The sequence below is a fragment of the Mycoplasma nasistruthionis genome (genome assembly GCF_006228185.1).
In the GTDB taxonomy this organism is placed as follows: Bacteria; Bacillota_I; Bacilli_A; order Mycoplasmatales; family Metamycoplasmataceae; genus Mycoplasmopsis; species Mycoplasmopsis nasistruthionis.
In genome coordinates this window covers 230,686-288,356 of sequence record NZ_CP040825.1, presented here as the reverse complement: position 1 = coordinate 288,356, position 57,671 = coordinate 230,686, and the positions used below count along the sequence as shown (strand labels likewise).

General features: G+C 28.3%; 38 protein-coding genes (2 of these 38 only partly in view). 23 read left to right on the top strand and 15 right to left on the bottom strand.

What is annotated here, in order from left to right; translation table 4 throughout:
* Positions 1–299: the 3' portion of an MHJ_0274 family protein gene (locus tag FG904_RS01125; protein ID WP_139592103.1), read on the top strand. The gene continues 265 nt to the left of window position 1, outside the view; only the last 299 of its 564 coding nucleotides appear in the window; the start codon falls outside the window, past its left edge; it ends in the stop codon at positions 297–299.
* Complete coding sequence (pgsA, locus tag FG904_RS01120; protein WP_139592102.1) at positions 283–936, top strand: CDP-diacylglycerol--glycerol-3-phosphate 3-phosphatidyltransferase; 654 nt, start codon at positions 283–285, stop codon at positions 934–936. The genes FG904_RS01125 and pgsA overlap by 17 nt, the downstream gene beginning before the upstream one ends.
* Positions 937–987: 51 nt before the next feature.
* Here pgsA and FG904_RS01115 read toward each other — a convergent pair whose 3' ends face one another.
* From FG904_RS01115 to rsmD, 8 genes are all read right to left on the bottom strand, one after another.
* Positions 988–1,230 (bottom strand): hypothetical protein, encoded by a 243-nt coding sequence (locus FG904_RS01115; protein WP_139592101.1) that lies wholly within the window; start codon positions 1,228–1,230, stop codon positions 988–990.
* The gene (locus FG904_RS01110; RefSeq protein WP_139592100.1) at positions 1,230–2,072 is read right to left on the bottom strand and encodes a DegV family protein; all 843 of its coding nucleotides are present in this window, start codon (positions 2,070–2,072) and stop codon (positions 1,230–1,232) included. The genes FG904_RS01115 and FG904_RS01110 overlap by 1 nt, the downstream gene beginning before the upstream one ends.
* Before the next feature lie 112 nt (positions 2,073–2,184).
* On the bottom strand, positions 2,185–3,843 hold the full coding sequence (locus FG904_RS01105; RefSeq protein ID WP_139592099.1) for an MHO_4530 family protein: 1,659 nt from the start codon (positions 3,841–3,843) through the stop codon (positions 2,185–2,187).
* Positions 3,844–3,845: 2 nt separating this feature from the next.
* Positions 3,846–6,029 (bottom strand): ATP-dependent helicase, encoded by a 2,184-nt coding sequence (locus FG904_RS01100; protein WP_139592098.1) that lies wholly within the window; start codon positions 6,027–6,029, stop codon positions 3,846–3,848.
* Positions 6,030–6,031: 2 nt separating this feature from the next.
* Positions 6,032–6,652, bottom strand: coding sequence for an RDD family protein (locus tag FG904_RS01095; protein WP_139592097.1), 621 nt, complete (start codon positions 6,650–6,652; stop codon positions 6,032–6,034).
* Complete coding sequence (locus FG904_RS01090) at positions 6,652–7,671, bottom strand: glycosyltransferase (RefSeq protein ID WP_139592096.1); 1,020 nt, start codon at positions 7,669–7,671, stop codon at positions 6,652–6,654. Before FG904_RS01090 ends, FG904_RS01095 begins: the two co-directional genes overlap by 1 nt.
* Before the next feature lie 228 nt (positions 7,672–7,899).
* Complete coding sequence (gene rlmD / locus FG904_RS01085) at positions 7,900–9,195, bottom strand: 23S rRNA (uracil(1939)-C(5))-methyltransferase RlmD (protein WP_139592095.1); 1,296 nt, start codon at positions 9,193–9,195, stop codon at positions 7,900–7,902.
* Positions 9,183–9,728, bottom strand: coding sequence for a 16S rRNA (guanine(966)-N(2))-methyltransferase RsmD (rsmD, locus tag FG904_RS01080; protein ID WP_246051812.1), 546 nt, complete (start codon positions 9,726–9,728; stop codon positions 9,183–9,185). Before rsmD ends, rlmD begins: the two co-directional genes overlap by 13 nt.
* Before the next feature lie 60 nt (positions 9,729–9,788).
* Here rsmD and trmB point away from each other — a divergent pair, with 60 nt between their 5' ends.
* Positions 9,789–10,397 carry a tRNA (guanosine(46)-N7)-methyltransferase TrmB gene (trmB, locus tag FG904_RS01075; RefSeq protein ID WP_139592093.1) on the top strand — a complete coding sequence of 203 codons (609 nt, stop codon included), beginning with the start codon at positions 9,789–9,791 and terminating at the stop codon, positions 10,395–10,397.
* 49 nt (positions 10,398–10,446) lie between these two features.
* Here the strand turns inward: trmB and rpsR are convergent, their stop codons facing one another.
* From rpsR to rpsF, 3 genes are all read right to left on the bottom strand, one after another.
* Positions 10,447–10,722 (bottom strand): 30S ribosomal protein S18, encoded by a 276-nt coding sequence (gene rpsR / locus FG904_RS01070; protein ID WP_139592092.1) that lies wholly within the window; start codon positions 10,720–10,722, stop codon positions 10,447–10,449.
* A 13-nt stretch (positions 10,723–10,735) separates the two neighbouring features.
* The gene (locus tag FG904_RS01065) at positions 10,736–11,374 is read right to left on the bottom strand and encodes a single-stranded DNA-binding protein (RefSeq protein WP_139592091.1); all 639 of its coding nucleotides are present in this window, start codon (positions 11,372–11,374) and stop codon (positions 10,736–10,738) included.
* A 155-nt stretch (positions 11,375–11,529) separates the two neighbouring features.
* Positions 11,530–11,811 carry a 30S ribosomal protein S6 gene (gene rpsF, locus FG904_RS01060; protein ID WP_139592090.1) on the bottom strand — a complete coding sequence of 94 codons (282 nt, stop codon included), beginning with the start codon at positions 11,809–11,811 and terminating at the stop codon, positions 11,530–11,532.
* A 242-nt stretch (positions 11,812–12,053) separates the two neighbouring features.
* Between rpsF and topA the strand changes: the two genes are divergently transcribed.
* The 4 genes from topA (at position 12,054) to FG904_RS01040 (ending at position 29,144) form a co-directional block, all read left to right on the top strand.
* Complete coding sequence (topA, locus tag FG904_RS01055; RefSeq protein WP_139592089.1) at positions 12,054–13,925, top strand: type I DNA topoisomerase; 1,872 nt, start codon at positions 12,054–12,056, stop codon at positions 13,923–13,925.
* A 152-nt stretch (positions 13,926–14,077) separates the two neighbouring features.
* Complete coding sequence (locus tag FG904_RS01050) at positions 14,078–16,345, top strand: hypothetical protein (RefSeq protein WP_139592088.1); 2,268 nt, start codon at positions 14,078–14,080, stop codon at positions 16,343–16,345.
* Positions 16,346–16,574: 229 nt separating this feature from the next.
* Positions 16,575–26,696, top strand: coding sequence for a hypothetical protein (locus FG904_RS01045; RefSeq protein WP_139592087.1), 10,122 nt, complete (start codon positions 16,575–16,577; stop codon positions 26,694–26,696).
* Positions 26,697–26,987: 291 nt separating this feature from the next.
* Positions 26,988–29,144, top strand: a complete 2,157-nt coding sequence (locus FG904_RS01040) for a hypothetical protein (protein ID WP_139592086.1) — start codon at positions 26,988–26,990, stop codon at positions 29,142–29,144.
* On the opposite strand, the gene FG904_RS01035 is transcribed toward FG904_RS01040, so the two are convergent.
* Both FG904_RS01035 and FG904_RS01030 read right to left on the bottom strand, forming a co-directional pair.
* A complete protein-coding gene (locus tag FG904_RS01035) occupies positions 29,122–29,325 on the bottom strand; it encodes a hypothetical protein (RefSeq protein WP_139592085.1) in 204 nt (67 codons plus the stop codon). The genes FG904_RS01040 and FG904_RS01035 overlap by 23 nt on opposite strands.
* A gap of 204 nt (positions 29,326–29,529) precedes the next feature.
* Complete coding sequence (locus tag FG904_RS01030) at positions 29,530–29,805, bottom strand: hypothetical protein (protein WP_139592084.1); 276 nt, start codon at positions 29,803–29,805, stop codon at positions 29,530–29,532.
* 220 nt (positions 29,806–30,025) lie between these two features.
* On the opposite strand from FG904_RS01030, the gene FG904_RS01025 reads away from it, so the two are divergent.
* The 9 genes from FG904_RS01025 to FG904_RS00985 all read left to right on the top strand — a co-directional run bounded on the left by FG904_RS01025 (position 30,026) and on the right by FG904_RS00985 (position 46,806).
* A complete protein-coding gene (locus FG904_RS01025) occupies positions 30,026–30,619 on the top strand; it encodes a hypothetical protein (RefSeq protein ID WP_139592083.1) in 594 nt (197 codons plus the stop codon).
* A gap of 183 nt (positions 30,620–30,802) precedes the next feature.
* The gene (locus FG904_RS01020) at positions 30,803–32,392 is read left to right on the top strand and encodes a type I restriction-modification system subunit M (protein ID WP_139592082.1); all 1,590 of its coding nucleotides are present in this window, start codon (positions 30,803–30,805) and stop codon (positions 32,390–32,392) included.
* A 20-nt stretch (positions 32,393–32,412) separates the two neighbouring features.
* Positions 32,413–34,329, top strand: a complete 1,917-nt coding sequence (locus FG904_RS01015) for a restriction endonuclease subunit S (RefSeq protein ID WP_158290324.1) — start codon at positions 32,413–32,415, stop codon at positions 34,327–34,329.
* Between the two features lie 3 nt (positions 34,330–34,332).
* Positions 34,333–37,560, top strand: coding sequence for a type I restriction endonuclease subunit R (locus FG904_RS01010; RefSeq protein WP_139592080.1), 3,228 nt, complete (start codon positions 34,333–34,335; stop codon positions 37,558–37,560).
* Between the two features lie 226 nt (positions 37,561–37,786).
* Complete coding sequence (locus FG904_RS01005) at positions 37,787–38,146, top strand: hypothetical protein (RefSeq protein ID WP_139592079.1); 360 nt, start codon at positions 37,787–37,789, stop codon at positions 38,144–38,146.
* A gap of 10 nt (positions 38,147–38,156) precedes the next feature.
* A complete protein-coding gene (locus FG904_RS01000) occupies positions 38,157–42,713 on the top strand; it encodes an AAA domain-containing protein (protein ID WP_139592078.1) in 4,557 nt (1,518 codons plus the stop codon).
* A gap of 79 nt (positions 42,714–42,792) precedes the next feature.
* A complete protein-coding gene (locus FG904_RS00995; protein ID WP_139592077.1) occupies positions 42,793–43,158 on the top strand; it encodes an ArsR/SmtB family transcription factor in 366 nt (121 codons plus the stop codon).
* On the top strand, positions 43,158–44,903 hold the full coding sequence (locus FG904_RS00990; protein WP_139592076.1) for an ABC transporter ATP-binding protein: 1,746 nt from the start codon (positions 43,158–43,160) through the stop codon (positions 44,901–44,903). Before FG904_RS00995 ends, FG904_RS00990 begins: the two co-directional genes overlap by 1 nt.
* Positions 44,887–46,806 (top strand): ABC transporter ATP-binding protein, encoded by a 1,920-nt coding sequence (locus FG904_RS00985; RefSeq protein WP_139592075.1) that lies wholly within the window; start codon positions 44,887–44,889, stop codon positions 46,804–46,806. Before FG904_RS00990 ends, FG904_RS00985 begins: the two co-directional genes overlap by 17 nt.
* Positions 46,807–46,829: 23 nt before the next feature.
* Here the strand turns inward: FG904_RS00985 and FG904_RS00980 are convergent, their stop codons facing one another.
* Both FG904_RS00980 and FG904_RS00975 read right to left on the bottom strand, forming a co-directional pair.
* Positions 46,830–48,086, bottom strand: a complete 1,257-nt coding sequence (locus FG904_RS00980; protein ID WP_139592074.1) for a hypothetical protein — start codon at positions 48,084–48,086, stop codon at positions 46,830–46,832.
* The gene (locus FG904_RS00975) at positions 48,064–48,480 is read right to left on the bottom strand and encodes a S1 domain-containing protein (protein ID WP_139592073.1); all 417 of its coding nucleotides are present in this window, start codon (positions 48,478–48,480) and stop codon (positions 48,064–48,066) included. Before FG904_RS00975 ends, FG904_RS00980 begins: the two co-directional genes overlap by 23 nt.
* A gap of 339 nt (positions 48,481–48,819) precedes the next feature.
* Here FG904_RS00975 and FG904_RS00970 point away from each other — a divergent pair, with 339 nt between their 5' ends.
* The 7 genes from FG904_RS00970 to pheS all read left to right on the top strand — a co-directional run.
* On the top strand, positions 48,820–50,256 hold the full coding sequence (locus tag FG904_RS00970) for an MAG3090 family protein (protein WP_139592072.1): 1,437 nt from the start codon (positions 48,820–48,822) through the stop codon (positions 50,254–50,256).
* A gap of 103 nt (positions 50,257–50,359) precedes the next feature.
* Positions 50,360–51,724, top strand: coding sequence for a glycine--tRNA ligase (locus FG904_RS00965; protein WP_338044340.1), 1,365 nt, complete (start codon positions 50,360–50,362; stop codon positions 51,722–51,724).
* Positions 51,725–51,751: 27 nt separating this feature from the next.
* Positions 51,752–53,692: a DNA primase gene (dnaG, locus tag FG904_RS00960; RefSeq protein WP_139592071.1), complete on the top strand. Its 1,941-nt coding sequence runs from the start codon at positions 51,752–51,754 to the stop codon at positions 53,690–53,692.
* 2 nt (positions 53,693–53,694) lie between these two features.
* Entirely contained in the window at positions 53,695–55,194 is a 1,500-nt protein-coding gene (locus FG904_RS00955; RefSeq protein ID WP_139592070.1) for an RNA polymerase sigma factor, read from the top strand.
* 7 nt (positions 55,195–55,201) lie between these two features.
* Positions 55,202–55,981 carry a Nif3-like dinuclear metal center hexameric protein gene (locus FG904_RS00950; protein WP_139592069.1) on the top strand — a complete coding sequence of 260 codons (780 nt, stop codon included), beginning with the start codon at positions 55,202–55,204 and terminating at the stop codon, positions 55,979–55,981.
* Between the two features lie 262 nt (positions 55,982–56,243).
* Positions 56,244–57,464 carry a replication-associated recombination protein A gene (locus FG904_RS00945; protein WP_139592068.1) on the top strand — a complete coding sequence of 407 codons (1,221 nt, stop codon included), beginning with the start codon at positions 56,244–56,246 and terminating at the stop codon, positions 57,462–57,464.
* A protein-coding gene (pheS, locus tag FG904_RS00940; RefSeq protein ID WP_139592067.1) for a phenylalanine--tRNA ligase subunit alpha crosses the window boundary here: on the top strand, positions 57,464–57,671 show its start. The gene runs 746 nt beyond the window's last position; only the first 208 of its 954 coding nucleotides appear in the window; the start codon lies at positions 57,464–57,466; its stop codon lies beyond the right edge, outside the window. Before FG904_RS00945 ends, pheS begins: the two co-directional genes overlap by 1 nt.

Below are 57,671 nucleotides of genomic sequence, written 5' to 3'. Positions count from 1 at the left end.
CTAGAGTTTGTTTAAATGAAATGCTAAAGTCTGGTGATTATCGCGAATATTTACATGAAAATAAAAAATATGCTGAATTTGTTTCAAATCTAAGAGCCTTAAAAGATTGTAATGCTAATATCTGAGACACTAAAGCTTCTCAAGTATTAACATTCTTTAAAAATCATTTAGAAGCATCAAAAAAAGATTTAGAACAATACGCAGCAACAACGGTTGATAATTTATTTAAAGACCCTGAAAGTTTAAAAAATATTATTAAAGAAAAATATGAAAAGGCTTTAAATGAGCAACAAAACTAGTTCACAAAGAACCTACACACCAATTGCAAATTATTTAACCATTTTTAGAATGGTTATAATAATTCCGGTTTTACTTTTAGCTTTAATAAATACTTATCTTGTATATAAAACAGATTATCCACCTTTTGATAAGTCAATTTTTATTTTAATTCATACACTTATTCTTTTGTTTTTTGTAGCAGGAATGGTAACAGATTACTTTGACGGACATTTAGCTAGAAAAAGAAATGAAGTCAGTTCATTTGGTAAAATTTTTGATCCAATTGCAGATAAGTTAATTACTAATATAACATTACTATATTTAGTTGCTATAAACTTTTTACCAATATGAGCTTTTGGATTACTATTATTTCGTGATGTTTTAGTAGGTGGTTTAAGAACTTACTTAGCTTCACAAAAAGTAGATGTTAGCGCTGATATATTTGGTAAACTAAAAACTTTAGTTTTATCAATCGGAATTATAATAACTCTGATTTTAATGTTTTTACCAGCTTATATTTCTAACTTAAACACAGAATGATTTAAGTTATATGTAAGCCCTGTTGTAATATACGTCGGAATAGGGTTGGGACTAATTTCTGGTTTTATCTACTTTTGAAAAGCTAGAAAATACTTATCACCAAAAATTACAAAATAGAATGAAAAAATTCGGAACTAAGTCCGAATTTTCTTTTGCAATTTTTTAATATTAACTAAAAATTATTGCTAAAATAACCGATACTGTAATAGCAAAGATTAATAACACTGAAGCAATAGCTAAAATATAAATTCTTCTATTTTTCTTATAGTTCTTAATTTGGTCAGGAGTTTGTTGATTTTCAATTATAATTCCGTCTACTAATGTTGTAAAACGTTGTTCTGAAGTTGTGGTCTTTTTGCCTTTTTTAGTTTTTTTAGGCATTTTAATATCACCATTACTTAATCTAGGCATTATTTTAATTCCAATTTAGGCATTGTTGAAAAAGCAAAAGCTTCTGGACCAGTATGAATCGCAATAGCAGCTGGTGTAGTTTTAGAATCGGCAAAAACTAATCCATATTCTGATGCTGTTTTATCGATTAGTTGATTAACTTGTTGGTCAATTCCTTTTATTAAATGATATTCCATTTGTTCATTTTCATTAAATGACATAACTTTTTCAGTGGCTTTAGCTATTGCACCTGCTAGAGTACGTTTTAAACCAATTGAACCAACTGAACCATCAGCTGAAAATTCTAAAACCGGTAAAACTGAAAGCTTAGTTAAAATAAATTTCTTAACTCCAGAAATTCTTCCACCTTTAATTAAATATTCCATTGTTTTTGGAACTAAATAAGTAGTTGATTCATTATTTAACTTATTTAGTTTTTGTAAAATTTCACCAACAGACATTCCGTTATTTGAAAGTCTTAGTGCATAAAGTGCAGCATTAACTAATTGTGTACCAACAAAATGATTATCGACAACATAAACATTGTCATGTTCAAGTGCTAAATTAGCCGCATGACTTAGGGTAGAAGATAGTTTAGAACTAATACCTAAGTAAATAACATTTTCATATTGACTTGCAAATTCTGCTATAGTAGACTGAATTAATTCTAGTTTAGGTGATGAAGTTAAAATTGATTTAGCATCTTGAATTTTAGTCAAAATTTCTAAATTATCATCAATACCATCTTGATAAATTTTGCCATCTATTTCAACTTGAAGTGGTAAAAAACCAAACTCAAGTTCTTGTGCTTGGGCTTTTGATAAACCAGAAAATGAGTCTAATATAATTCCTAATTTTTTCATAGATTTATTATATAGAAAATTTAAGTTATTTGTTATTAATTTTCAGCAGTTTAAAGCTTGCACAATAGTGTTTAAGGCATAAAAAAATCAAACTAATGATTTAGTTTGATTTTTAAGATTGATAATAATATTGAATTTTAAGCTTGTCAATAACTAGCTCATCTAGTGAATTTGGAATGTTTTCAAAGATAATTCTAAGCTTTTTGTTTTCAGTAGCATTCTTAATTAAGTTAATGCAGTCATATAAAACATCGGTTTTATAAAGATTTTGTGCTATTTCTTTACCAATTACTAATGAAGTAAATTTAGCATCACTTACAAAATTTAAAATATTATTGTTAATTTTATTAATATAAAGCCCCAGGTGAATATGTGCTTCATGATAATGTAAGAATTTTTCTTTAAGTTGCTTATGCTTAAAGAAATTATCAGTGTAAACCAATATAATCGGTGATTCTTTTTGAATATTTAATTGATTCTGTTCATTTAAAAATGACTCTTGAGACAGCTTAAAGAAGTACTTTGGATTAAATTCTCTTTGAGGGTGTTCTAAAATACTGTTATTTCATTGCTTATATATAATAGGTTCATAAGTGTATTTCAAGTAAGGTACTTGTTTAAATAAATCATTAAGTTTACTGTTTTTGGCTATAAAATCAACTAAATAATTATTGTAGTGTTTTTGAGATGAATAATCCTTTATTTCATATTTATTCATAATAATATCAGCTGTGTTATACAGTGCAAAAATATTAGTATGAAGTACAAATCAACTACGGAATTTTTCAAATTCATCTAATTTATTCTTGAAATCGAAATTAATGTATGGGTTATTATCTGCTTTATTTATTTGTGCATAATAAGCATTGTAAACTCCAAATTCTAATTTATTTAATAAATTAAAACACATTGTCTCTGAATCTATAGGTTCGTTGTTGAAAAATATAGCTATTTCATAATATGGATATAATTGACTGTTTTGATTAAAACGATTAACAATATTATTTATTTTTCTATTTGTCTTTTTGTTTTGTTTAATGATAAAGAAATGAAATCCATTATATTGATAAATATCAATTTTGTCAAGTGATATTTTAAAATACCTACTCATTCAGGTGTATAGTTCTTGTAATTCACCAGTATCAAATTTCTTATTAAAGTATGTTGGTCTTAACATAAATGAAACAACAATATTGTTTTTATGACTTCATTTTTTAATTAACTTTTCATAATTTTGTTCGACTTTTTTTGAAGTTGCTAAAAGAGTTATCTTTTTATCAACTAAACGATTGGATTTTGATCAATTGATAGCACATTCATAAATACCATTTTCATCAGGCGTTATTTTAATGCTATATTTAACATCCGCCTTAGTTAATCTATAAATAAAAAATAAACAGTTTTCAAATAAGTTAAATTTCTTAGTTTGAGCTATATTAATGTTGAAGTTTTTGTATTTTTTCTCGGTGTTGTTATTTGTTAAGTAATTTTCCAAAAACTTTCTATCTTCTAAAGCGAAAAACTCTAAAAATTCGGATAATGGTACATAATTGAATTTGTTAAAATTAACTGCCTTCATATCAAAGATGGTTGATAGTAAGTAATTACGTTTTGAAATTCTTAAAACCCTTTTGTTTAAATTATCGATTTTAAATAAAATAATTCCTGAAAAAACCCTGAAATAAAAATATAAATAAGTTAAGGATAAAATTACTAAAAAAATCAAAATCGCCACAATAACGGCGATTGAAATATATAATTGATAATTCATTATTAGTTAGTTTTCAATAATTTAATAGCAGGGTGGAGTTTATTTAGAGTTCTAATTGAACCATCCTTAACAAAACGAACAGAAATTTCTTCTTTTGTGGCATCTAAAACTTCTCCATCACCAAACTTAACATGAGTAATAAAATCACCAATAATTATGTCAGCATTCTCAGCACGTGAATCATCATCAAAGTTTCCAAATTTATTAGCAACATTTAAAATTGAATTTTTAACATCAATCCCCATTTCAGTTAAGAATCTTGATGGTACTTTTTCTTTACCAGTTCCGAACAATTTACCACGGCTGTCGCTTAAAAACAGCTTGTTTTTTGCTCTAGTAACAGCAACATATGCTAAACGACGTTCATCTTCAATTGTGTCTTTGTTCTTTTTAACAATACTTTTACTATTACTTAAAGGGTCTAAAACACGATATGAAGGTAAAACACCTTCTGATAATCCAACGATAAAAATGTTGTCAAATTCAAGCCCTTTAGCTGAATGGATTGTCATCATTGAAACATAGTTTGGCGAATTGTCATATTCATCAGAAACTGAAAGCAAGGTCACCATGTTTAAGTAATCTTGAACTGTTCCTTCAGGATGTTCTTCATGTCAATTTTGAATTGAGTTTAATAATTCTTTAACGTTTTCTTCAGCTGTTCCGCGTTGAGTGTTGTTGTTTGAGATGTGTTTATAATATCCGACTTCTTTTAAGAAAGTATTTAATACTTTGTGAATTTTTTGCCCACTTATAAGTTCTTTTTTGGCTTTAACAATTAATTTTAAAAAAGGAAAAATATTTTCAACAATAACTTTTTCTGGAACTTTTAACTTTTTATAATTTTTAATTAAGTATTCTAAAATGGTAGTTTCAGCTTTGCTTGCACCTTCTGTAATTCTTTCTAAATAAACTTTTCCAATTCCACGTGAAGGGACATTGATAATTCTTAGGAATGGAATGTCAGTTCCTTCAACAATTGTCCGTAAAAAAGCAATTGTATCTTTAATTTCAGCACGGTTAAAGAAACGGATTGAATTAAAGACTTTGTAGTTAATATTAGCTTCTAAAAGAGCTTCTTCGAAAGGTCTGGCATAATAATTTGAACGATATAAAATCGCCATGCTTTTTAGTTGGTTTTTTTGTTTTTTAAGTTCATTAATTTTCTGAATTACTCAACGCGCTTCATCTTCAGGTGAAAAAGCTCTGTTATATTCAATTTCTGGTCCAGGTTCAGCATTGGTAATAGCATCTTTATTTACCCGATTAACATTTTTTGAAATTAGTAAATTAGCTGCTGTTAAAATGTTTTGAGTTGAACGATAGTTGTGTTTTAAAATAACAGTTTTAGCATTTGGAAATTCTTTTTCAAAATCCAAAATTAAATTAATATCAGCACCACGTCAGTTAAAAATTGTTTGATCTGGGTCTCCAACAATTGTTAAATGAGTATTTTTTCCAATGATGTGTTTAATAATTCTGTATTGCATTGCTGATGTATCTTGAAATTCATCAATCAAAATGTATTCAAATTTATTTTTGTAAATTTCAGCAATTTCTGGGTGAGTATCAAATAAAAGTAGTGTTAATCCAATTAAATCATCAAAGTCAACAGTACCTGATGTAGTTAATTGGTTTAAATATTCTTGATAAACACTAGGAACTAAATCTGTAATTTTTTGATTTAATTCATCAGCTACATCATGCGCTGATTTGTGTCCTTCGTTTTTGGCATGACTAATGTATTCCATGATACTTTTATAATCCATATCATTTGTTGTATAGTCAAGTTTTTGATAAATAGCTTCAATAACTTTTTTCTTATCTTCTTCATCAATAACTAAAAAGTTGTTTCTGTATCCAATTGCTCTACTGTGTTTTCTTAAAACACTTAAACAAAATGAGTGAAAAGTTGAAATTGTTAATGCATCTTCATATTTTTTAGCGCAATATTGTAAGATTCTTTCTTTCATTTCATTAGCAGCTTTATTGGTGAAAGTTAAAGCTAAAATATGATTTGGTGCAATTCCTAGCTCATTAATTAAGTAAGCTACTTTTCTAGTTAAAACCCTAGTTTTACCAGAACCAGCACCTGCAATAATTCTTAAAGGAGTGTCAAGATATTTAACCGCTTCTTGCTGGTCTTCATTTAATCCTTCTAATAAATTTATTCTATAAATAGACATATTTAATCTCCTTTAAAATAATAAAATTTACGTTCGTGATAATAATATGGAATTAAAATTATATGTTTTTGATCATTAGGTTCTATATATTTATCAATAACAACACGACTATTAAAGGCATAATCAAGCAGTGTTAGTTTCTTTTTTGCAAATAACAACATCATTAATCCGGCAGTTTGAATAAAAAACCAAATGCTTAATAGTGTTGAAATTAAAGTTTGAAAGAATTGGAACTGAACAGTTATTTTAATTCCGTTTTGAGTCGATGAAATATCATTAGGTCTAATAAAAATCATTGTTAAAACAATTAATAACGATAAATAAAAACCTAACAAACTATTGCGTTTAAGTAAGGTTAAAAAACTAAATTGTTTATTGTTGTTGATGATTTTGAGTTTCATTATCAACAAGCCAATTGTTTTAGCCTTAATTAAAACAGGAACAATTAAAAAATAAAAATTTAATCAAAATATAATTAAACTTAAACTCAAATAGTATTTTATTGTCTGATTTGAGTTAGAAAATCTACTGATTATTAAGATAACAATAACAGTAGATAAAACAATTAATAGGTCAATAATGTTGGCAATAAAGCGTCTAAAAAAAGTAGCGTTTTGATACATTATTCAAGTAAATCTAATATTTTAGAATTTCTTAGTGATTTATATGGTTCTTTAATCATTTTAGATTCAACATTATCAACTAGCATATAAGGGTTTGATGAAATAAAGGTAATAAATTCTGGGCTTTGTTCAATTTTGTTTAACATTTCTTTTTGTTTGTTAACTAAAATTTTGCTTCTTTTTTCTTCTAAATTAGCTTTATCAGTTTTGTAAAAATGACGATAAACAAAATATGTTTCACTTAAAAATCCAGTTAAAAGTAGTTTAATAAAGTAGTATTTAGCATATTTAATTTCATCAGTAAGTTTTGGGTAAAATTGCTTAACATTTTTTTCTAAAACGTTAAAGGTTTTCAGGAAAGCGCTTGGATTTAGTCATAGATCTGAACTGATAAATTCTCTGTTTAGTCTATAGTCAAGATATTTATATTTTTTAGCTTCAAGCATTAATGCGTAATTTAATTCGATACACATTTTTGTATCATTAGTTGTTTCAATGTTGTATTTAAGCACTTTTTTAACTAAAGATTTTTTAAAAACTTTGTTGAAAATAAATGGGAAAGTATAGGCATAAACAATTTTGTCTTTGTTTAAGTCAAAAACTTTATCCAATTGATTTCTTTCATGTGGTTTAAAGCGAATTGTTCCAATTAAACGGGGCTTAAATTCTAAAACATCAACGTTATATCTAATTGCTTTTTCAATTAAATCAGCCACATATCATTTTTTAATTGCGCTATCTGAGTTAGCAACTGATACAAAATCACCTTTTGCAATCTTAAAAGCTGACTGTAAATTAGCTTGATATGAACCATTTTTTGAATTAACAAGCACAACCAAACGACTACCAAAGAAGTTGTAAAATTGTTGAATGACTTTAAATACAGATTTAGCTTCGGTTTTTTTATTAACCACCAAAATTACTTCAAAATTTTGGTTTTCTTGTTCTTTTAAAGATAGTAAAAAAGAATAGACTTCACCAGCCTTATTTCCTACTAACGAAATTAATGATAATCTCATCTTTCTCCTTATTTAAATTTTATCATATTCAAAATTGCCTAAAATCAATTATTATAGCCTTTTAACAAAAAAGCCGTATAAAAACTTAATTTTCCTATGGCACTAATTTAAAAAATTTTCATACTATTTTTAGGCTTTATTTTTGTTTCATTAATTAGTTTCATTTTAAAACACTGATTCAAAGGGTTTTTGTGAGTGGGAAAATAAAAATTAGCATAACTGCTAATTTTATTTCAGCTCCATAATTGTTAAAGCTTCAATATGCGGTGTGTTTGGAAACATATCAAACCCTTGAATGTGTTGAACTTTATAGCTTTGCTCTAGTTTTTGTAAGTCTCTAACAAGAGTTTTTACATCACAGGACATATAAGTAATATATTTTGGTTTGTTTTTCAAAATTCAATCGATAGATTTTTGATCTATACCAGCTCTTGGTGGATCTAAGATAAGAGAAACATCACTAAAGTCTTTTATCACTTGCTGGAAGGATTCAAAGTTGTCAGTTTGATAATAATTAGTATTGTCAATTTTGTTTAATTTAGCATTTAATTTGGCAGTATCAATTGAAGATTGAACAATATCATTTCCGACTATTATTTGATTATTATTAATGATTTGAGAAATAACACCAGCACCACAAAAAGCATCAATTAAATATTTAGTATTGAATTGTAAATTGTATTTTGAAATTAACTTGAATATAAAACTAGCCATATTTAAGTTAATTTGGAAAAAACCATCGATAGAAATCATGAATTTTTTATCATTTAAAGTAATAATTAACGGTTCTTTGTTGATTAATAAATTTGTTTTATTTTCTTTTAGTTGATAAAACTCAATTAAGGACTCAATCTGATTGAGTTTATCCATAAATTCAGGGCTAAAAGTAAATTTATCTGAAGTTTTAATTGCTAAAATAACTTGATTTTTTTCATTACATCTAACAGTTAATTGTTTGAAGTTTTTTAACTCAAAAGCTTTATATTGTTGATTTAAAAGGTTTAAAACTTGATTAATTATTTTGTTTATTATTTTTTGATTTTGAATTGTATTATTAGCAATTGATAAATCGTGAGACTTAGAAGCAATTTCGCCAATTTGGAGTTTGTTTCTAACAATAAATAAAGGATAAACAACTTTATTTCTGTAATTAAAAATTTTAGATGAACCTTGAAAATCTACGTAGTTAAAATCATTTTTTAAATTGCGTTTTAATAAATTTAAAAAATATTGATTTTTAAATTCAATTTGTGCTTTGTAATTCAGATTAACTAATGGAGCTGAATCAACACAATTAAATTGGGTGTTATTACGGTTAGGGGATGTGGTTAAATGTTTAATTACTGAGCCAAAAGCATAATTATTGAACACAGAATCTAATTTAATTAAAGCCTTTTCATTTGGGAATAAATCCTTAATGAATAAGCTGTAATTTTCTAATCTGATAGCCCCATAACCTTGATAAGTTAATTCATTACACTGTACTTCAAAACTATCGCCAACTTGGTATTTTAATTTTTGCATAAGTACAACACTTCTACTTTTCCATATTTCTTTTGCTTATATAAATAATAAAAATCATCAAATATTATTTTTTTAGCATCATTTGTTTCAATAATGACTGTGAAGTTTTCAGATAGTAAGTTTCTTTGTTTTAATTCAATCAAACATTGATTGATTAATTCATATTCAACATATGGCGGATCAATGAAAACAATATCAAATTTTTGCTTTGATATTTTTAAATAATCTAATGCGCCTTTGTAGTGTAAATCAAATAGTTGATTTGATTTAGTTTTTAAAACATTTTCTCTTAGAATTGAAAATGTTTCTTTGTTATTTTCAACTGCTACAGCAGAGTTGGCTTCGCGACTTATTGCCTCAATAGCAAAAGCCCCTGAACCAGCGAATAGATCTAAAAATACTGCGTTAGGTAGTTCAAATTGGATGCTACTAAAAATAGCTTCTCTAACTTTGTCCATAGTAGGGCGTGTGGTTTTTAGATCCGGTTGAGTAATTTGTAAATGACGAAATTTTCCAGCAACAATTCTTAACATAATTTTCCTTTTATAATAAATATTGTACATTAAATAAGATTATTAAATTATAATAGTCTTATGAGACTTAGACATGATAAAAATGCACAAGACAATTTAAATGCTTCGCAATATTATATTAACCAATTTCCAATTAAATTAAATAACACTGATGTTTTGGAAATTGGAGCCGGTAAGGGTGAAATGATTTCGCAACTTGCTTTATTAAATCCAGACAGAAGATTTATTGCTTTTGAGAAATATCCAACAGTAGCTAACAAAATCTTAACTAAAATAAAACAATTGAATTTAACTAATTTATTTATAGTTACTAAAGACGCTACAAATTTGGTTGAATTATTTGAAGGTCAAACAGACACAATTTGATTAACTTTTTCAGATCCATGACCAAAAAATGCTCATGAAAAAAGAAGGTTAACTTATAAAACTTTTTTAGATCAATATAAACAAATTTTAACTCCTAACGGATTGTTGAAATTTAAAACCGACAATGATAAATTATTTGAGTTTTCAGTAGAATCATTTAACATAAATAACTGAAATATTTTGAATTTAACCCGTGATTTACATAATTCAGAATTTAATCAAGGCAACATTCAAACCGGCTATGAGCAAAAATGATCATCATTAGGCAAAAACATTAATTATTTAGAAGCTAAACCGAACTAAAAAACTCTTACAGTAAAATGTAAGAGTTTTTTCACGTTATAAATGTTTATTAGTTGTTAACAGCAGATTTGTTAACACGAGCACGCACTACGTGGTAAGGCATTAAAGCAATAATTCTTGCTCTTTTAATAGCGTTAGCCACTTTTCTTTGGTGTTTAGCACATGTTCCGGTTGAAGATTTAGCTTTAATTTGTCCAGTTGCTGAAACAAATTTGTTTAGTAATTCAACGTTTTTGTAATCTACATAGCTCATTTTGTTTTCACAAAATTCACAAACTTTTCTTCTACTTGAGTAACCTTTTTTGTTACGTTTTTTGAATGCCATTTTTAGTTCTCCTTTATTCTAAATCATCATCAAATCCGTCTGAAATATCACTAGTTTCGGCAAAAATAGTGTTCAGTTCATGTTTAGGTTTGTTATCGAAACTAAATCCATCTAGACTTGAATTTGTTGAAGATGATTGACTATTATTAAAGATATTAGTTGGAGTAATTGCTGAATTGGGTTGTGATTGATTAGAATTAGCAGGTTGCGCGTAGCTGTTTAAATTTGAAAACTGCGGAACGCGATTAGGTGTGTTAAGGTTGTTGTTTAAAAAAGCACCGGCACTAGTTTTATTTAAATTAGCTTGCCTTCTGCTTAAAGTTTCTTCTCTGCTTTGCAATGGAATTAATCTATCCACAGAAATATCGGTAGTTCTAACTAACTGGTTAATTTGTGTATTATTAAAATTACCGGTTTGGATTGATCCTTCAATTAGAATCAATGAGCCCTTAACAAGATTGTTAGCTAGAAAAACAGCATTTTGTCTTCAAGCTACAAATGGGATAAAGTCAACAATGTTTTGTTGAGATGTAGATGAAGTTGGACGATTAATAGCCACTGTTCCTCTGCAGTATTCAACACCTGATGATGATTTTGATAAAACAGGATCAGATGTTAATCTACCTACTAAAGTTACTTTGTTGTAATTCATAAACTCCTCCTAATAAATTAAGTTCAGAAACTACTAGTTAGCAGCTGTTTCTTGAACTTTTACTTGACGTTTGAATGGTTTGTCTGTTTGAGCTTCGTTACCGTTTAATGCTCTTTTTGAAGCAAATTTACGTACTTTAGATTCTTTTTTAGGTTTTAAACCTTTTCTGAATCTAAGTTAATTACTAATGTTCTTCAAATGTCTTTAACGATGTTTGTACGACGTGTAAATTCAGCCATACTTTCACCTTTAGCTTCAACTAATGCTAAAACATATTGTGCGTGTTTTGATTTGTTAATTTCATATGCTAATTCGTTTTTTTCTAACTTTTCTAATTTAGAAACGTTTTCTTTTCCAAAAACTTCTTCAACGATGCTTGTATAAACAGCAACGTCAGCTTTTGGGTTAACGATAGCCATGATTTCATATTTGTGCATATTTTTCTCCTTTTGGACATTCTGAGCTGAGATTTCAGCTAAGGAGTACAAGTACATTTATACTCCTTTATATTATATATAAAGGTTTAAAAAAACCATGGTTTTTGTTAAGAATTTTCATCAATTTTGCAACTCTGAAAATAACTAAAAAATGGGAATTTTCATCATTTTTTCAAAAAATAAATTAATTTTGCTTAAAATAAATGTATATTTATAGCATCAAAATTTTTAGGAAGAGACACATGAATAAACTGATTATTGTCGAGTCACCTAACAAAGTTGAAACTATCAAAAAATATGTAGGAAACGAATATATAGTTTTAGCTAGTGTGGGGCATATTTTAAAAATGAAAACCACTGGGACAGGTGGATTAGGGATCGATTTTGAGAATTGAGAACCTCAAAATTCACTTGAATCATCTAAAAAAGAAGTTGTTAAAAAACTAAAAGAAGCCCTAGCAATTAGTGATTTTGTTTATATTGCAACCGACCCGGATCGCGAAGGTGAAGCAATTGGTCAAAACTTGGTTGATTATTTAAAAATTAAGAATTTTGCCAGAATTAAATATAACGAAATTACTAAAGAAGCTATCTTGAAAGCCCTAGCAAACCCTGGTAAAATTGATCAAAACTTGGTTGATGCTCAAAAAACTCGTCGTATGCTAGATCGTATAATCGGGTTTAAATTAAGTGGTTTAATGCGTTATAAATTTAAAAACGCGCCTGGAAATCCTAGTGCTGGTAGAGTCCAAAGTATTGCTTTAAAATTAATCATTGATAGAGAAAATGAAATCAGAAACTTTATCCCTGAAAAATATGCGAAACTTCATGCTGTTTTAGCAGATACTAAACAACTAGCATACTATCATAATGATAAAAATGAATCAGATCGTAAAGATTGAATTTATCAAAACGAGCTTGACACTGTCAAAAAACATTTTGACAGTGCTAAAAAAGAATTGTTAGTAATTGACAAAAAAACTCAACAACGTAAAGCGCCAGCTATTACACCATTAAAACAAGCAGTTGTTTATCGCCGTAGCACTTTATCATCTCAAAGTGCTCAATATGCACTCCAAAAGTTATATGAAGGATATGGTGATGGTGGATTAATCACTTATCCAAGAACTGATTCAACAAGATTATCAGAAAGTTTTGTTAATCAAGGGCAAGCATATATTGCTAAAAAATGGGGTTCAGATTACGTAGCGACAGAAGTTAAAGGTTTTAGTGGTGATCAAGATGCTCATGAAGCCATTAGACCTACAGATATAGCGCTTACACCCGATTTAGCTAAAAATATGTATCCAAATATGTCAAATAGTGAGTATGCAATTTATAAACTTGTTTATGAAACAAGTTTACAAGCATTAATGAAACAACCAATCAGACAAGTAGTTTCGTATACTTATTCAAATGGTGATTATGTTTTCAAAAACAGTTTTTCAAAAGTTATTTTTGATGGATATTATGTAGTTGTAGGAAAAAGCGAGGAAGTTTCTGATCCTAACTACGAAGTTAATCAAACTGTTTCAGTGTCTGAATTTAACTTTGAAGACCATGAAACTAAACCATTACCTAGATACAATGATGGATCATTAATTGAAGCTCTTGACAATATTAAAGTTGGTCGTCCTTCAACTTTTGCAGCTACTGTAGCTGTGTTAAAGGCTAGAAATTATGCACAAAAGAAAAATGGTTCACTACACCCAACTGAGTTAGGTGAAATAGTACTTAAAAATTTAATTGCAGCATTTCCAAAAATTATTAATGAAGCTTATACAGCTTCAGTCGAATTAGAATTAGATCAAATTTCAGAAGCCACATTACAAAAAAATGCAGTTATGGAAGAGTTTTGAACTAAATTTCAAGAAGAATACGCAAATGCAGACCAAAAAATTGAACCATATACTTTCAAACTAATTGAATTAGATGAACCTTGTCCAGATGATCAAGGAACTTTAGTTGAAAGATATAACAAAAAAGGTCAAAAGTTTGTAGCTTGTTTAAATTTCCCCAAATGTCGTTATACAAGGAGTATTGAAATTTCAAAACAGACTTCAAACTCTGAAGATGATGAAGTTATTGAACTTGAAGATTTAGACCAAGAATAATATAAAAACACCATTATATGGTGTTTTTTAATGTGAAAATTAAACTTTTAGTTGTTTCATAAATTAAATAATTAATTCGATTTGATTATAATTATTACAATCAGTATAAATTATATTTATACTGATTTTTTGCGATTATATGAGGAGAATTAATGAAAAAAGCAAAACTATTCATTATGGGTAGTGGGATGTTGTTATTGCCGCTAACAACAAGTTTTGTCATGTCTGCTGAAACTTCAGCTCAGACTAGTGCAAGTTCTAGTTTAACTAAAGAAGGTTTAAAACAGCACTTACAAAGCAAGAACTTTAAATACAGTTATGACGTATTAGGTGGACTTAGAAATGATCAAATTTCAGCACTTAGTGCTAAAATTGATCAAGCGGCTTCGCAAGAAAGTTTAAGTCAAATCAAAGAAGAAATTGACAATCTATATCAGTTAATGACAAAGTGATACAATATTTTCTTATCTAATTCACTAGGAGATCCTAACTGGAATAGCATCGAAGGATTAAAAGCAACTTTTGGTGAAAAGAATATTTCAAATCTAAATAATGTCACTTTTTATTTCGGTTCACAAATTGAAGACAAAACTAAAGGCGACCACTTCTGAGATGATTTAAGACCAGTTGTATCGAATTTATTCAGCACTTATTTTTATCCTGAAGCAACTGCTGAAGTATCAGAAGAAATTTTTAAAGCAAAATTTGATGAATACAAAGCAGATTTTGATAATCATTTAAAAGAAGCTCATGTTCACAATAAATCTTGAGCTCCGAAAGAACTGGTTGGAACTGGATATAGCGAAGCTTCAAGAGTTTGAGGTTTTAACTGAGATTTAACAACAACTTCAAAAGAATTAGATCAAAAATACAATACTCATATTACAGGTCTAGGACAGTGAATTTTAACTTATTTAGGAACATTAGGTTCACCATATTACTTCTACAATGGTTCAAACTTTGGTGGCGAAGCTAGAATGAATGACCTAAAAAACGGAGTTAACAAATACAAAGATGCCCTAAGAGACTTTGTTGATAATTTTACTAATAAACCAACTGATTTTGATACTAATAGCTCAGTAGTTGAATTAGTTTGAAACTATCAAGAATCTGACAAATATAAAAACCTAGATGCTGAAAACCAAAAGAAAGTAGATGCTCTGGCTGACAATTTTAAAAACTACTTATCTTGAGGAAAAACAGCAATTAATATGAACTTTCCTAACCACTTATGAAATACACAAGCAGGTGGTAATTCATCTGGGCAAGGAAATAATATTTTAAACGAAATTCTAGCAATTAGACACTTTGAACCACTTGTTACTAAAACACAAGAATTAATAACAAAAGAAGCTGAAATTTTCAAAACTGCTAGAGATAAAGTTTTAGCTAAATTAGATGATGCTTCAACTAATTATCCTGATTTATCACAACAAGAAATATCAGAGCTTAAAGCAAAATTAAATGAAGTTAAATTGGTTTCAAAACTAGGTGATTTTGAAAGCAATATTGTTGCCTTAAATAACTTAAATAAATTCAAAAAAGAAATCAATTCTAATTTAGCTTTAAGTGAAAATATACAAGAAACAATTGCTTATAAACTAGCCACTCCACAGCAACAAAAAGCCTACGAGCAAGCATTAAAAGAATTAAAAAGCAATTTAAGTTCAGAAGATACATCAAATTTAAACACAATATATGAAGCTTATTTAGCAGCTAAAGCATCATTATCAGGACAAGTTGTTTTAGACGCTAAAAAACAAGCAGTTAATGAACTAGATCACCTATCAAACAAACTAAAAACTTTAATTAAAAAACAAATGGATAATTCTGAAAATCTAGAACAATTAATTGTAATTTTACCTTTTGCAAATAATTTAAGCATTTTAGTTTCATTATTAACACCAAATCAATTAGAAGTAATTAATAATTCTGAAAACTTTAACCAACTACAAACAAACTCAATCAAGTCTGAAAAAGAAGTTGCGCTTAATAAAATTCAACAATATCAAGGTATTATCAAATCTCTTAAAAATCAAATTAGTCAACTACAAAAAGATTTAAATAATATTTCAAACGAATCAACAAATGTAGCGCAAACAACTGACAAAATGTTAAGAATTAGAAAAATAGCTGAACTAATTCTTTTACTACAAAAAGTTGATTCAACTTTTTCAGAAAAGCAACTGCCACAACAAAAAGAGCAATATTACTTAAACATCATTAATTCAGCAGTTTCTAACCCTGATTCTTTAACAGATCAACAAAAACAAGAATTATTAAATATAACAATAGAAAATGATGAAACACCAACAAAATCATCGTTTAACGCATGATGAGTAAGCTTATCAGTGATCGCTTCAATTTTATTATTTGCTGGATTAGCACTTTTAGTTTTAAAATTCAAAAAAGCTAAATAATTGTCATTTATGACCACATTACAAGGTAATGTGGTTTTTTGTTTCTTGATTAAAAATCATAAATTTTATTATTAAATTTTGAAAAACAAACAAAAAATTAATTTTTTGACAAAAAAATCATGAAAAACTGAACTTTTTGCAAAAAAAAAAAAAAAAGAACAGGTTTTGCTATATTATAAAAGAATACGGTTTTTATTATCTTTAGATAATAAAGACTAGGAGATTAGAAATGAGTAGAAAAAAACTAAAGAAAGTAGCAAAACTTGCTTTAGTAACTTCTCCAGCTATGTTGCCGCTAGCTGTGTTAAGTGCTAATGAAAGTAATGCTGTAGATCTTAATGATCCAAACATTTCTTCAGTTCAAGCGTTAAAAACTTATCTTCAAGAGAAAAAGTTTACTTATCAGCGTAGAACTGAGTTAGGTGGATTGCGTCAAGACCAAATTGACGTTTTTATTCAAAAAATTGATAATGATTCAACCAATAAATCAGGTGATGAATTAAAAAGAACCTTAGCTTCAATTAAACAAGAAATTGATGCCAAATACAAATTTATGGTTAAGTGATATAACACTTTCCTAAACAACTCGCTTGGTGATCCAATGTGAACCCAAGAATTTAGAGGTTTTCAAGCTGAAACAGTTAACGGAATACAACTAGCAGCAACTGGAAGTTTAATTGGTAATAACATCATGTATTATTCACCCAAATTTGGTAAAGCTAAAACAGTAGCTGAAAACTTTGTTAAAAAACACTTTAGATCTAAATCAGATGGTGGAACAGGCGAAGACAACGAAAGAGCTAACGATGAAGAAACTTTCAAACAAGCTATTTTAGCTTATAGAACAGAATTTGATTCAAAGATTTTTGAAGGTGACAATGATCGCCAAAAAGTTTTAGATAGAATTAATGTCATTAGACAGCATAACTGAGATATGTCAAGCAGTGAAACTGACAATGATGAAGTTTATTCTAAAACTGGTGGTATCGGAAGATTCCTTTTAACTTATTTAGGTACTCGTCATGACTGAGGTGATATAAATGATGCTAATAGAATTAATATTGGTGTTATAGACGCTCTAAAAAGAGGGGTTAATTTCTGAAAATCTCAAGCAAGACCGGCTTTTATTAATAACTTTGGTGAATTTGCTAATAATGCTTATAGAGAAAGCAATTTATACAAAAACGCAGTCACATTAGGTAAACAAAGCAGAATTAACAATGCTGCATATAAATTTAACCAATTAACTCTTATAATGAATAACCCATTATCAATGAATTATGGCGATTCAAGGTTTGACCTATACAGAACAGGGCAAGCAGCTAATATTGGATTAAACTATATTGGGGAATTAAGAGATCCATACGGATGAGCCTCAGTTGCAGGTGAAAACCGCCAACAAATTAATGCAGCTTGAGAAACGAACACAGATACCAATAACGAAAAAGAAAATTTAATCAAAAAAATCGGTAGAGACTATCAATATATCGGTCATTTAAAAACAGAAGAAGGTAATGCTATTAGAGACTTGCCTTTATTAACTGATGTTAGAGCTTATGAAGCCAGATTACGTAATTTAAATGAAAGACAAAAGTTAAAAATAAGAATTGATGAAGCTACTAACTTTAAACAAACTGAAGTTTATCAAAACGCAGATCCTGCCGGAAAAGCAGCGCTAGATGCAATCTTACCAGAAGCTAATAATTTATTTAATGAAATGCCGATAAAACGTGTATATGACTATACACAAATGATTAACAGACTTGAAGTTGAGTTCAACAAAGTTAAAGAACCTGCAACGATTGCATATCAACGTCAATTTTTACTACCTGATGTTGATAATTTAGCTTTAACAGATGCTGCAAAAAATGATTTAAGAAATAGATTGAGAAATGATTCGATTGGAAACTGAAACGACTATAAAGCATATGTTGAATCATTTAAAGATTTAAAAACAAAAATAGATCAAGTAGATAATTTCCCAGGCTTTGATCAAACTGCTAAAGATACAACTAATGCATTTTTAGTAACAAAATTAAGAGATGACAGAGCTAGAACCAATGCTTATAACTTAGCAGTTAGGCAAAATGATGCAGCTGTTGAAGGAAAAGCAGTTACGAACGTTCCAGAAACTCAAATTAATAGTGTTGTTACTGACATTTTAAGAACTGACAGAACTGCTGATTTTGAAACACATAAATTAGTTTTAGACAAAATGAAAGCAGCTGGAAACGCTATTCAAGCAGCTACAAATGTTCCTGCCGAATTTGTTGATACTTACAAAAATAGAATTAACAAAGATAACACTAATAATGATGCCATAACAGCATTTATGCCTCAAGTTGATAGTTTATGACAGGAATTAAATTCAGCTGATTTAACACCCGAACAAAGAAATGCTTTAAATACTGAATTATCAAATATGACAAATAATTCAGGGTTTGATGCATTTAGACAAAAACTAGCTAAAGAAGTTGCTAAAAAAGCATTATTAGACAAGTTAAATGAAGCTAAAAATTATAAACAACAAAATATGGATGTTTATAATGAAGCAACTGAAGAACAAAAAAGAGTCTTTGATGAAGCAATTGCTAATGCTCAAGCTGCTGTTGACGCTGCGGATTTAAAATCAGTTGATGAATTTAACAGTTTAAAATCAGCTCTAGAAACTTCTTTACCAAATGTTTCAGATCCAGTAGTTGCAAACCAATTAAAAGATAACTACAAAACTGAATTAGATGGGCAAAATGCAACTTTAAATCAAACTCAAATTGATGCATTAAAACAAAAATTAACTGATACAAACGCAACTACGGCAGACGTTAAAGCAACAAAAACTAAAATTGATGAATTAGTTAATAAAGCAAAAGAAATCAAAGCTTTAACGAATTTATCTGAAGATCAAAAAGTTAAAGAAATTCAAAAATTAGTAGATGCTTATGATAATTCAGTAGCTGAAATTACAGATTTAGCCTTAGCCAAGAAAAAAGACCAAGTATTAGGCGATTTACAAGCTAAAGTTAAATATCCTAATTTAGAAAAATCAGCTTATGAAGACAGAATCAATAATGCAACTTCAGTTTCTGAATTAGAAACTTTAGAAGTTGAATTGGCTAATCAAAACAAATTAAAAGATTTAGAAGAAAAAATCAAGCAAGCTGAAAAACATTTAGCTGATAGATTAGATAAATTTAATGAAGTTGACACTGATGGTAAAAATGCATTGCAAACTTTAATCGATCAAGCAAAAGCAGAAGTTGCCAAAGGTCAAGCAGCAGGAGCAGATTCATTTAATAACTTTATTACTTCATTAGATAACAAAATTAATGAGTTAAATGATGCTCATTTGGTAGCAAAATTAAAAGAAAAATTAAACAACGAAGTTGCAACTTACACTAATGAATTAAGTTCTAAAAACATCAGTGCACTGCAGGCTAAAATCAATACTCCAAGTGATTATGATGCTGTAAAAGCAGAATTTGAAAAAGCTAAAAAAGTCAAAGAAAAAGCTGCTGAGTTAAATAATTTAAATGAATTGTCTCAAACAGCTATTCTAGCTGCTAAGGATGCTTTAGTTGACAATTATGCAAGTGATGACAAATTAAATGAAATTGCAACATTAGCATCAGCTAAAAATCAAGTTTTAACAGACTTTAACACAACCTATCCAGACTTAAATAAAGATGCAAAAAGATCTGAAATAGAAAACGCAGTTGATAATTCAGCACTTGAAGTAGTTAAAACAAATCTTGAAAAAGAAAATGCTAAAGCTAAATTAACTAAAGCAAAAGATAAAGCTGAAGAATTTGTGGTTAACAATCAAGAGCTTTACAATTCAGCAGATCCAGCTAAAAGAGCGGATTTTGATGCTAAATTACAAGCAGTTAAAGACGCTTTAAATGCAAGTGATTTAAAAGATAAAGCTGAATATGAAAGACTTGAAAATGAACTAAACCAAGCCTTAGAACAATTAAGTAAAGCTAAAGTTCTAGAATACTTAAAAGATAAATTTAGTAAAGAAATTGATACATTTAACCCACCTTTTACAGCTGATCAAATTAATACTTTAAAAGCTAAAATTAATGATAATTCAGTAAATACAGTTGCAGGTGTTAAAGACTTATTTGAACAAATCAAAGCAATAAAAGACAATGCAAATACAGCTAGAAATCTAAGCGATTTATCAGATGATGCTAAAAACAAAACAATTGATAAATTAATTACTCACCTTGGTGATCAAAATGCTCAACAACAAGATTTAGATTTAGCAAATGCTAAAAACAATGTTTTAAAAGATTTAAAACAAAAAACTAAATACCCTAACTTAGATGTGGCAGATTATCAATCAAGACTAGAAACTGTTGAAAATCAAAATGATTTAGATGACTTTGTAACTGAATTAGTAAATCAAAACAAATTAAATGAATTACAAAAATTAGTTGACAAAGCACAAAATTATTTAAATAATCATTCATCAGACTTAGATAAAGCAGACTTAGAAGGTAAAAACAATTTACAACAAGCAATTAATAATGCTAAAAACGCTATTGCACAAACTCACACAGCTGGTGCAAATGAATTTGAAAATCAAATTAATTCACTTCAAAATGCTTTAGATGCAGTTTCAAAAGACAATTATTTAGCAAAACTACGTGATAAATTAACTAAACAAGTTGAATTATTCGACGATGTTTTAGCCCCAAATAATATTAGAGATTTAGTGGCAAAAATAAATGATCCTGCTCTTGATTCAGTTGATAACATTATTGATGCTTATAATAAAGCGCTAAAAGTTAAAGAAAAAGCAGAAGAATTAAAAGCATTAAACGACCAATTATCAGAAAACACTATTCAAGCAGCAATTGATAAATTAGTAGCAAATTCTGATAACAATGATGTCATTGACAAAGAAGTTCAATTAGCCAAAGATAAACATGCTTTACTAAGAGATTTTGAAACAAATTATCCTAATTTAGAAAAAGATAATTTCAAAAATGAAATTGAACAACTTCCTTCAAATGATGAATTAGTAGCTGAAAAAGCTAAATTAGACAAGTTAAACAAACAATCTGAATTAGATAAGTATGTAAAACAAGTTGAGAAAGAAATTGCTGACAACAACTTGGTTTATTCATTAGCAAATCCTGATTTGAAAACAGAATTTGACAATGCATTAAAAGAAGCAAAAGATGCTTTAGCAGCAACAGATTTAGCTGATTCTGATAGATATAGTGATTTAAAAGCAAAATTAGCACAAAAATTACCAAACGTTCAAGAACCAGCAGTATTAAGTCATTTACGTGATAAATATAAACAAGAAATCGCAACATTTAAACCAGAATTTGATGACAATCAAATTGCCAAATTAAATGCATTAATTGATGATGCTAATATTACAAAAGTTGCGGATTTACAAAACGTATTCAATAGTATCAAAGCCTTAAAAGAAAAAGCAAATGAAGTTAGAAGCTTATCACAAATTGACAGTGATACTCAGAATAGTTCAATCAATAAGTTCATTGAAAATATTAATGATTCAACAGCAATTGATAATCAACTAGAACTTGCTAAGAAACAAAATCAACTGTTACAAAGCTTTGACGATAATTTATATCCATTTTTACAAAAAGATCAATATAAAGCACAAATTCAAAGTTTAGATACTTTAAATAAAGCAAATGAATTAGAAACAACTTTAGCTGACACAAATAAATTAAATGAATTAATTGCTAAAAAAGCAGAAGTTGACAAATACAAAAACGACAATCCAAATGTCATAGCAAATGCTCAACAAGCTGATAGAGATGCTTTAGAAGATGCTTTAAACAAAGCGCAAGAAGCAATTAATCAAGGAGCTTCAGTTGGGAAAGATGAATTACAAAACAGAATAACAGCCTTAAATACAGCGCTTTCAAATGTTTCAGCTGAAAAAGTTTTACGTGAGTTAAAAGAACGTAAAGTAGCTGAACTTCAAACTTATGCTCCTACTTTAACTGAACAACAAATCAATGAATTGATTGGTAAAATTCAAGACCCTGCGCTTGATAGTGTTGATAAAGTAAATACTGAATTTGAAAAAATGCAACAGTTAAAAACTAAAGCAGATCGAATTGATGCACTAGACCAATTATCACAAGAAGCTAAAAATAAAGCAAAACAAGCACTGTTAGATAATTACAATAATCCAGATAATCAAAACAATTTAGTTGAAACAGCAAAAGCTCAAAACGAGTTGTTAAAACAATTAGCAGATTCAAACTGACCAAACTTAAACAAGGATGATTATCAAAATCAAATTGAAGGGTTAAATACACCTGATGCTGTTGAAGCTTTTAAAGCTAAATTAGATTCAGATAATGCTAAGAAAGATTTAGATAAATTAATTCAAGAAATTGAAGCTTATAAAACTGATCAAGCATTAGTTTATGATAATGCATCAAATCAAGCTAAAACTGACTTAAACAACGCAATTACACAAGCACTGAATACAACTCCTGAAAACAATCTACCTTCAAAAGATGCAATTTTAGAACAAATAAACAATCTAAAAGAAGCCTTTAAACAAGTTCAAAGAGATGTTGTAACTGAACATGTTAGAAATCAAAAACAAAATCAAGTAGATAGTTTTAACAACTTAAGTGATAACAATAAAAAAACATTAAAAGATCAGTTAAATCAAAACAACTCCCCAACATTAGAAGATATATTAGCTAAAAGCCAAATTAATGATCAAATTAATCAAGAAAATAGCCGAATTCATGGACTAAACAATTTATCTAACACAGCTAAAGCAAACGCTACAAATGATTTAATTAATGCACATTTAAATAATGCTGATCCAATGGCAGTTATTGAATTAGCTAATGCAAAAGACCAAGCAGTTGCTACTGTTAAGTCGTATGATGCTAATAATGTTCCGGCAAATGTTTTACAAAACTTTGTTAATGATATTGAAAATGCTAATAACCAAGAACAAATCCACGATATTCTTGACAAAGCACTTTCAGCAAACAATGCTGGTTCATTAATTAAAGATTCAAATATTCCATTTGATAAAAAACAACGTTTCTATGACAAAATTTCAAACGATAAAGATCAAAACGAAACATTAAGTGACTTAATTAACCAAATTAACCCATTAATTGATCAAATTAATCAAACAAGCTTGAGTCAAGAAGTGAAAGATAAGTTGTCATCTGAATTATTTGATGCAAATAATTCAGATGATATTCAAGCAGTTAAAGATAAATTAGCTTCAGAATTACAAAAACAAGAAATTCAAGATTTAATTAAACAAATTGAAAATTATCAAGTACAAAACCCTAATGCATATCAATATGCTAACCCTGAAGCTATTAATAATCTAAAAGCTTCTTTAGCTATTGCTAATGGTGAAATTGAAAAAGATCCATTACCAAATGCTGATTATTTAAATACTTTAAAAGATGATTTAAATAATGCATTTGCTCAAGTTCAACCGCAAGCTACAGCTCAATATTTAAACGATAAGTTAAATAACCAAATTAATGATTTAACAAACTTAACAGAAGCTCAAAAACAACAACTTGCAAGCAATATTGATCAACCAACAGAAGACAATTTAGATAATCTAGTCAACGATATAAGCCAATTAAATTCAACAGTTGATAATATTAATCAAATTGATGTTTTAAATCATTTAACAGATGCTCAAAAAGAAGCATTTAAGTCTGATTTAATAGCAAACTATGATGATTTAGATAAACAAGCTCAAATCTTAGCTCTAGCACGTGCTAAAAACGATTTAAATCAACAAATTAACTCTCAAACATTATTACCACAAAGTGCTAAAGATCAATTATTACAACAAGTTCAACAAGCGTCATCGATTGATGATTTAAATAACAATGTTAAACCAAATCTAGAAAATGCTAAAGATACAGCAAATTCGATTAATAGTACCACCATTCCAGCCGATAAGCGTCAAGCTTTCTTGGATAAAGTTCAAGGTAACAATGAACCTAATAACACACTTAAAGAACTTGTAGATGCTGTTGAAGAACAATATCAAAACATTAACACTTCATTAGTTTCTGATCAACAAAAAGAAGCATTAAAAGACGAACTATTATCACTTGATACTAAACAAAAAGTTGATGAATTTGCAGATAGATTAAAAGCTGAAAATGAAAAAGTATTATTACAAGAGCTAATTGACTTAGTTGAAGCTTATCCAGAAGCTGAAAAACTAGTTTATGACGCAGCTGATCCAAAAGCAAAAGAAAAACTAGCACAAGTACTTCAAGCAGCTAAAGATGCGGTTAATGCAACATCAACTTTAACAACTCAGCAACTAAAAGATGCAAAAGATGCACTAACAGAAGCTTTTGCAGGTGTAGAACGTAGTAAAGTTACTGAATATGTAAGAAATTCATACCAAAATGACTTAGAAAATTCTAACTTTAAAGATGATGTTAAAAATGCTCTGAAAGACAAAGTTTCAGAACCGAATGCTCCAAGTTTAGAAGATTTAATTGAACAACAAGCTAAAATTAGAACAATTGGTGAAAAAATTAAGTTTGTTAACGACTTGCCTAACATTAATGACGAAGTTGAAAAGAATATTGAAAAAGCATTGCTTGATGCCTTTGAAGATCCAAATAATCAACAGTCAATTGTAACTTTAGCTAATAACAAAAATGCAACAATAGACTTAATAAACTCTTACACAAACATTCCAGAAAATGTTAAAAACCAACTAAAAGCATCAACTTTAACTGCAACATCAGTTAATCCAGAAATTGAAAAAATTCAATCAGATGCACTAGCAATTAATCAAACTTCAAATATCATCAATGATTCAAAATTACCAGATGACAAAAAGCAATACTTCTTTGACAGAGTATCAACTAACTTAATTAACAACGCTGGTATTGAACAACTAGTTCAAGCAATTGATCAACAGTTAGATAAATTAACTGAATCAATTGTTTCTGATGACAAAAAAGCAGAATTAAAAGCTAAATTATTAGCTTCTGAAAACTTAACTCAAGTTCAAGAATTTGCTAAATTGCTTGAAGCTGAAAATGAAAAAGTTAAACTACAGAATTTAATGGATGAAATTAATCAGTTTATTCAAGACAACCCATTAGATTATGAAAATGCTGACCCAGCAGCTAAACAAGAATTAACTAGATTAATGCCATTAGCACAAGCTGAATTAGATGCTAATCCAACTAAAGAAAAATCTGTTTACACAGATCACATTAATAAATTAAAAGAACAATTTGCTAAATTACAATCTGATGCAGTTATTAAATTTGTTAGAGATAAATTAACTAAACAAATTAATGATCAAACTAATTTATCAGATAATGCCAAACAAGCATTATTGGCAAAAATTTCTCCTGAAAATGCGCCTAAATTACAAGACTTAGTAAATCAAGTTGAAAAATTAAACAAAACAATTGACAACCTAAATGATTTAACCAACACACAGTTAAATACAGTTGATAAAAACAATACTGAAAATCAACTATTAGATAGCTATAGTGATTTAAACAATCAAGATACAATCATGGAATTGGCAAAAGCTAAACATGATTTAATTCAACAAATTGATAATTCATTAGTTGGCAAAAACATTAAGCCAGAATTAATTAAGGAGCTAAGAGATTTAGCTTCATCAGCTAATAGTTCTAATGATCTAAATTCAGTTCAACAACAATTAAGCAGTGTTTTAGAAACTGAAAACGCTATTAAGGAATCTAATTTACCAGATAGAATTAAACAAGAGTTATATGACAGAATTTCTTCAGACATTGATGCAAACAAAGAATTATTAAAACTTCTAGAAAATTATGTAAATCAAAATGATTTAATTGAGTCTAAACCTCTACCAAGAGAAATCAAAGATCAATTATTAGATGACATTGTAACCAAAAAATCAGACAATGACATTAATGATTTTGTTGATAATTCAGGTCTAAAAACAGATTTAGTTGAAAAAACTTATCCAAACGTGCCAAATACAATTTTAGACAAACTTTCAGGTTCAGATACTGATGTAGCAATTGCTGATTATTTAAACAAACTACAACCAAGTAAATTAAACCTAAAAGAATTAGATGAAACACAATTAAGTCAATTGATTGATGATATTAAAGCATCAACAACTCCTGAAATTCAAAACAAAGTAATTGAAGATTTAACTAAAGAAGTTAACTGACAAAAAGATAGAGAAGCAAAAGCACAAATGCTAAAAGAAAACACAGAAAAAGTAAAAGTATATCTATGATTAGCTTTACTGCTTACTTCATTGTTTACATTTATTGTTGGTGCAATAGTATTTATCTTTAAAAAACTAAAATAATATAAATAACCAGCTTTAGCTGGTTATTTTTTCATACTAGCATTAAAAGAGGATTAAAATGAAACTAATATGAAATAATTTTCATATTCATTAAGGTTTAAAATTTTTACACCTGAATTTAAGGATTAAAAGACTGAAAATATAAAAATTTACACCACTAAATTAATTAAAAAATGCTGTTATAATAGATTTAACCCTTTTCAAATGGGGTTTACGATTATAAATTAGAGTGAATCTTTGCTCTTGCCGGAGTAAAGATTTTTAATATACATATTTAAGGAAAATTTAATTATGAAAAGGAATAAATTACTTTTACTTAGTGGTTTATCAGCAATTGCACCAACTGTCGCAATGTTTGCAATTTCTGCTGAAACTGAAGCACAAAGTAATTCAGAAACTTTAACTAAGGATTCATTAAAGCAATACTTAGAAACTAAAAAGTTCAATTATTCATATGATGTTCTAGGTGGTCTAAGAAATGACCAAGTCGCAAGCCTAACAACTAAAATAAATGCAGCCGCTGATACTGAAGAAGCATTGAAACCTATCAAAGAAGAAATGGACACAATGTTCCAAATGATGGTTAAATGATATGATATTTTACTATCAAACTCATTTGGTGATCCTAATTGAAAAAACATTACAGGATTAACAGCAACTAACGGAGGAAGAGACATTGGTAATTTATCAAATGTAACTTTCTATTTTGATACTGATAACAACAACACTACAAGAGGTGATAGATTCTGAGATGATTTAGCACCGGTTTCAAAAGAAATGTTTACTAAATATTTTTATGCTAATGCCACAGAAGCTGTAAGCGAAGATATTTTAAAAACGAAAATGGACGAATATATAACAAAGTTCAATGAAAAATTACAACAAGCACACGTTCATAATAAACCAAACAAACCAAATGAACTTTTAGGTAGTGCAAAAACAGAAGTTGACAAAATTAAAGCTTTTAACTGAGATTTACTAACAACTTCTAAACAAGCAGGACTAGAATATGGCGCACATATTAGAGGAGCAGGTCAATGAGTTATGACTTTCTTAGGGTCATTATCTTCTCCATATTTCTTCTATAATGAAACTAATTTTGGTGCAACAAATAGATTTGAAAATATTAAAACAGGTATCGAAACCTACAAAGATATACTTAAGAAATTTGTTGATAACTTTACTGTTAAACCAGAAAACCTACAAGAAAATGATTCGGTTTTTGATTTAGTTTTAAATTACAGAGAATCAAACAAGTACAAAAACCTTGATGAAGCTAATAAAGCAAAAGTAGACACTGTTGCTGCTGATATATTAAGATATATGAGTTATGGAAAAACAGCAGTAAATATGAACTTCCCTAACCACTTATGAAACACAAAAGCTGCAGGTAATGAATCAGGTCAAGGAAATAACTTATTTTTCGAAGTTTTTGATAAAGGTAAATTTTCAACATGAGGCCCAAAACTTGATGAAGCAATTACTGCTGAAGAAAAAATCTTGCAAGAAGCTAAAAATACAGTTTTAGCTAAATTCGATAACAAAGCTGAAAATTATCCAAATTTAACAGAAGAACAAGTTAATGAATTTAAGCAAAAAATCAATGATGCAAAAACAGTTGCCTCTGTAATTGCATTAGAAACAGAAGCAAACTACCAAGATGCTTTAAATAAATTAAATGAAGTTAAAAAACAAGCCAACGATTACAAAGCTTCAAACGCAACTGACTATAACAATGCATCTAAAAAACAACAATTTGACGACGCTTTAGCTAATGCAGAAGAAAAATCAACAGCTGCTGGATCAGAAGAAGCAAACGCTCAAAAACCTTCATTAGAAGAATTAAAGGCTGCTACAGAACAATTAAAAACAGCTTTAGACAACATCCAACCAGCAGTTGTTTTAGCAGAAGTTAAAGCTGCTAAAAAAGCTGAAATTGATGCAATGGGTCTAACAGAAGAACAAGCAAATAAATTAAAAGAAGCTGTAGAAGCTGCAACTGATACACAAGCTGCTTTAAATGCGTTTGCTAATGCTGAAAAATTTAAAACAAATAAAGAAAACATTGATGCATTAACAGATTTACCACAAGATAAAAAAGATGAAATTCTAAAAACTTTATTAGATTCAACAGATGCTGATGCTAATACAAAAACTATTCAAGATGCTACAAAACTAAATGATGACATTAAAGCAATTAAAGCTTTAGACAACTTATCAGAAGAACAAAAACAAACTGCTATTGCTGAATTATCTACAACAGAAGATAATCAAGCTAAAATGGATGCATTAACAAAAGTTAATGAAAAAATTGGTGAAGTTAAAGCATTAAACTCATTACCTCAAGAAGAAAAAGATAAATTAATCAATTCATTATTTGAAAATAGAGCTAATGAAGAAAACAACAATACAGCTGTTGAATTAGCTAAGAAAAAGATGAAGCATTAACAAAATTAAATGAATCAGCTTTAACAGAAGAACAAAAGAAAGCACTTGCTGATCAAATTTTAGCCGCTGAAAATCAAGAGGCTTTAACACCAGTAGTTGACAAAGCTACAAAACTACAAGATAAAGCTAAAGAAATTAATGATTTAGCAAATCTATCAGAAGCTCAAAAACAAGCAATCATTGCTAGTTTATCAACTGAAAATTATGCAGATTCTGATACAGATGCAAAAATTGCATTAGCCAAAGAAAAAGATGCTGCTATTGCTGAAATCAAAGGTTTAGATTCACTATCTGAAGTTGCTAAATTAAAAGCTATTGCTGATGTTGAAGCTGCTGAAGATTCAGCTAAAGTTCAAGAAGCTTTAACAGCTGCTAAATCAGATGATTACAAACCATATTCATTATTACCTAATTCATTAGTTGCTAAATTAACAGGTGAAAATGGATACAAAGGTGCAGAATATCTACAAAGCAAAGAAGTTGATTTTAATGAATTAAATGAAGATAATCAAACAAAATTAGCTGAATTATTAAACAATGCTACAACTGAAGAAGCTAGAAAAGAAGCATTTGATAAATATGCAAAAGTTTTAGCTGATCAAAAAGAAGCTAAAGACTTATTAGAAGCTGATGCTGATTTTGCATCAACTCCAGCATACAAATTTGCTACTGAAGAACAAAAACAAGCATTTGACGCTGCTAAAGAAGCATTAAAACAAGCATCTGAAGCACAAAACGCTGATACTTTAGCAACTGCTTTACAAGCTTACAAAGATGCTAAAGCTGCTCTATCAGGACAATCAGTATTAAATTCTAAAAATGCTATTGTAGATGCTTTAGGTGGAGTTGATAAAGCAACTAAAGATCTAATTAAAGCTCAAATGGCACAAGCTGCTGATTTAGAAGAATTATCAGCTCTAGAAATGTTTGCTAAAAACGTAGAAACTTTAGCAAAAGATTTAACTGATGCTCAAAAAGCAGAATTAAAATCAGCAACAACTTTTGCTGACTTACAAACAAAAGTTGTTGAATTAGAAAAAGCTGTATCAGCTGCTAAAGTAGCTAAATACAATCAACCATTAGTAGCACTTAAAAAAGATATTGATAATCTAAAATCTCAAATTGCTGCTATTGAAAACCAATCAGCAACAACAGCAGATGCAAATGAAAAAGTGGCTAAAATTAGACACTTAACAAATCTAATTTTAGAACTACAAAAATTAGATGAAGCAATTGCTAAAAACAATGTTCCAGCTGCTGTTCAAAAACAATATCTAGACAAAGTTACACAAGAATTAACTTCTCCACAAGAAGTAAATTCTAAACAAGTTGCTGCAATTGAAAGTATTACAAAAGAAATCAATGACAAATATGGAGCTAGAAGCAATAACTGATGAATTGCTTTAATAGTTTCAGCAGGAGTGTTACTAACTCTAGGATTCGGTTTAATCTTATACAAAGCTAAGAAAAAATAATTTAAATAAAACACACCGATAATGGTGTGTTTTTGATTCTGGATAAATGCGCATAATTATACAACAAAGTTTAAATATCTTATTTTAATAAATAAAAGATATATAATTAAATTAATACTCTTAGATATTGTTTGCTTTAAGAGTAATTTTTGTACTGACAAAAGAAGTTTAAAAGGATGCTTTATGGATAAACCAAATTTAAACAATACACATAAAACCGAGTTAAGAAAAGCAGTAATGGCAATTGCTAACAAAAACAGAGGAAAATTAAATTCATATGAATTTGCCCCATATGTTTTTGGTGCTTTGTTTTACCGTTTTTTATCAACTAAAATTACAAATTATATAAATGAGCAAGAGCAAGATGTACAAAATTACAACTATGAGTTGGATTTTGAAACTTTTAGTGATGAAAACATTTCAAACAACAGTGATATAAAAGAAACTGTGAAGTATATAGCTGATGATTTAGGTTACTTTATTAAACCATCAGATTTATTTAACAATGTATTAAAAAAAGTTGATACAAATGAAAACCTTAATCAAGACTTAAGAAGAATCTTCGTTTCTATAGTAGAAAGTTCTAAAGGAAAAGATTCTGAAGAAGATTTTGAAGGGTTATTTGATACTTTTGATTTTAACAAAAGTGCATTAGGAAATAACCTATCAGAAAAAAATGAGTTTTTTGCTTATATCTTAAAAGAAATTAACAATATTCCAATTGATTCAGTTGAAGATTCAGGCATTGATGTTTTCGGTGAAGTTTATGAATACTTAATTTCAGCTTATGGAAATGATTCAAACAGAGAAGCTGGTGCTTACTTTACACCTGAAACAGTGTCAGTTTTACTGTCAAAAATCGTAACAAATGGCAAAACAGAAATTGATAGTATTTATGATCCTACTTGTGGAACTGGTTCATTATTACTACAAACTAGAAAAATTCATGGTGAAGGTTTTGTTAAAAATGGATACTTTGGACAAGAAATCAAAAACGAAAGTTACAATTTAGCTAGAATGAATATGTTCTTGCATGATTTAAATTTCACTGAGTTTAAAATCAGATTAGGTGATACATTAAAAGAACCATATTTTGTAAATCAAAAGTTTGAAGCTGTAGTATCTAACCCTCCATATTCATTAAAATGAAACTTAGATAAAAATCCTGTTTTACTGCAAGATGAAAGATTCCAAAATGCTGGTGTTTTAGCCCCTTCATCAAAAGCTGATTTAGCTTTTGTGCTTCACTCATTGCATTATCTATCTGCTAAAGGTGTAGCTGCTATAGTATGTTTTCCAGGAGTCTTTCACAGAGGTGGAGCTGAACAAAAAATTCGTCAATATTTAGTTGAAAATAACTATATTGATACTATTATTGAACTACCACAAAACTTATTCTTTGGTACCGGAATTTCAACTTATATTCTTGTAATGAAGAAAAATAAACAAAATGATAGAAACATTATGTTTATTAATGCTTCAAAACTATTTAAAAAAGAAGGAAAACACAATATTTTAACTGATGAAAATATTGCACAAATTATTGATTTATTTTCATCAAGAAAAGAAGAACAATATTTATCAAAAATTGTTACTCCTGATGAAATTAAAGAAAACAATTACAACTTATCAGTTTCAAACTATGTTGAAATTGAAAATACAAAACCAGTAATTGACATCAAAGAACTTAACGCTAAAATCAAAGCAACATCTAAAAAAATCAATGAACTAAGAGCAGAAATAGATCAAATTATTGAAGAGTTAGAAAGTTAACTAAACAAATGGTGAATTTAATGCAAAAAATAAGTACATTGCTAAATGGCATAAATTATAAGAAATATAAACTTAGTGAAATATCTGAAATAATAAGCGGGTACACATTTTCTAATAGTCATTATTCAGAAGATGAAAAAGGTATTCATTTAATTAAAATAAAAAACTTAACAAGTTTAGGCAATGTTTCTTTAACTGATTCACAGATAATTAATCCTGATTTTGCAGGGAAACTTCCGGATAAATTTTTTGTAAACAAAAATGATATTTTAATAGCTCTTAGTGGTAGTACTGCTGGTAAAGTATGTTCATATAATTATGATTTTTCTTCATTATTAAATCAAAGAATAGTTAAGATAAAGGAAAATTCTAGATTAGTAACCAATAGATATTTGTTTTATTATTTGAAAAATTATACAAGTTCAAATAAATTAGATTCGAGCGGTGGTGCAATAGATAATATATCAATGGAAACTTTGAAAAAAATAACTGTTTATTTACCACCTTTATATGTTCAAGAAAAAGTGGCTTTAATTTTAAGTAAGATGACAGCGCTTGAGGAAGCGCTTGAGGAAGCGCTTGAGGAAGCGCTTGAGGAAGCTAATGTTCAGTATGAGGAATATAGAAATAAATTATTATCATATGATTCACTAACCAGTTTATCTAACAAGTTAATTGCTTCAAATACGTTGAATATATTAGCTTTAAAAGAAATAGTAAGTATTCAAAAAGGCGAAAGAATAACAAAATCTCAGCTTATTGAAAATGGTGCATTTCCAGTAATTTCAGGTGGAAAAGATAAAATGGGTAACTTTAATTTATATAATATGAATGAAAACACCATTACAATCAGCCAATATGGATTAGCAGGATATGTATCATTTCAAAAAGAAAAATTTTGAGCAAATGATATAGTTTTTTGTATTAATGAGACAAATAACATAAACATTAAATATCTGTACTATTTCTTAAATAACATTCAAGAAGATATTTACAGTTTATCAAACAGATCAGCAGTTCCTTTCAGTATTGAAAGAGCTAAATTAGAAAATCTAAAAATTTACGTTCCATCTATTCAAATACAAGAACAAATAGTCAAAATATTAGATAAACTATCTAAAATGGTTGAAGATTCTTCAGGACTATTGCCAGAAGAAATCAAATTAAGACAACAACAATATGAATACTACAGAGACAAACTGTTAAACTTCAAGGTTGTGAATAAAGTTTCAGAAAACCAAGAGAGAGAGAGAGAGAGAGAGCTAGATAGCCAATACTTAGAATTTGTTGAAAAAACACTTGAAAAATTCAATATTTCAGTTAAAAATCACTCTGTTTTAACTAAAAAACTATGAGAAATTACACAATGATCAACAAAATTTAAAAATGTAAACAGCAACAAGCAACCAAAGGTTTTTAAAGCTTCAAAACTTTTAAAACAAGAAATAATGAAGTGAGTTTCTCAAACTGGTGATATCAAAGTTTTACAAACCTATGCAAGCAATGATTTTATAGATTCACAAAATTATCCTTTTGCAATTAATAATGATGAGATTTTAACAATACCAGGTGGTGGTTATCCTAATATTCAGTACTATTCAGGTAATTTTGTTAATACAGGTAATATTTTAGGCAAAACAAACAATCCACAAGAAATTACTACTAAATATATTTATCATTACCTACTAAATAATATTGAATTTTTAAAAAGCAATTACAAAGGCGCTGGTATTCAACACCCTCAAATGGATTCAATATTAGAATTAGATGTTTTAATACCTGACATGGATACTCAGAATTACGTTGTATCGGTATTAGATAAATTAATTGAAATGAAAGACCAATCCACAGGTCTACTGGCGCAAGAAATCGAATCCAGAAAACAACAATATGAATATTACAGAGATAAGCTTTTAACTTTTAAAAATAAGGATTAAAATATGCAAAAAGAATTTAATATTGCAAATCAAAATCATTTTTCAGATTTAAATACCAAAGATAATGAATGAGTTATTTTAGATCATTTTACTTCTAAAATACCAAAAGGCAGAACTTATCAAACTGAACAACAGCTGGAAAAATTATTAATTGAGACACTTAAAGATCAAGGTGTTGAACATAAAAGAGATATTAAAACCCATGATCAATTATTACATTTAGTACAAACTGAAATTGAACGTTTAAATGGTGTTAAATTTAGTTCTTCAGAATGAAAAAGATTTTGTGCAGATTATTTACTAAAAGATTTAGACGAGCAACCAGATTGCGCTGAAAGAATTCAAAAAGATTCAATATATGATTTTAATTTTGACAATGGCGATAGCGTAAACATTAAATTAATTGACAAAACTGATATTTTTAAAAATAAAGTTTATGTAATTAATCAACTAGAACAAGATAGAGAAACTACTAAACATAATAGATATGATGTTACAATTTTAATCAATGGTATACCAATGATTCAAATTGAATTGAAAAAACGTGGTGAAAATATAGCCGAAGCTTTTAATCAAATAAAACGTTATCAAAAAGAAAGTTTAAATACTTTTCATTCTTTATATAAATATCTCCATATTTTTGTTATTTCTAATGGAACATTTACTAGGTATTTTGCAAATAATTACTCAAAATATGAAGATTCAATTAAACAATTGGATTATTCTAAAGATACTTCTGTATGAGCATTACTTAATAATCAGCATTTAAATGATTTAGATGATTTTGCACAAACATTTTTACAACCAAGAGTTATATTAAATATGATCATTAAATACACTGTATTTAATGTAGATAAAAAACTTTTAATTCTTAGACCATACCAAATAGCAGCATGTGAAGCAATTGAAAGAGAAGTTAGAAGAAAATTCATCAATAAAGATCACAATTCAAATGGTGGATATATATGACATACAACTGGAAGTGGTAAAACATTAACTTCATTTAAAGCAGCGCAGTTAATTTCAAAAATTAATGAAGTTGAAAAAGTTTTATTCGTTGTAGATAGAAAAGACTTAGATACTCAAACAATTAGAGAATTTCAAAAATTTAGCAAAGATTCAGTATCTGGTTCAAAAGATACAAAACAGTTAACACAAAACATAGAAAGTACAAGTAAAAATACAAAAATTGTAGTAACAACTATTCAAAAGTTATCGCACTTTATTAAAAACAACAAAAATCATCCAATTTTTAGCAAAAATGTTGTTTTAATTTTTGATGAGTGTCACCGTTCTCAATTTGGTAAATTCAGACAAGATATTCTGAAAAATTTTTCAAAAAATAGTTTATGTCAATTCGGTTTAACAGGAACACCTATTTTTGATGATAATGCTGTAATCAACTCAGGATTAACTACAACTGCATCAATTTTTGGTCAAAAAGATGCATTGCATAAATATATAATTACAGACGCTATTAGAGATGAAAAAGTACTAAAATTTAATATTGATTATGTATCAACTACTAAAAAACTTGCTCAACATTCTGAATTTGTCGAAACTGAAAAGAAAACAGATTTAAACTTTAATGAAACCAAATTATTAGATCATCCTGAAAGAATCGAAGCTATTACTTCTTATATTTTAGAAAAATTTAATGATAAAACAGCTAGAATTAAAACTAATGCTTCAAATAATTCAAAAAATGGATTTAATGCATTATTCGCTGTATCTAGCATTGCATCAGCTAAAAAATACTACGAAGAATTTAAAAGACAGCAAGAAAAACTTCCTAAGAATGAGCGTTTAAAAATCGCAATGGTTTATACTTTTAATCCAAATGGATTTGTAGACGAAACAGTAATAGATCAAACGGAATATTTTGATAAAAACGATTTTGAACAAGAAAAGTTTGATCAAAATACATACTATACAGAAAAAGAATATTTACAACAAGTCATCAAAGATTACAATGAATTAAACAACAGTAATTTTAGAATAGATGAATTTCATGATTACTACAGTGATGTTACAAAAAGACTAAGAGACAGAGAAATTGATTTATGTATCGTAGTAAATATGCTTTTAACTGGTTTTGATGCACCAACTTTAAACACTTTATTTATTGATAAAAATCTTAAATATCACGGTTTAATTCAAGCATTTTCAAGAACAAATAGACCATACAACAAAAATAAAGCACATGGTAATATTGTTTCATTTAGAGACTTAAAAAACAACGTTGATGAAGCTTTAAAATTATTTGCAAATGGGTCTAATTCAACAACTGTTTTACAACATAGTTACAAAGAGTTAATTGATGGATACATTGACCATGAAAATGATAATAAAGAAGTAAAAGGTTTCTTACAATTAAATAAAGAATTAAAAGAAAAATTTCCAAATCCTGGTCCTATAAGTTTCTTATCACAAACTGAAGAAATTGAATTTGTTAAGTTATTTACTGAATTTCAAAAAGTATCTAACACACTAGAGTTTTTTGATGAATTTCAAGAACTAAAATCAACTAATGATGAAATTTTAAGCGAAAGAGAAATTCAAGATTATAAGAGTTTATGAAATGAAATCAGAAGAAAAGCTAACGAGGAAAAAGAAAGACTCAAAAGAGAAGACCAAGTAGAACATGATAACTCAGTATATGGTGAATTAGAGTTTTCTGTTGAAATCATTCGTACAGATTACATTAATCTTGAGTACATTCTTAATTTAATTAATCAAAAATTATTTGAAATTATTGAAAGAATTCATGGTAAATTAACAATCTCATCAGATGAAGAAAAAGCAATTAATAAATTGCAAGATGGTTTAAAGCAAGAAATTGAAAACCTATTAAATATATCTGTTGATTTTGTAAACAAGAGAGATTTATTCAAAGAATACATTTCATATTTACTTGATAACAAAAATAAAATCAAAAACAATAATGATTTTGACATTCATAAACACTTTACTCAATGAATAGAACAAAAACTAGAAAAAGAAGTTAACCAAATGATTCAAAAATTTTCTTTATCTGAAGAAGAAAATAACTGAAAAGCAAAAGATTGATTTATCTATTACATCAAAGAAAACAAAGAACCATCAGGTAAAACAAAAATTTCTAACTTTGTAAAAAGAAGTTTGCTTACAAAACATTCCACAATCAGAAAAGTTAAAAATAAATGTCAAGAATTAATGAATTTATTTAGCGACTTATTCAAATCATACTAATAATGTAAATACCACTAAAAGTGGTATTTTTCATTTTTTTATAAAAACTAAAAATAAGCCTATTGACGCTACAAAAATACTTTTATCACAGTGACATAGGCATAAAAATATTTGTTAATACATTATTTCCCATTAATTAATTACACAAAAACACCCTAAAACAAGTACTTAAATACAGTTTTAAATATTAATTTTAATCCCTTTCATATTTAGATATAATCTAAATATGATTAAGAAGAGATTTAAAATATGATTTTTAACAATCATTACGTTTGGACTGATTAGATTAAAATGAAAGAACATTCAAAATAAACAAAAAAACCTTGTTTTTCAAAATGATAAATTACCATTTGAATTTCAAGATTTTTTAAACTGCTTTTCTAACACTGAAATTATTAAAGCAGATAGAACTTTAACTAAAATTACTATTTTTGTAAAACAAGCTAAGCAAATTGATTTACAGACTTTAAAAAGTCTTAAAGGTATAAGTGGTTTATTTGTCAAATCAGATTCTGTTTCACTAATTACAAGCGAATACACACAAGTAATTTATGAACAAATAATTAAATTTATTGAAGCTAAATAGAAAGGACAACATGATATCTCAAAGAGAAAAAGATGAACAAAATCAAATGCTAAGGAATTTGGAAACAAGTGCTAATTTTGCTACAAGTTCCTTAGCATTTACATCACTAGATAATGAAGATTATTTTGACTTATACAAATATTTAGGTGCTGAAACTTTTGCTCAAGTTTACAAACAAGAAGAATTTAATGTTGACTTAAACAATTACCCATTACACCGTTTAATTGAAGCAATTGAAAGAATTAGTAATTATGAAAACTTATTTGAATTTATTAAAAGAAATTCAAATGAAATTGCAGAACATAATATTTCATACAATATTTATTCATTTGAAACAGATTTTGATAATCAAAAGAAATTACTTTTAAGTAAACTAAAAGAAAAGTATCAAAAGTCAATTGTAGTTTGAAAAAAACTATATGACAAAGTTTTAAAAGAAGAGTTAGGTAAAAGTGAAAAGTCATTACACATTGGTTTTGGTTTTGTAAAAGTTCTTTTAGGTGATGATGATAAATCTATTTCAGTTTATGCTCCTTTATTTTTAAAAGAAGTTGAAATTCACTTTTATGGAAGTGCTCCAAAACTAATTTCAACTGATGCTGAAATCAAAATTAACCGTCAATTAATTGATTTAATTAATGCTTCAAATTTTGCTTTACATTTAAACAACGAATTTGAAATTTCAACCATCGAACAACAAATTCATGAATTTTCAAACGGTTCACACAACAAAGTTTTTAACATCCCTGATAACTTTATTCAAAAGTTTCATCCATTTAGCAAAGAAGAAATTACAAACACTAACTTAGAGTTTTACCCAGGGTTTGTACTAGGGACTTATCAACCTTGATTTGGTTATGCAGCTAAGAGAATGAAGGAAATTCTAGATAACGGATACTTTTGGAAAATTTTACCCGATGAAGTTGATCAAAGTAAATTCGAAAAGAATCTAGATCGTTTATTAAGAGAAAACGCAAGTGTTCAAAGAGTTAACCCAGCTGATTATGGACAGATTGAAGCAATTGTTAGTGCGCTGCACCAAAACACGATTATTCAAGGTCCGCCAGGAACTGGAAAATCACAAACAATAGCTAATTTATTAACCAATATTATTGTCTATGGAAAAACAGCATTAGTTAGTTCACAAAAAACAATAGCTTTAGAAGTTATTTTAAAAAGACTAGGTGAACTAAGTTCTTTTGCTTTATATTTACCTAATAATGCAAATAACAACAGATATAAATTCTATGAAAAAATAGACCAACACGTTCAAAACATTCATTCATTTAACGATAGTATTTCATCTGAAAACAGACTATTAAATTTAGTTTCAAAAACTGAAAATCAGTTTATTCAAGAAGTTAGCGAATTTTTAGACAATTCAGTAAATGTTGAAGCATTAAAAGCTTATTACTATATAGCTAAACATAAACCTGATTTTAATCAAACAACAGATATTCAATTCTTTTTATCACTACCAAGAGATTTAAAATACCCTGAACAAATTGAAGTATCCAAAACTAGCAAAGACTTAATTGAACTTAATGGATACAAATGATGATTCTTTTTAAAGAAATATCATGAATTAAAACAACTGGGTGATCAAATTGACAAAAACTTACCTAATTTCAACGGTTCAATAGGTGATGTTTTAAAATTCTTAAACAAAGTTGGGTTTAACAACTTTGACAGCGAACACAGTCCATATTCAAAAATCTCTAACTTAATAGATGTTGAAGTTACCTTAAAAAGCACAAGTTCTGAAATTAGTGATATCAATCACTTAAAGTTAAAAGCTTATCGTTTAGTAAGAAGGCTTTTAGAATGACATTTAAATGGTAAAAAAGAAACCTTTTATAAAAGTGATGAATTTTACAAAGCACATCCAAGAATTGAAAACTTCAGAAACCTTTATAGTGCTTTTAAGCAAAAAATAAAAGACAAACCAAAGAATATTAGTGGTTTTATTAATCAATATCTACCAATTATTAAAATTATTTATCCTGTAATAGTTTCAATTCCTGAAGCTGATTTATCAGGTTGAAAAGCTAAAGAGTTTGATTATGTAATTATTGAAGAAGCTTCTCAAATTTTCTTTGATCTAGGATTGACTTTGCTTTACTTAGGAAAACGTAAAGTTATTGTTGGAGATCAACAACAAATGCAACCAAGTCAGTGATTTAATCAACGTAAAGTTGGTGATTCTGTATACGAATCAAACAAATCAATTCTAGAATTTGCGCGTGGAAGCATATTTAATGTTATGTTAAATCGTAATTACCGTTCAAATAATGCTGCACTAATGTCTTTCTCAGCTAAACATTTTTACAACAACAAACTTGCAGTAGCTGATAAAGCACAATTTATTGGACGTAATGCAATTGATGTTTATCAAGTTGATGGAACATGAGAAAATAGTTCAAACATTAAAGAAGCCTTTTTAACTATTTCTAAAATTTACGAAAATCTTAATGACCATAATTCATTAGCTGTTTTAACAATGAATGCAAGTCAACAAGGTTTAATTGAGGCTTTAATTATCAAATATTTTCCAGATTTAAACGAAGCACTTTTGAGCAATAAAATCATTTTAAAGAACCTTGAAAATATGCAAGGAGAAGAAGCTGATGTTGTTATTATGACTTTAGCTTATGACAAGACAACAAAACTTCTAAATTCATACATTGGACGTATTTCAGGTGGGGCTAACTCATTAAATGTTGCTATTAGTCGTGCTAAAGATAAATTAATAGTTATTAAAAGTATTTATGCAGATGATATCAGCCCAATAGATGCAGATAATTCAGAAGGATTAAATATTTTTAAACAATGACTTGAATTCTTAGAAAAACCAAATTCTGAAAAAGTTAAATACTCATCACTATCATCAAAACAAATTAACCTAGAATTTAATCATGCAACAAATGCTTTTAAAAACATTGTTTTAAGCCATATCGAAGCTTTAATTAAAAACAATCCTGATTTTGAATTACTGGTTGATTTTCCAGTTGGAACAAATAAACTTGATATATTTGTTAAATATAAAAACACCAAATATCTAGCAGTAGTTTTTGATGATTTTAACTATCACAAAGATTACTTTAATTATGTTAAAAAATATGATGATATTAAATTCTTAAACAACAAAGGTTACGACGTTTATGTCATAAACCCAATTAACTGAGTTTGAGAACAAAACAACATCACAAAATTATTTAGCGAACAAAATATCGAATTATTTAATCAAAACGAGTTGCAACAACTGGTTTCATCAAACCCAAATAACAATGGATTAAAACTGATTGATAAAGTCAATACAGTTTATTTAACTCACTTAAAAAATCTTTCGATTTCTGAAATAAATGATTATAATAATATCGAACAAAACGATGTTTCAACAGTTGAAAACTTTGAACAAATCGTAGATGCTGACCTTAACGATGAATTTTATAATTCATCACAAGATTCACTAAATTATAATGATGATCATATTGATAATGAATTATCTTTAGACAACTTCGACTCTGTGTCTGATTTAAACTTAGATATTCAAAACGAAACTTCAATTTTCACACAAATGCAAGACGGTCAAACGTTGGATATTTTTAACACTAATAAAACCGAATTTGACTCAGATGTAGTTTTAGAAAGTTTTAATCTAGTTGATTTGGAAATTGAAAATAATCATGGTGACCAAAACACAAGTTTTGAATATCAACAACAAGAATTAAGTATTGATGATATTTTTGGTCAAACAAATGCTCAAGAAAATGACTCAATAGAAATTAATTCAGACGAAGCTCAAGACGAAGCTCAAGACGAAGCTCAAGACGAAGCTCAAGACGAAGCTCAAGACGAAGCTCAAGACGAAGCTCAAGACGAAGCTCAAGACGAAGCTCAAGACGAAGCTCAAGACGAAGCTCAAGACGAAGCTCAAGACGAAGCTCAAGACGAAGCTCAAGACGAAGCTCAAGACGAAGCTCAAGACGAAGCTCAAGACGAAGCTCAAGACGAAGCTCAAGACGAAGCTCAAGACGAAGCTCAAGACGAAGCTCAAGACGAAGCTCAAGACGAAGCTCAAGACGAAGCTCAAGACGAAGCTCAAGACGAAGCTCAAGACGAAGCTCAAGACGAAGCTCAAGACGAAGCTCAAGACGAAGCTCAAGACGAAGCTCAAGACGAAGCTCAAGACGAAGCTCAAGACGAAGCTCAAGATACTGATAATGAACTATTAGATATTAATTCTTTAGAATTCGAAGACAGCTGAGATGATGAAGAAGAAATAGAGAGTCAAGATTCAGTTTTTGATATTTCTGAATTTAATGAAAATGAATTTTCAAATCAAAACGATAATGACACAAATGATAGTCAAAATTTTAGTGCCACAGCATCAACCGATACACAAGATGATTTTTCAACAGTTGACAAATTGAAAAATCAATCACTAACTAATCCAGAAAATGATTATGATGAAAATGACTACATCATGACATTTGACTCATTTGAGTCAGATGATTTAGATGACATCTTTAATCAAATTGATAAGTCAGTTAAAACAGACAACTAAATTCAAAAAAACGTATAAAACAACATTTATTTTTATTTTTTATTAAAGCAATTAAAAACAAAAAACGAAAAGAGGTCTTATGGAAATAACGGAACTTTTATCTGTTTTATCTAAAGACGTAAAATTAAAACTGATTGTTCATCTATACACTTGTCATGAAAAAGAATGTGACGTTCAACTTTTAGCTGAAATAATGCAAGAAAAGCAAGCTAATGTCTCAAAACACTTAAGCAACTTGCGTCAAGCTCATATTGTTGATGTTAAAAAAACAAAAACACATGCCTTTTATTTCATCAATAAGGATTTTGCTAAAAAATACGGTAATTTACTGGAAGAAATTATTGAATTAGGTGATTTTAAACAAATCAGTTGCAAATGCCAAGATGATGGACATATTAATGTTCATTACCATTCACATCAACACGAATGTATTTTTAACAAATAATGAAACAACCAAAATACACATTCTTCGCTGCTACAAAAAATGCTAGATTACTAGCATTTTTATCAATTATTATCATCATTGCAGAAGTTGTAATTCAAGTTTTTATGCCTAACAGAGTAGGTTTAATTATTAATGAAGTTACAAACAAAGGTGATGTCAATGTAATTTGATACAATGGTTTTATATTAATTGGTCTAGCTCTAGGAGCACTTTGTACTGGTTTAATAGCATCATTTTGTTCATCTAAAGCTACTTCGATTTTTGCTAAAAATATTCGAAATTCGCTTTATAGCAAAATTCAAAGTTATTCATTTAATGATATTGATAAATTTTCAACTGGGGCAATTTTAAACAGGCTAAATAATGACGTAAACAATGTTCAATTAGCATTTATGATGATGATTAGAACTTTTGTTCGTTTACCAATTTTATTCATTACTGCTTTGATTTTTTCATTAAATCAAAGCTTAATCTTGTCAAGTATTTTCTTAGTTTCAATACCACTAGTAGTAATTTCATTTGCTATAGTGTCTTATAAGTCTTATCCAAACTTTAAAAAACTTTATAAACAATATGATTCATTTAATAGCAAAATACAAGAAAATCTATCAGCCATTAGAACAATTAAGTCATATGTTAATGAAGAAAATGAGTTTGCTAAAATCAAACATTTAAGTGAAACCTTAAGAAACATGAGCATAAGAGCAGACAAAATAGTTGCTTGAAATTCACCAGTGATTACATCAACTATTTTTATGAGCATGGTAGCGCTCGGAACTATTGGAACTTATGCTTTTTTAGGTAAAAAAATGGAAATTGGAACAATTGTTGCATTTGCTTCATATATTTGAATGGTTTCAGGTTCTTTAATGGGTATGATGAATGTTTCAAGTCTAGTTTTAATGTCTATACCGAGTGTTAAACGGATTAAAGAAATATTAAATCATAAGGTAAATATTCAAAATGATCCAGATGCATTTAAAGTTCAATTAGATGGCTCAATTAAGTTTGAAAATGTTAACTTTAAATATGTCAATTCAAATTTAAATGCTTTATCTGATTTTAATTTAGATATCAAGCCAAATGAAACGATTGGAATCATAGGACCAACTGGCTCAGGTAAATCTACTTTGATTAATTTAATAGTCAGATTTTATGATGCATCAAGCGGTCAAATATTGCTAAACGGAGTTGATATTAAAAAACAAGAACTTAATAACTTAAGAGAACAAATTGCTTTCGTTACCCAAGAATCAACCTTGTTTTCAGGAACAATTAGACAAAATCTTTTATGAGCCAACCCAAACGCCAGTGATGATGAATTAAACTTAGCTTTAAAACAAGCTAATATTTATGATTTTGTTAATGCTCTACCTGAAAAATCAGACTCAAGAGTCGAGCAAAAAGGACAAAACTTTTCAGGTGGACAAAAACAACGTTTAAGCATTGCTAGATCATTACTTAAAAAACCAAGAATTTTAATTTTAGATGATGCTACTTCAGCAGTAGACTCTAAAACAGAAAGGCAAATTCAACAAGCTCTTTCATCGCTGACAGACTGCACCAAAATTATTATTGCTCAAAAAATATCATCATTGAAAAATTGTGATCGCATCATTGTTTTAGACGATGGTAAAATTCAAAACATTGGAACACATCAACAACTATTAAATTCAAATCAGTTTTATCAAGAGCTTTATCAACAACAACAAGATTTAGGAGGTTTAAGTGAAACTTCAAACTAAATCTAATAATAAAAAACATCTAGACAATTCAAAAAAATCAACATTCAAACGTTTATTCGGGCTTTTATGAAATGCCAATAAATATCAATTGATGCTAGCAATTTTCTTAATTGTTTTAGCAGCTTTAGGAACTTTATATATTCAAATCTTTATTGGTAAAGTTATTATCGGTTATTTACTTAATGAAGGTAAAGAAACTGCACACACATTTAACTACAACAACTTTCATTGAATAATTACTGGTTCAGTTTTATTTTTATTAATCAGTATCTTATCAAGTTTTATAGCCACAAGAATTATGATTACCATTACTTATAAAATAATGGCTAAATTAAGAATCGATTTATACAAACACGTTCAAAAATTACCGGTAAAGTTTTTTGATATTAATTTAAAAGGTAAGTTAATTTCAAACTTTACATCTGATGTTGACACCTTAAGACAATTTTTATCAAAAACATTTCCAATTGCTTTTCAATCACTAACAACATTGCTAATTTCAATTGCTGTTATGTTTTGATTAAACTGAATGCTTAGTTTAATCATGGTTGGATTCATTTTACTAATTTTGGTTTGTTCGATTGTAATTAGTAAATTCTCAAGAAAATTCTTTAGATTAAAACAAAAATCAATTGGTGATTTAAACGGATATGCTGAAGAAATGATTTCAGGAATTAAAACAATTAAAATTTTTAACCAACAAGAAAACTCAGCAAATGCATATTCAGATTTAAATAAAAAATTAGCTAAAGTAAATTTTAAATCAGAATTTTTAGCAAATGTAATATGACCGGTATCACAAAATATAGGTAATATCGCATATGCAACAGTGACAATTACAGGTGGATTAATGATTTTCTATTCTCAAGACAATGGAGTTGCATTTGGTTTAACAGTTGGAATTTTAATTTCATTCACTCAATTCGCGCGTAGTTTTTCAGGGCCAGTATCAAGCATGACACAAAATGTTAATTCAATTATTTTAGCTCTAGCTGGAGCTAGAAGAGTATTTGAAGTATTAGACCAAAAACCGGAAACTAACGAAGGAAAAATACAATTAGTCAAACTAATTAAATCACACGGTAAATTCAAAGAAATTAAAATGAATTTAAACGTTGGTGAATATGCTTGAAAATGATTTAACCCAATTACACGTCAAAACCAATACACCTTCTTAAAAGGTGAAATTGAATTTAAAAATGTTTGATTTAAGTATCATGATACTTACACTTTAAAAGACATTTCTTTTAAAGCTAATGCAGGTCAAAAAATAGCATTAGTAGGAGCTACTGGTGCTGGCAAAACAACAATTATTAACTTACTTTGCCGTTTTTATGAAATTGAAAAAGGTCAAATTTTATATGATGGTATTGATATTAAAAATATCAATAAAAAAGCTTTACGTAAATCTTTAGGTTATGTTTTACAAGATCCTTATTTATTTTCAGACACTGTTAGCAATAATATTGCTTATGGTTCAGATGAAATTGATGATGATACTTTAAAAATGGTTGCTGAAGCTGCTAATTTAGAATCACACTTAGCTAAATTGGATTCTAAATATGACACAGTTTTAACAAACTCTGGTTCATCACTATCACAAGGCCAAAAGCAACTTCTTTCAATTGCTAGGGTTAATTATAAAAACCCACCAGTGTTAATTTTAGATGAAGCTACTTCAAATGTTGACACTCATACAGAAGCAATAGTTGAAAAAGCAATGCAAAAATTAACTGAAAACAGAACTTCATTTATTATTGCTCATAGATTAAGTACAATAGTTAAATCCGATTTAATTTTAGTTTTAGAAAATGGGCAAATAATTGAATCTGGTTCTCATGCAGATTTATTAAAGCAACAAGGTTATTATTACCAACTTTGACAATCAGTCAAAGCGAATTAAAAAAGTCCCTTATGGGACTTTTATTATGCAAATGGATCAATATCATTAATTACACAATAATAAATTCTACTTCAGTAAAGTAGGTTAATTAGTTGACCTAAAGCAAATTCAGAATTTGAATTAATTTCAACTGTAAAAGAATTTAAAGTGTCGTTAAAACTATTTAAATAAGTACTAAAAGTTTCATAACTTGAATTTTTAATCTGGTTTACAGTGTAATTTTTAATCTGATCGATTAAATCATCGTTTTCTATATTTGATGATAGTTGAAAATCAAAACTTTTATTTTTAACTACTCAAAAACTAGCTAAAGTGTAAATCGGGCCAGAAAGCAAATTTTGAGCATATGTATTAATTTGTTTTGGAAAAGAACAGTTGGTATTTAAAATATTTTGTGCTAAAGTAGTTTTATTAAATAAGTAAGCAAAATAACCTAAAAAATTGTTTAAGCTAGTGTCATAGGCTATTAAGTGATTCATAAAAGTTGAATCTTCATTGTTTTTAAAATTATTATTTAAAATCAAAGCTAAATCCAAGGCTTTGTTAAAGTAAATATCAAATTCAGATAAACTTTCAGATGCTTTAGCATAACCTTCAATTACTTTTTGAACATTAATGCCTTGCAAAGCTAAAATCACTAATCCTATTTCGCTTAGCAATGAATACTGCGGATGAACGTCATCTGAAACAAACAAACAATTTTCACGTGGTACATTTAAATTTAATGTGTCAACATAACTGATTGACCGACCGACATAAAAAATAGATTTTTTAATTAAAAAATCACTTGCATACCTATTAAACTGGCTTAAAAAGTTTTTAATTGAGTTTAAATGTGCTTTTTCAGCACCAAAGCTATCTAAAAACAGTAATCCAACAGTTTCTTTGTTGTTTTCGTTTAATTCTTTAGTAATTTGGCGATTAATTAGCAAATCATTTTGTGATTCATTGACAAAAACCAATCTTATTTTTTTACTTTTATCAAAGTCATTTAGACCTAAAACAAAATTTATTGAAGCTTCTATTGCTTTTTGAATTTCAGGTTTAGTTCATATAATTAATAAATTAATTTGCTTTTCATAAAGCAAATTACAAAACTGAATAATCCGTTCATAACCATTTATTGTAAAGTTCAAAGTAATGTCATCGAAACCTAAATATGATGAACCTTTGAAATTCAAAGATTGAACCTTTTGAATAATTGTATTTGATAAGTTAATATCATTAGCTATTTGCTGTTGGGTTTGATAATAATTTTTAATTATTTTGATTTGATTCATGACATTTTTCTAATGCTTTAGCATCTAAAAGCACTGATTCTATGGTGTGTTTGATTAAATTATTAAATCCATTAGCTGTTTCTTGTAATTTAAGTGGTGCTTTCTTTTTAGATTTAGTTTTTGTTTGTTGTTTGTTTAAATAATTAGGGTGATTTTGTTTAAATGAACCAATTCCATGGTTTTTAGATTTATCAAAATGAAGCACTATAAAATTGATGTAATCACCTACTTTTAAGACTTCATTAACTTTGTTTTTATTAAAATCACTAACCTCATTTTTATAAATTACAAACTTAGTTTTGAATTTATTCATCACTACTGCAAACTTAGATCCAGTTTTAATTACTTTAGCTGAAGCAACTTCTCCAACTTTATACACTTTCTTTTCATTCATATGCTAATTATAAAATAAAGATATTACTTTTTCCTTTATATTTTTCAAATTTGTTATATTATATAAACAATTATTTACGAAAATAATTTGAGAGTAGATTTGATAAAAATTACTTTTATGCCTGAAAATAAGACTTAAAAGTAATTTTATAATGTAGATTATGTTTTCAAAGTTGCACATGCATGCAATTTTGAGCAAAAAATACTTAGTATTTTGCTAAATTTAAGTGATTTTAATTAAATTAATTTATAATTAAAGTATATTATGAAAAATTTAGCATAGCTAAGTTTTAGATTTAATCGTTAAATGAACGTAATAACTAATTTGAAATGAGGAAAGATGAAACGTTTAAATTGTTTATATAATGCAAAGAAAAATAAAGAATATCCTTGAGCATTAAAACACCCAAAAGTAGAAAACGCATTGGCTCTATTTAAGTCTCGTAAAGACGCGATGAACTGATTCTTAGCTTATCAATTAGACTGTGCTGTTTGATTCCAAACAGATAAAAGAATTGTTGGTGGATTATTAATCGGATACAAAAACTCTGATGACAAAATGGAATACGAACTTAATGTTGATAAATTCGATGGTAAATTAGACTACGAAGAAACATTGAAAGAATTAAACATTACAAAAGATGGTTTCAGAGATGAAGATGGTGCTAAAGTAGCCGTAGAAGAAGTTGTGGATTTCAAACAACTACACGATGTTGAAACATACTTCCCACTAGATGACGATTACAAATACGAAAGAAAAGCTTCAGCAAAAGATTTAGAAATTGAAAAATTAAGAGCACAAATTTCAGAATTATCAATTTTATTAAGCCAAAGAACTTCAGGAACAGATTATTCACAAGAATTAATCTATTTAACAAAACAATTAGAAGACTCAAATTCAGATAAAGAAACATTATTGAGACAAATTGCTGAGTTAAAAGAAAAATTACAACACCAAGAAACAGTTGTGGTTGAAGAAAAAGTTGTTGAAGTTGAACCAACAGTTGTAGTTGAATGTGATGACAAGATTAAAGAATACGTTTACATCAGAAACTTATCAGCATGTAAACAAATTAAAATTTTAGCTGTATATGCTAAAAAACTAGAAAAACTAAGTTCTAAATTAGCATCTGACTTACAAACATCAGTTGCAGACTTACAAGCAGTTGATAAAAACTTAAGAGATGCTCTATCAGTTGCTCAAGATTTAGAAGTTGAATACAAAGACAACGATGAAAAACTAAGATTCTTAGCTGCTATAATGTTTTCATTGAAAAAATCTCTAAGAACATTATCGGAAAAAGTTGTTGGAAAAGCTGAAATTGAAGATTCAGCAGAAAACGCTTTATATTTTGAAACTTGCGATAAAGAAAACGTTAAAGTTGCTCAATACACATCATTTGTTGCATACGATCAAATGCATGTTGGATTCGTTCCTGAAAATGATTATCTATACGCAGTTTACATTGGTGAACCAGCTGCAAGAAAACACTTTGTTGTTTTAGATTCACCATTTGATGCAGAACAAGTTGTTGTATCAAACGAAGTTAGAGAAATCGAAGTTATTAGAGAAGTACCAGTTGAAATCATCAAAGAAGTAATTAAAGAAGTTGAAGTTCCAGTTGAAGTAATCAAAGAAGTTCAAGTTACTTCAGATGACAAACAAGTTTCAGCACCTGCAAGATTCAGTTGATTGGCTTTATTCTTACTGGCTGTTGCTTATGGAATTTTAATTGCTTTAGTTGTATTATTTGCTACAGGTGTTATTTCAGCTTAATAATTAAAATCATTAATTCAAAAAGCGCACAATGCGCTTTTTGCTTTTTTCATAGTCCTTAAAAAGCCTTAGCAAAATGCTGAAAAAATGATAAAATAGCATTATGCTAAAAACAGGTAAAGAAAAGATGTTAGACATTGTAAATCACTTGAAAAATTCAGGTTTTGTGTTTCAAGGAAGCGAGATTTACGGTGGTTTATCAAACACATGAGATTATGGTCCTTTAGGAGCATTATTAAAGGACAATATTCAACAAGCTTGAAAAAAAGAGTTTGTTTTTAAAGAACCAAATAATTACTTAATCGATTCAAAAATTTTAATGAACCCACAAGTTTGAGTAACCAGTGGTCATGTCTCAAACTTCGCAGACCCATTAATTGAAAACAAAGTTAACGGAAAAAGATATCGTGCAGATAAATTGATTCAAGAAATTGATGAAACAATTGTTGTTGAAAAGATGTCAAATGAACAAATGGTTCAATATTTAAAAGATAACTTACCAAAATATGAAAATGACAAAACTGATTGATCAGAAATCAAGCAATTTAATTTAATGTTTGAAACTTCACAAGGTGTAGTAGAAGGAAATAAGTCAAAAGTTTATTTACGTCCAGAAACAGCACAAGGAATTTTTGTTAATTTCAAAAATGTTCAGCGTTCAACACGTGCTAAATTACCCTTTGGTATTGCACAAGTCGGAAAAAGCTTCAGGAACGAAGTGACTCCAGGTAACTTCATTTTCAGAACTAGAGAATTTGAACAAATGGAATTAGAGTTTTTCACTAAACCAGAAGAAGCTTCACAATGATTTGATTACTATGTTCAAAAAGCATATAATTTTGCTTTAAGCCTAGGAATCAAGGAACAAAGTGTTAGAATTCGTGCTCATGAAAAAGAAGAATTAGCACACTATTCGGAAGGAACAAGTGATGTTGAATTTAACTTTCCATTTGGATGAGGTGAATTATTAGGAGTTGCTAATCGTACAAATTATGATTTAATGTCACACTCAAAAGCAACAGGTGAATCGTTAGACTATTTAGATCCTGAAACAAATCAAAAAATCGTTCCATATGTAATTGAACCAAGCATTGGTTTAGATCGTTTAATGTTAGCTGTAATTTCAGATGCATACAAAGAAGAGCAATTAGAAAACGATTCAAGAATTGTCTTATCTTTCCCATATGCTATAGCACCATATAAAGTCGCTGTTCTACCATTGGTTAAAAAACTAAGCGAACAAGCAAAAGAAATTTTTGCAACATTAGTTGAAAAAGGTATTTCAGTAGCATATGATGAAGCTGGTTCAATCGGAAAAAGATATCGTAGACAAGATTCAATTGGTACATACTACTGTTTAACATTTGACTACGATTCTTTAGAAGATAATTGTGTAACTTTAAGAAATAGAGACACAATGGAACAACAAAGAATCTCATTAGACAAATTATTTGAAATTTTAAAATAATTTTTAAATACTAAAACAAGGAGTGAAATGGCGTTTAAACAAATTCCAAGAGAATTTATCGAACAAGTTAAAGCACAAGTTAACATCGTAGATGTTATTTCGGAATTTGTGCCTTTAGCTAAAAAAGGTAATAATTTTATCGGTTCTTGTCCATTTCACCAAGATACTTCACCCAGTTTTACAGTATCTCCAAGCAAAAAAATATATAAATGTTTTCCTTGTTCTGCATCAGGTGATGCAATTAAATTTATTCAAGATTTTAAGCAAATTAGCTGAATTCAAGCGCTTGAATTTGTTGCTAATAAATTAGGTTTAAATTTTGATTTCAGTTCATACAAAGCGCAATCACATGTTGAAAAATATGATCAAACAACACTGGAAACGTTAGAGTTATTAGAGTTTGTTAACTCATTTTATAAAATATCTTTATTAAAAGAAAAAAACGCCTTAAACTACTTAGAATCTAGACATTTAAATGATTTAGATCTACGTGAAAAGTTTGATATCGGTTATGCGCCTAAAAATAGACTAAAACAAGAAATTAATGCAAGTGAAAACAAAGAAAACTTAGCAGTTAATGCTGGTTTATTAAACTCTGATTTAAATGAAATTTTTTGAGGCAGAATTACATTCGGTATTAGAAATTCACATGGTGAACTAGTCGGATTTAGCGCTAGAACAATTGATAAAAATAGCAATTTTGCTAAATATTTAAACTCACCAGAAACGCCATTATTTAACAAATCAAAAATTCTTTACAACTACCATAATGCTAAGGATTCAATAAAAGCAAAAAAACAAGTTGTAATTGTAGAGGGTTTTATGGATGTTATTGCCTGCTATCGTGCAGGTATTAATAACGTAGTAGCCCTAATGGGTACAGCTTTAACAAAAGATCATATTCAGCTACTAAAAAACTCTGAAATTATTCTGTTTTTAGACAATGATAATGCTGGGGTTGATGCAGCTCTGCGTTCTGCAGATTTATTAGCTTTACACGGTTTTACAATCAAAGTTGTAAACAACACCTTTGAAAAAGATGCTGATGAAATCCTAAATCAAGAAGGAACTGAAAAACTAGTTGATTTAATTGAAAATCAAACTATTAGCCTAATTGATTTTATTTACCAAGTTAGTTTAAGTAAAAATAACATAAATTTAATCGAAACTCATTTGAATGATTTTGAAATGCTTCAAAACTTTGAAAAATCAATTCTTAATTACACTAAAAACATTGCACTTAAACAAAAACAATATTTATTTAACAAAATTCAAACAGAATTAAATTTACAAATTAATGAATTATTAACTGAAAGAAAACCTATAAATCAAGGTTTTAATAATCAATATCCACCATTTAATAATCCATCAAATATTGATTATTACAATATTTTTGAAGATCCTTATTTAGAACCTGTTGATCCAAATTTTGATTTTACAGTTAATGATTATTTTCAAACACAGCCTGACTATCAATTTGCTAAAAATACATTTGAATTTTTAGATCACGCTAGAATGAGTTTGATCATTCAACTACTTTCATCAAATAATTTACGCCAAAAAATATTTGATATAAATGAAATTTCAAGCATATTTGACGGACCAATTGAAATAAAAAAACTTGCTGATAAAGCTCATAGCCTTTCTCAAGATATTAAAGATCCAAATCAAATTTATGAAATTATCACTTCTGAGTTGCCTGAATTGCTTGAAAGTGAAGTTCAAGACATAATCAATCAAAAATTAAACAAAATGATTGAAAATCAGCTTGAAAACCTTGAAGATATAAAACAGCAAGAAAGAATTATTGTTTCATTGAAAGATTATGCATCTGAAATGGAAAATTACTTGCATAATACCGAAATTTTACCTAAGGGGGAATACTCAATTCCTAAATTTAAACAAAATAAATTAGGAAAACTGCGTGAGCTAGGTAAAAAAACGATTGAACTACGGAAAGGGGATTAATTATGGAGAAATACCAGACATTAATTAACGCAATCGAAAACGCAAAAGGTAAAGATCATAAATGAACTTCGCCAGAAATTTTTGAATTTTTAGATAAAAAAGACTTAGCATTAGATGACGATGATATCGATGAATTTTTCAGCGAACTAAGAAGTCAAGGTGTATTAGACTCAAATTATGATGACTACAGCGAAATAGACTTAGAAGTTCCTGCCTTTGATGAAGATGACTTACAAGAAATTATGTCTAAATCAAAAGATAAAAAGAAAAAGTCAAAAACAGTTTCAAAAAGCACTAAAAGTGCCTTTGACAACTTAGATGATTTACCTGATTCAGTTGAAGATTTAGACTTATTTGATGATGAAGACGATATCTTTGGTGATGATACTGAAAGCATTGAAGATGATTTAGAACATTATAGTCAGCCAGATTCTGAAGAAAATGACTCAGAAGATGATGAAGATTCAGAGGACGAAGAAGAAACCTGAGAAGATGATTTAAAAATTTATGATGAAGAAAGCGAGGATGACGACGATAGTGAAACTTCTGCGACTTTAGAAAGTCTTAATTTCGATGATGATTTTGATGAAGTCAAAACTACTTCTCATAAAGCTTCAACAACTAAATTAACTGAAACAAATGACATTGTTAAATGATACATGCGTTGAATTGGTAAATATGGTGAACTTTTAACACCTGCTGAAGAAAAGAAATTAGCAGAACAAATGGCTAAAGGTGGCTTCAGAGGAAAAAGAGCTAAAGATAAACTTGTTCAAAGAAACTTACGTTTAGTAATTAATAATGCTAAAAAATACAAAAACAGAGGTTTAAGTTTTATTGACTTAATTTCAGAAGGAAACGCTGGTATTTTAAAAGCTGTATCAAAATATGATGTAGATAAAGGGTTTAAGTTCTCAACTTATGCTACATGATGAATACGTCAAGCAATCACACGTGCAGTAGCTGATCAGGCTAGAACCATTCGTGTGCCAGTGCACATGGTTGAAACAATCAACAAAATTTCAAAAATTGAACGTGAATTACAACAAGAATTAGGTAGAGAACCTAGTGACGATGAAATCGCAGAAAGATACGGAAACGGATATGATGCAGCTAAAGTTCGTCATATTAAGAAAATCAACATTGACCCTATTTCATTAGATAAACAAGTTGGAAAAGAAAATGATTCATCATTTAGTGATTTTGTTAAAGATGAAAGTATTGAATCACCAATTGATTATGCAAATAAGGAAGAATTAAGAAGAGTTTTATTTGCAATGCTTGATGAATTAGAGCCAGAAGATAGAAAACTAATTTGTAAAAGATTTGGTATCGGAAAAGATGAACTAGGAAACGAATATCGTGTACACAGCCTAGATGAATTAGCAGCTGATCGTGGTGGCGTTTCAAAAGAAAGAATTAGACAAATTGAAAACAAGATTTTAAGACGTCTAAAATCTAATTCAAAACACGGTAAAAACTTAAAAGAATTTTTATCATAGGAAAATTATGAAAAAAGCTTTAAAAATTAAAGATTTTATTGATTATCTAAACCAACTTTATCCTACATCTAATGCAGAAATTTGAGATCCAACTGGTTATGCACTTAGAACAGTTCAGTCTAAGAAATTCAAAGGTGCTGTTTTAGCAATTGATGTTACTGAAGAAGTGGTTCAAAGCGCAATTGATAATGATTGTAATGTTATTTTAACTCATCACCCTTTCCGTTTTGAAGCAGATTGAAAATCAGAAAATGCTAAAGCTCCTTACAAAAGACCTTTATATGATTTTTTAAGACAAAAGCAAATCACGGTTTATTCAATGCACACAAACTACGATTGTGACAGCCAAGGAACTTCATATCAAATTGCTAATTTTATGAACTTAGCAGAAAAAGTAGATTTAAATTCTCCTAAGTTTTCAGTAGTTTTAAATGCGGACTTAACAGTTTCTGAACTGTCAGATAATTTAAAACAAAACTTGTTATTGCAACACTTCCGTACCAATGTAGAAGACTTAAATCAAAAATTCCACAAAGTAGCAATTTTAAGTGGTTCAGGTTACATCGGACAAATTGTAGAAATGTCAAAAGATATCGACCTATTTATTAGTAGTGATTTTAGATGATCTGATTGAATTACATTCAAAGAATCTAAGATTAACATTTTAGAAATTCCACACTTAGATGAACAAGTTTTTGCATGACATATGCATAGTGTCTTACAAGAAAATTTACCTGAATATAAATTTGTAGTTCAAAACATTTCAGTCCCATATAAAAACATTTAATTTTAGAAAAGCACAGTGTGCTTTTTCTTTTTGTTATAACAAACATTGTTAAATTTGTACAATACTGCAATTTTATACAAGTAAAATTAACTATCAAAAACCAAATAACCCTTATTTTTAGTATTCAGCAAATCAAATAACCATCTAACTCAGAAACACAAAGCATTTGCCTTATTAATATCATAAAATTTTAAGTTTTTTTCCGAATTATGCACCATTTAAAGGCTAAAGGCTAATAAAACTGTATAATATAAAAACTAATATGAATAATAGAAATTTAGCTAATCAATTAAGACCAACAACACTAGATGATATAGTTGGTCAAAGTCATGTAATTAAGCTCTTAAAAGAAGTTGTTAAAAATAAAATTACTACTAGTTTTTTATTTTTTGGTGATGCAGGAACTGGGAAAACTTCTGCAGCGATTGCTTTAGCAAACGACTTAGGACTATCATATGGTTACTTTAACGCTTCTGTTGATTCTAAAGCGCAATTAACTGAACTTTTAGGTTCAAAAGAAGTGATAATCATAGATGAAATACATCGTTTAAACAAAGATAAACAAGAAATTTTGTTGTCTTATTTAGAGTTTGACAAAATAATTGTTTATGCAACTACTACTCAAAATCCTTATTTTAAAGTTGATCCTGCTGTACGTAGCAGAATGCAAATTAAAGAATTTTTAAAAATATCAGAAGCTGATATTGTTGACAAACTTCAAAAAGTGGCAAAACAACATTTTCCACATTTGAAATTGGATAAAGAAATTCTATTGTCGCTAGCTAAATACTCGGCAGGCGATTTAAGAACAAGCTTAAACAATTTACAAATGCTTGGCTTAATTAAAAAAGATGATTCAAAAGTTTCAAAACAAGATCTAAAAGATTTAATTCCAAATATTAATTTTTATTCAGACCAAAACTCATCTGCTCATTATAATAATTTGTCAGCATTTCATAAATCACTTCGTGGTTCAGATGTTGATGCGGCTTTATATTACGGCTTTTTAATTTTAAAATCAGGTGATGTTGATGGGTTATTTAGACGAATGTTATGTGTTGCTTATGAAGATGTTGGATTAGCTTCACCAAACATCGGACTTAGAACTTTGAATGCGATTGAAACATTTGAACGTTTAGGACTACCTGAAGGAAAATTGCCAATCGGTGTTGCAATTGCCGATTTAGCCTTAGCACCTAAATCTAACTCAGTATATTTAGCAATTGAAAAAGCCAATTCTTTAATTGACCAAGGAATGATTTATGACATTCCAAAACATTTAAAAGATGCACATTATAAATCAGCTTCTAAATTAGGACACGGAGTTGATTATTTATACCCACATGACTTTTTAAACAATTGAATTGATCAGCAATATTTGCCTAACAAACTACAAGACACTAAATTTTATTATCCAGGCTTAAACGATGCTGAGCAAAAAATTAAAACATATTGACAAAAAGTAAAAACAAAGGAGCAATAATGGAACTTAAATTAGAATTAATTAATACTCTAGAAGATTTAAAACAAGCTAAAGCCCATGTTTTTTCAAATCAAGGTGAATTATATTTACTACAACAACAACTAAAAACTGCACCAGTAGAACAAAAAAAGGAAATAGGTCAACAAATTACACAATTAAAAAATCAATACAATTCATTTTTTGAAACTGCTGAAGCAAGAGTTAAGC